Source organism: Hymenobacter daeguensis (assembly GCF_054780555.1).
Window position 1 is genome coordinate 338474 of record NZ_BAAGWC010000001.1, and the last position, 57478, is coordinate 395951.

49 protein-coding genes, 1 tRNA gene and 2 pseudogenes (2 of these 52 cut by a window edge) are annotated in these 57478 nt (G+C 63.7%); 34 read left to right on the plus strand and 18 right to left on the minus strand.

Translation table 11 applies throughout. The features are described from left to right. Window positions 1-300, minus strand: the 5' portion of a protein-coding gene (locus ACYVHT_RS01500) for a hypothetical protein (RefSeq protein ID WP_460547223.1). 60 nt of this gene lie to the left of the window's left edge; only the first 300 of its 360 coding nucleotides appear in the window; the start codon lies at window positions 298-300; the stop codon falls past the left edge of the window. A gap of 494 nt (window positions 301-794) precedes the next feature. On the opposite strand from ACYVHT_RS01500, the gene ACYVHT_RS01505 reads away from it, so the two are divergent. From ACYVHT_RS01505 to ACYVHT_RS01520, 4 genes and pseudogenes are all read left to right on the plus strand, one after another. Then, entirely contained in the window at window positions 795-1061 is a 267-nt protein-coding gene (locus ACYVHT_RS01505) for a hypothetical protein (protein ID WP_460547225.1), read from the plus strand. Window positions 1062-1353: 292 nt separating this feature from the next. After that, window positions 1354-1593, plus strand: a complete 240-nt coding sequence (locus ACYVHT_RS01510; protein ID WP_460547227.1) for a hypothetical protein — start codon at window positions 1354-1356, stop codon at window positions 1591-1593. A 434-nt stretch (window positions 1594-2027) separates the two neighbouring features. Further along, window positions 2028-2105: pseudogene (locus ACYVHT_RS01515) on the plus strand (hypothetical protein); the annotation flags it as partial. 21 nt (window positions 2106-2126) lie between these two features. Continuing rightward, window positions 2127-2483 carry an integrase core domain-containing protein gene (locus ACYVHT_RS01520; protein ID WP_460547229.1) on the plus strand — a complete coding sequence of 119 codons (357 nt, stop codon included), beginning with the start codon at window positions 2127-2129 and terminating at the stop codon, window positions 2481-2483. A gap of 345 nt (window positions 2484-2828) precedes the next feature. Here the strand turns inward: ACYVHT_RS01520 and ACYVHT_RS01525 are convergent, their stop codons facing one another. From ACYVHT_RS01525 to ACYVHT_RS01560, 8 genes are all read right to left on the minus strand, one after another. Further along, window positions 2829-3503, minus strand: coding sequence for an RNA polymerase sigma factor (locus ACYVHT_RS01525; RefSeq protein WP_460547230.1), 675 nt, complete (start codon window positions 3501-3503; stop codon window positions 2829-2831). Between the two features lie 420 nt (window positions 3504-3923). After that, window positions 3924-4727, minus strand: coding sequence for an enoyl-CoA hydratase/isomerase family protein (locus ACYVHT_RS01530; protein ID WP_460547232.1), 804 nt, complete (start codon window positions 4725-4727; stop codon window positions 3924-3926). A 36-nt stretch (window positions 4728-4763) separates the two neighbouring features. Next, window positions 4764-5558, minus strand: coding sequence for an alpha/beta fold hydrolase (locus ACYVHT_RS01535; protein ID WP_460547234.1), 795 nt, complete (start codon window positions 5556-5558; stop codon window positions 4764-4766). Between the two features lie 142 nt (window positions 5559-5700). After that, entirely contained in the window at window positions 5701-6174 is a 474-nt protein-coding gene (locus ACYVHT_RS01540) for a Dps family protein (RefSeq protein ID WP_460547236.1), read from the minus strand. 28 nt (window positions 6175-6202) lie between these two features. Next, window positions 6203-7204: an alpha/beta hydrolase gene (locus ACYVHT_RS01545; protein ID WP_460547238.1), complete on the minus strand. Its 1002-nt coding sequence runs from the start codon at window positions 7202-7204 to the stop codon at window positions 6203-6205. Between the two features lie 123 nt (window positions 7205-7327). Continuing rightward, complete coding sequence (locus ACYVHT_RS01550) at window positions 7328-8269, minus strand: NADP-dependent oxidoreductase (protein ID WP_460547240.1); 942 nt, start codon at window positions 8267-8269, stop codon at window positions 7328-7330. 64 nt (window positions 8270-8333) lie between these two features. Beyond that, a complete protein-coding gene (locus ACYVHT_RS01555; protein WP_460547242.1) occupies window positions 8334-8663 on the minus strand; it encodes an ester cyclase in 330 nt (109 codons plus the stop codon). Then, window positions 8576-8863 (minus strand): hypothetical protein, encoded by a 288-nt coding sequence (locus ACYVHT_RS01560; protein ID WP_460547244.1) that lies wholly within the window; start codon window positions 8861-8863, stop codon window positions 8576-8578. Before ACYVHT_RS01560 ends, ACYVHT_RS01555 begins: the two co-directional genes overlap by 88 nt. Window positions 8864-9308: 445 nt before the next feature. On the opposite strand from ACYVHT_RS01560, the gene ACYVHT_RS01565 reads away from it, so the two are divergent. The 3 genes from ACYVHT_RS01565 (at window position 9309) to ACYVHT_RS01575 (ending at window position 14023) form a co-directional block, all read left to right on the plus strand. After that, window positions 9309-10130, plus strand: a complete 822-nt coding sequence (locus ACYVHT_RS01565; protein WP_460547246.1) for an SDR family NAD(P)-dependent oxidoreductase — start codon at window positions 9309-9311, stop codon at window positions 10128-10130. Window positions 10131-10233: 103 nt separating this feature from the next. Next, the gene (locus ACYVHT_RS01570) at window positions 10234-11130 is read left to right on the plus strand and encodes a helix-turn-helix domain-containing protein (RefSeq protein WP_460547248.1); all 897 of its coding nucleotides are present in this window, start codon (window positions 10234-10236) and stop codon (window positions 11128-11130) included. Window positions 11131-11488: 358 nt separating this feature from the next. Beyond that, window positions 11489-14023 carry a sigma 54-interacting transcriptional regulator gene (locus tag ACYVHT_RS01575; RefSeq protein ID WP_460547250.1) on the plus strand — a complete coding sequence of 845 codons (2535 nt, stop codon included), beginning with the start codon at window positions 11489-11491 and terminating at the stop codon, window positions 14021-14023. Here ACYVHT_RS01575 and ACYVHT_RS01580 read toward each other — a convergent pair. Then, window positions 14020-16329, minus strand: coding sequence for a tetratricopeptide repeat-containing sensor histidine kinase (locus tag ACYVHT_RS01580; RefSeq protein WP_460547252.1), 2310 nt, complete (start codon window positions 16327-16329; stop codon window positions 14020-14022). The genes ACYVHT_RS01575 and ACYVHT_RS01580 overlap by 4 nt on opposite strands. Window positions 16330-16885: 556 nt before the next feature. Between ACYVHT_RS01580 and ACYVHT_RS01585 the strand changes: the two genes are divergently transcribed. The 10 genes from ACYVHT_RS01585 (at window position 16886) to ACYVHT_RS01630 (ending at window position 27008) form a co-directional block, all read left to right on the plus strand. Further along, entirely contained in the window at window positions 16886-17308 is a 423-nt protein-coding gene (locus ACYVHT_RS01585; protein WP_460547254.1) for a hypothetical protein, read from the plus strand. A gap of 59 nt (window positions 17309-17367) precedes the next feature. Continuing rightward, a complete protein-coding gene (locus ACYVHT_RS01590) occupies window positions 17368-18213 on the plus strand; it encodes a Rossmann-fold NAD(P)-binding domain-containing protein (RefSeq protein WP_460547256.1) in 846 nt (281 codons plus the stop codon). A gap of 37 nt (window positions 18214-18250) precedes the next feature. Further along, window positions 18251-18970, plus strand: a complete 720-nt coding sequence (locus ACYVHT_RS01595) for a hypothetical protein (protein ID WP_460547258.1) — start codon at window positions 18251-18253, stop codon at window positions 18968-18970. 165 nt (window positions 18971-19135) lie between these two features. Further along, window positions 19136-19999, plus strand: coding sequence for an alpha/beta fold hydrolase (locus ACYVHT_RS01600; RefSeq protein ID WP_460547260.1), 864 nt, complete (start codon window positions 19136-19138; stop codon window positions 19997-19999). Between the two features lie 12 nt (window positions 20000-20011). Next, window positions 20012-20506: a DUF302 domain-containing protein gene (locus ACYVHT_RS01605; RefSeq protein WP_460547262.1), complete on the plus strand. Its 495-nt coding sequence runs from the start codon at window positions 20012-20014 to the stop codon at window positions 20504-20506. A 43-nt stretch (window positions 20507-20549) separates the two neighbouring features. Continuing rightward, entirely contained in the window at window positions 20550-21401 is an 852-nt protein-coding gene (locus ACYVHT_RS01610) for an alpha/beta fold hydrolase (protein ID WP_460547264.1), read from the plus strand. Between the two features lie 162 nt (window positions 21402-21563). Continuing rightward, window positions 21564-22961 carry an ATP-binding protein gene (locus ACYVHT_RS01615; protein WP_460547266.1) on the plus strand — a complete coding sequence of 466 codons (1398 nt, stop codon included), beginning with the start codon at window positions 21564-21566 and terminating at the stop codon, window positions 22959-22961. 48 nt (window positions 22962-23009) lie between these two features. Next, the gene (locus ACYVHT_RS01620) at window positions 23010-24665 is read left to right on the plus strand and encodes an NAD(P)/FAD-dependent oxidoreductase (protein ID WP_460547268.1); all 1656 of its coding nucleotides are present in this window, start codon (window positions 23010-23012) and stop codon (window positions 24663-24665) included. Window positions 24666-24703: 38 nt separating this feature from the next. Further along, window positions 24704-25579, plus strand: a complete 876-nt coding sequence (locus tag ACYVHT_RS01625; RefSeq protein WP_460547270.1) for an alpha/beta fold hydrolase — start codon at window positions 24704-24706, stop codon at window positions 25577-25579. A gap of 73 nt (window positions 25580-25652) precedes the next feature. Then, entirely contained in the window at window positions 25653-27008 is a 1356-nt protein-coding gene (locus ACYVHT_RS01630; protein ID WP_460547272.1) for an FAD-dependent oxidoreductase, read from the plus strand. Window positions 27009-27632: 624 nt separating this feature from the next. On the opposite strand, the gene ACYVHT_RS01635 is transcribed toward ACYVHT_RS01630, so the two are convergent. Then, window positions 27633-27983, minus strand: coding sequence for a hypothetical protein (locus ACYVHT_RS01635; protein ID WP_460547274.1), 351 nt, complete (start codon window positions 27981-27983; stop codon window positions 27633-27635). A 360-nt stretch (window positions 27984-28343) separates the two neighbouring features. Here ACYVHT_RS01635 and ACYVHT_RS01640 point away from each other — a divergent pair, with 360 nt between their 5' ends. Then, window positions 28344-29399: a sensor histidine kinase gene (locus ACYVHT_RS01640; RefSeq protein ID WP_460547276.1), complete on the plus strand. Its 1056-nt coding sequence runs from the start codon at window positions 28344-28346 to the stop codon at window positions 29397-29399. A 57-nt stretch (window positions 29400-29456) separates the two neighbouring features. Here ACYVHT_RS01640 and ACYVHT_RS01645 read toward each other — a convergent pair whose 3' ends face one another. Continuing rightward, window positions 29457-30161 (minus strand): pirin family protein, encoded by a 705-nt coding sequence (locus ACYVHT_RS01645; RefSeq protein WP_460547278.1) that lies wholly within the window; start codon window positions 30159-30161, stop codon window positions 29457-29459. Window positions 30162-30504: 343 nt separating this feature from the next. Here ACYVHT_RS01645 and ACYVHT_RS01650 point away from each other — a divergent pair, with 343 nt between their 5' ends. From ACYVHT_RS01650 to ACYVHT_RS01675, 6 genes and pseudogenes are all read left to right on the plus strand, one after another. Then, a complete protein-coding gene (locus ACYVHT_RS01650; RefSeq protein WP_460547280.1) occupies window positions 30505-34287 on the plus strand; it encodes a glycosyl hydrolase in 3783 nt (1260 codons plus the stop codon). 146 nt (window positions 34288-34433) lie between these two features. Beyond that, window positions 34434-35423 (plus strand): quinone oxidoreductase family protein, encoded by a 990-nt coding sequence (locus ACYVHT_RS01655; protein ID WP_460547282.1) that lies wholly within the window; start codon window positions 34434-34436, stop codon window positions 35421-35423. A 168-nt stretch (window positions 35424-35591) separates the two neighbouring features. Further along, window positions 35592-35765: pseudogene (locus ACYVHT_RS01660) on the plus strand (transposase); the annotation flags it as partial. Beyond that, complete coding sequence (locus ACYVHT_RS01665) at window positions 35732-36007, plus strand: integrase core domain-containing protein (protein ID WP_460547284.1); 276 nt, start codon at window positions 35732-35734, stop codon at window positions 36005-36007. The pseudogene ACYVHT_RS01660 and the gene ACYVHT_RS01665, both read left to right, overlap by 34 nt. Before the next feature lie 114 nt (window positions 36008-36121). Continuing rightward, window positions 36122-36397 (plus strand): T9SS type A sorting domain-containing protein, encoded by a 276-nt coding sequence (locus tag ACYVHT_RS01670; protein WP_460547286.1) that lies wholly within the window; start codon window positions 36122-36124, stop codon window positions 36395-36397. A 400-nt stretch (window positions 36398-36797) separates the two neighbouring features. Beyond that, window positions 36798-37112: a hypothetical protein gene (locus tag ACYVHT_RS01675; RefSeq protein ID WP_460547288.1), complete on the plus strand. Its 315-nt coding sequence runs from the start codon at window positions 36798-36800 to the stop codon at window positions 37110-37112. Window positions 37113-37235: 123 nt separating this feature from the next. Here the strand turns inward: ACYVHT_RS01675 and ACYVHT_RS01680 are convergent, their stop codons facing one another. The 3 genes from ACYVHT_RS01680 to ACYVHT_RS01690 all read right to left on the minus strand — a co-directional run bounded on the left by ACYVHT_RS01680 (window position 37236) and on the right by ACYVHT_RS01690 (window position 40026). After that, window positions 37236-37742 carry a hypothetical protein gene (locus ACYVHT_RS01680; protein WP_460547290.1) on the minus strand — a complete coding sequence of 169 codons (507 nt, stop codon included), beginning with the start codon at window positions 37740-37742 and terminating at the stop codon, window positions 37236-37238. Window positions 37743-37988: 246 nt separating this feature from the next. Then, a complete protein-coding gene (locus ACYVHT_RS01685) occupies window positions 37989-39062 on the minus strand; it encodes an ice-binding family protein (RefSeq protein WP_460547292.1) in 1074 nt (357 codons plus the stop codon). Window positions 39063-39952: 890 nt separating this feature from the next. Further along, window positions 39953-40026, minus strand: a tRNA-Ile gene (locus tag ACYVHT_RS01690). Between the two features lie 98 nt (window positions 40027-40124). Here ACYVHT_RS01690 and ACYVHT_RS01695 point away from each other — a divergent pair. The 4 genes from ACYVHT_RS01695 to ACYVHT_RS01710 all read left to right on the plus strand — a co-directional run bounded on the left by ACYVHT_RS01695 (window position 40125) and on the right by ACYVHT_RS01710 (window position 43500). Beyond that, window positions 40125-40784 (plus strand): HAD family hydrolase, encoded by a 660-nt coding sequence (locus ACYVHT_RS01695; RefSeq protein ID WP_460547294.1) that lies wholly within the window; start codon window positions 40125-40127, stop codon window positions 40782-40784. Next, the gene (locus tag ACYVHT_RS01700) at window positions 40747-42015 is read left to right on the plus strand and encodes a site-2 protease family protein (protein ID WP_460547296.1); all 1269 of its coding nucleotides are present in this window, start codon (window positions 40747-40749) and stop codon (window positions 42013-42015) included. The genes ACYVHT_RS01695 and ACYVHT_RS01700 overlap by 38 nt, the downstream gene beginning before the upstream one ends. Window positions 42016-42090: 75 nt before the next feature. Next, entirely contained in the window at window positions 42091-42729 is a 639-nt protein-coding gene (locus tag ACYVHT_RS01705) for a hypothetical protein (RefSeq protein WP_460547298.1), read from the plus strand. A gap of 30 nt (window positions 42730-42759) precedes the next feature. Then, window positions 42760-43500, plus strand: coding sequence for a TIGR04283 family arsenosugar biosynthesis glycosyltransferase (locus ACYVHT_RS01710; RefSeq protein WP_460547301.1), 741 nt, complete (start codon window positions 42760-42762; stop codon window positions 43498-43500). A gap of 111 nt (window positions 43501-43611) precedes the next feature. Here ACYVHT_RS01710 and ACYVHT_RS01715 read toward each other — a convergent pair whose 3' ends face one another. Beyond that, window positions 43612-48267: a M4 family metallopeptidase gene (locus ACYVHT_RS01715; RefSeq protein WP_460547303.1), complete on the minus strand. Its 4656-nt coding sequence runs from the start codon at window positions 48265-48267 to the stop codon at window positions 43612-43614. 304 nt (window positions 48268-48571) lie between these two features. Here ACYVHT_RS01715 and ACYVHT_RS01720 point away from each other — a divergent pair, with 304 nt between their 5' ends. The 6 genes from ACYVHT_RS01720 (at window position 48572) to ACYVHT_RS01745 (ending at window position 55571) form a co-directional block, all read left to right on the plus strand. Beyond that, window positions 48572-48952, plus strand: coding sequence for a hypothetical protein (locus ACYVHT_RS01720; protein ID WP_460547305.1), 381 nt, complete (start codon window positions 48572-48574; stop codon window positions 48950-48952). 133 nt (window positions 48953-49085) lie between these two features. Continuing rightward, window positions 49086-49892 carry an MbnP family protein gene (locus tag ACYVHT_RS01725; protein WP_460547307.1) on the plus strand — a complete coding sequence of 269 codons (807 nt, stop codon included), beginning with the start codon at window positions 49086-49088 and terminating at the stop codon, window positions 49890-49892. A gap of 161 nt (window positions 49893-50053) precedes the next feature. Further along, window positions 50054-50974 carry a hypothetical protein gene (locus ACYVHT_RS01730; protein WP_460547309.1) on the plus strand — a complete coding sequence of 307 codons (921 nt, stop codon included), beginning with the start codon at window positions 50054-50056 and terminating at the stop codon, window positions 50972-50974. A 102-nt stretch (window positions 50975-51076) separates the two neighbouring features. Continuing rightward, on the plus strand, window positions 51077-51460 hold the full coding sequence (locus ACYVHT_RS01735) for a hypothetical protein (protein WP_460547311.1): 384 nt from the start codon (window positions 51077-51079) through the stop codon (window positions 51458-51460). Between the two features lie 107 nt (window positions 51461-51567). Further along, the gene (locus ACYVHT_RS01740) at window positions 51568-53961 is read left to right on the plus strand and encodes a TonB-dependent receptor domain-containing protein (RefSeq protein ID WP_460547313.1); all 2394 of its coding nucleotides are present in this window, start codon (window positions 51568-51570) and stop codon (window positions 53959-53961) included. A 29-nt stretch (window positions 53962-53990) separates the two neighbouring features. Then, window positions 53991-55571, plus strand: a complete 1581-nt coding sequence (locus ACYVHT_RS01745) for a PepSY domain-containing protein (RefSeq protein ID WP_460547316.1) — start codon at window positions 53991-53993, stop codon at window positions 55569-55571. Between the two features lie 73 nt (window positions 55572-55644). On the opposite strand, the gene ACYVHT_RS01750 is transcribed toward ACYVHT_RS01745, so the two are convergent. After that, on the minus strand, window positions 55645-56058 hold the full coding sequence (locus ACYVHT_RS01750; RefSeq protein ID WP_460547318.1) for a hypothetical protein: 414 nt from the start codon (window positions 56056-56058) through the stop codon (window positions 55645-55647). Window positions 56059-56340: 282 nt separating this feature from the next. After that, on the minus strand, window positions 56341-57478 hold the 3' end of the coding sequence (locus tag ACYVHT_RS01755) for an Ig-like domain-containing protein (protein ID WP_460547319.1). 3902 nt of this gene lie beyond the right edge of the window; the window shows 1138 of its 5040 coding nt (coding positions 3903-5040); its start codon lies off the right edge, out of view; it ends in the stop codon at window positions 56341-56343.

The following is a 57478-nucleotide window of genomic DNA, read 5'->3' on the forward strand; positions in this document are numbered from 1 at the left end:
GTGCCCGTCGAGGGAGCGCCGCAGGCGGGTTATCAGGGCCCGCACGGCCTCTCCGGCCACGATGAGCTCCAGGTAGGGGCGGCTGAGCAGCGGGTCGCGCTCCACGCGCCAGCCGCCCTCCACCGGGGCCCCGGGGGTGTCCAGGCGCAGGCCCCCGGCTTGCAGGTGCAGGTGCGTGGCCCGGGCCAGGGGCTCGGAGGGCGAAGCGCGGTTTAATGCCCGGTTTTCGACCCGCCACGTGCCGCTCAGGTACGCATCGGGGAACTCCTGTAAGTTGACATCAACGAGCGTGCTTGCCATAAGCTATTCTGTTAAAACGGCCGCAAAGGTATTTACCCGGCCCTTACTTGCCAGCGGCCCGCCTCCGGCAAAGCTCCTTCGCTTGGCACAAGCCGGCTTTTTCACAGGGAAGGAGTCATGTTGGCTGGAAATTTCCAATCTTCACTGTACCTACATTATTTACCATCGTATATTTGCCCCATAAGTACCCCGCACGAGTTGGAAATGTGGAAAGGAAGGACCTGCTCGTGCTGCGTGGCTTCGGCTGACCCGGTGGGGTAGACACCGGCAGGCTGGGCCCGCTGCTTTAAGGTCGCTGTCGCAAGGCAGCGGCCTTTTTTTGTGTGCCCGAGTGCCCGGGATAAGCTTTCAAAAACAACAACCTGACTTACAGCCAGCTACCAGGCAAAAAATACATTGCACGCCGGCTGGCATGGCCGCCGCTGCATCGAAAGGCCGGGTTATTGCACCAATTTTCAGCCAATGTGGTTGGACATTGTTCTATCTTTAAACTTATGGAAGTAGCTAACCACACCCTGGCCGAAGCCACCCGCACCGCGCCCTTCATCGATTATGCCGTGTGCGTCGACGACGACAACCGCCCCGCCAAGCACGTTGGGGACTGGCCCGTGGCGGGGCAGGTATATCCCGTGCGCGTCACGGAAGGCCGGGCCGAAGGCACTGACCTCGTGCACGTGCTGGGGTTCGAGGGTGAGGCGCCGTATTTCAACGCTTTTGCCCCGCACCGCTTCGAAATCATCGAGCGCGTCTGGCTGAACTAATAGCCGCGCGCCATTTCATCCGGCCCACACAAAAAAACTCCCCTCCGGATGTACCGCAGGGGAGTTTTTTTGTGGATTCAGCCCGCACCGGGTTTTGGCGGCGACGAGCCCGCCTGGCCTCATTCAGCCCTGAAGCGGGCCGGACGGTTTGCCTGGCCCTGACCAAGTGCCTGCGCCTGAAACTACCGCACCCGCTGCGGCAGCCACGCGCCCTGCACCTGCCCGGGCACCAAAATCCCGGCCAACCTTGGGCTGGTGGCTTCGTTGAAGCAGCACGTCCCTGCTTCCCGCAATGAAACATCCCTTTGCTACCCTGCTGCTCGCCGGTATCCTGAGTGCCTGCGGCGACTCAATCTCCACGAATGACCAGCCCGTTACAGGCGACCACCCGGCTCCGGCAGCCGACACCACGGCGGGGCTCGATACCCTCGCTGCGCCAACTGGCGGAGCAGCCCCCTTTGTGAACCCGGCACGCGCCCAGCGCGGACGCGGCATTCGGCATCCTTCCCCGCCGGCCACCCGCGTGCGCTGACTATCGCTGGCGCATCAGCAGGCTCTGGGGGGCCGGGCTTCGTTCCGGCCTACTTCTGCACTTGCTTCTGATGTGGTCTAGAGCGTGTTAATGACTTTTGAGCCTTTTGAGCATTGCCGCAGAACAGTCGAGCCGTAAAGAAGCCCGCTACGGCATCTTCTCGGCCTCAATGGACCTGCGACATAGCTTCAGCGCACTCCGGCGAGGCGGAAAAACCGCCTCAACTCGCTGGAAAGTCATTAACACGGTCTAGACGGTGTTATGAACTTGTGAGCGGAATTAGCGGGGATGGAAGTTACTCGCCGCCCTTATCCCATTGACGTCACGGACGACGAATGGAGCTTTTTACTGCCGTATTTACTGCTGGTTCGCGAAGATGCGGGCCAGCGCCAGTACCCACTGCGCGAGTTGTTTAATGCCCTACGCTATGCACTTGGCGCTACCTGCCCCACCATTTACCGCCCTGGGCCACGTGCTACCAGCAGTGGGCCCGCTGGCGTGATGCCCGTGTCTTTGAAGCGTTAACCGACGATTTGCGCCGGGGCCTGGCCGTGCGCCGCCCGCCGGCCGGGCTCGTCGTGCACTCCGACCAAGGCAGCCAGTACACAGCCACGCGATTCAAGGACTTACTCGCCCGCCACGGGGCCCTACAGCGCATGAGCCGGCGCGGCAACTGCTACGATAACGCCCACGCCGAATCGTTTTGGAGCCGCTTCAAAGCCGAGCTGCTCGACGGCGGCTCCTTTCCTGGCGTGGCGGAGGCGCGCCTGGAAATCAGCCACCACATCGCCTTTTATAACGCCGAACGACGCCATTCTTCACTCGGCTACCAAGCCCCCAACCACTTCGAAGCGCAATTTCAAACAACGTCCCAATTTTGTCCGAATTAGTTAGACCACCTCACATTACTACCCATTCTCGTCCAAGCCCAGTATGGCGTGCCTTTCTGGACCCATTTGCGTGCAGCCAACTAATGTTGGCACGCCTTAGCTCGACACTACCAAATGGTTGCCCTTTAGCTTTTGTTTAACCAATTATTGATGATGTAATGAAAACTGAACGATGATTTCATTACTAACCGGCAATAAAAGAGCTTACTACTTAGCTTTCGCAAATCCATTGATATTAGCTTATTAGATTACTTATAACGAGCCAGAAGGCCAGAGCAGCCCTGGTCAAATGCATCGCTGGAGGATGTATGCACTTGAAGAGTGCTGCCACAGGACCTACGGCTGTCAGATGCGGTGCATTTCGCCTTGCATGGCCCGCTGGAGCAACCTCCGGCTCCGATGCAGCCCGGCCTTGACAGTGCCGACGGGCACTCGCTGCCGTTGCGCTATTTCTTCATAGCTCAACTCGTAGAAGTAGTGCAGCTGCACCAGTTGGTAGTATTTCAGCGGCAGCGCCTTAATGGCTTGCTGCAACCGTTCGGCACGCTGCGCCTGCATCACGATTTCGCAGGGAAGGGGAGTTGGGTCGGGGCAATCCAGCGTGAACGTCTCCTCACCGCTGCCTTGCGGGGCGTGAAGGGAAACCGTCGGCAAGCGGCGCCGCTCAAGGAAGGCAAGGCAGCAATTGGTGGCCACGCGAAACAGCCAGGTACTGAAGGCAAACGTTGGCTTGAAACGGGGCAGGTATTTGAATGCGCGCACGAAAATCTCCAGCGTAAGGTCCTGGGCGGCATCGGTCTGGCTGACGAACCGCTGCACTAAGCGGCGGATGGGCTTCTGATAGGAATCCCAGATTTCCTGGTAGGCCTTTTCATCCTGGAAGCCGATGATGCGCCGAATCAGCTCAAAGTCCCGCAAGGCTTTGGCGGAGTACGTTTTGTTGGCTATAAGCGGGAAGCCATTGACCATGGGCCAGGATAAATCAGCGGTAACCGACAAAGAAGGGTTGAAGTGAGCCATGATGCTGAAGAGGAAATGGTTGAATTGATTGACCAGTGCCGCAGGAACAGGAGGCTATCGGCGGCAGTAGGTGGTTAATCAATCGTCATACCACGGCGGCCATCTTTCTAAGAAAGGGCAACAAAAAGCCCTCTGCAGGCTTGCGAGGGCACTTTCCGGGTCAGTACAAGCGAATTGATGTCGCTGACTTTCCGTAATCGATTTTTGGAGTCTCCAAAATAGTGGGGATAGTCCGCCTTATTTGGAGGGCACTTGGGCATCAGCTTAGGCTGTACTACCGCTGGCCCAGCCACGCCTGGGCGTACAACCACTTTAACAGAAAAGCCCCGCACTGGTCGCAGCTACTGCTGACAACCGGCGCGGAGCTTCCCGTGATGCTGGCTGGCCCCGGCGAACGTTTTCGCCAGGGCCGCGCAGTTGCTAGAGGTATCTGCCCAGGTTCAGCTCTACGTCGCCGGGCTGGTGCAGGCCCTGGCCGAGCAGGCGCTTGATGCGGGTTTGCACGGGAGCCGTCGCCAGCGACTGGAAGAAGCGCGTCTGCGAATCCATCAGCTGCTGGTTGTCGGGCAGTACGGCCCGTTCGTTCAGGCTGGCTTTGATGGCGGCCACGGCCACCTTATCGAACGAGGCAATGCGCTGGGCCAGATTTTCCACGAAGCCGTCCAGCTCGCGGTCGGGAATGGCGCGGTTGACCCAGCCGTACTGGGCGGCGGTGTCGGCGTCGTAGTCCTGGCCGCTCACGATGATTTCCAGCGCCCGGGCTTTGCCGGTGAGCAGGTGCAGGCGCTCCAGGCCGCCGCCGCCGGGAAACGTGCCGATGCCTACTTCCGGCTGCGACAGAATCGCCTTTTCCTTGCTGGCAAAGCGCATATCGAAGCCCTGGGCAAACTCGCTGCCCAGGCCCCGCGCCCGGCCCCGAATGAGAGCAATGCTCACGAACGGGGCCTGCTCCAGCCGTTTGGCAATATCGGGCCACGAGGCCGAGAGGCCGGTGCGGCCGAGTCCCTTCGGATAGCCGGCGGGGTTGATGAGCTCGGCGTGGGCCACGAAGAAGTCCGGATTGGCGCTTTCAAACACCACTACCTGCAGGTCTTCGTTGGCTTCCAGCTCGTCCATCAGCGGCATCAGTTGCTGGGAAAACTCGCCGTCGAATACGTTCAGGGGCGGATGATTGAACGCGACTTTCCAGTAAGCCGCGCTGATTCTGTTGATGGTGAAAATCATCGGATTCAGGGAGTTTTGGTTAGTAGTAGGCGGGACTTATTGCACCGCCACTTTACTGGCGGCCTCGCCGATGAAGGCGGCCACTTTTGCCGGCTGCGAAAGCATGGGGACGTGGCTGGTTTTGAGCTCAAGCGTGGTGGCCTTGATTTTTTTGGCCAGGGTGCGCTCCAGGTCGGGATTAATCATGCGGTCCTCGGCGGCCACGATGTACCACGAGGGCTTGGTTTGCCAGGCGGCGGCCGAGATTTTATCGCCCACGGCGCGGGCGGCCCACGGCCCCTGGGTAACGAAAATGAGTTTGCTTTCGGCCGCCGGCAGGTCCTGGGCAAAGTCTTTGGTGGCCCCTTCGCGGGTCAGGCTATAGAAGCCCGCGGCATCGGCTTTGTAGGCATTGACACCCGCGGGCGGCGGGGCCGTCTGGGCCATTTCGCCAAACGACTGGCCCGCATCGGGGGCGCCGGCGGCCACGTAGAGCAGGCCCGCTACCCTGGGGTCGTTGCCGGCTTCGGTGATGACGGCCCCGCCCCAGGAATGGCCCACGAGCAGCACCGGGCCGTTTTGCAGGGCGATGGCGCGCTTGGTGGCGGCCACATCGTCGGCCAGCGAGGTAAGCGGGTTCTGCACGGCAATGACGTTGTAGCCTTTGGCTTCGAGCAGCGGAATGATTTTGGCCCAACTGGAGCCATCGGCAAACGCGCCGTGCACCAGCACAATGTTTTTAACTCCGGTAACGGCGGCCGGCGCGCTGGCTGGCGTGGCCTCCTTTGAGGAAGTACCGGCCATCAGCATGCCGCTGAATGCGCCCAGCAGGGCGACGTGAAAAGCTTTCATAATAAGGAGGATAAAAGTGTTTAGTGCGGTTGTTCGCGAGCGCATCCGAGCGGGGGTGCTACCCATGAGCGGCTCTGCAAAACCACTCATGGGTAGCGGGATGGTGACGCATAAGAACCCGTCGAACCGCTCCGCTCAGGGCTTACTTCAGGTGCGCCCGCAGCATCCAGGCTATTTTCTCGTGCTTTTCGAGCAGGCCGGTCACGAAGTCGCTGGTGCCCGCATCCCGGTGCGCGGTCTGAAACTGGTCGATGTTTCCCCGAATGAATTCGATAATACTCTCGTGGTCTTGCAGCAGCCCGCGAATCAGGCTCCGGCTGTCGTTGCCGCTGCTTTCCTGTTCGGTCAGGTGCGTGAGCTGCAAAAAGCTTTTCAGCGACGCTGGCGCGTAGTGGCCCAGTTGCCGGATGCGCTCGGCCACGTCGTCGGCCATAGCGGCGGCCTGCTGGTACAGGTCCTCGAAATACAGGTGCATGCTGTGGAAATCAGGTCCTTCCAGGTTCCAGTGCGCCCGCAGGGTTTTGGTGTAGAGCACAAACTCATCGGCCAGTAACTTGGCCAGCTGGTGCGCCACAACTTCCCGGTTTTCGGCAGAAATTCCGATGGTGGTTTTCATGACAAATACGCGGTGAAAGCCGACCAGATTACCCGAGGCGGGCCTGCAGCTCGGCCGCCGCGTGCACGAACAAGGACCGCACCGCCGGCACCTCGGCCAGGCCGTTGAGCAAGCCAAAGTCGTGAATCATGCCGTTGTAGCGGATGGTGGTGGCGGGCACCCCGGCCGCGCTCAGCTTGCGGCCGTAGGCTTCGCCCTCGTCGCGCAGCACGTCATTTTCGGCCACCTGAATGAGCGCCGGGGGCAGGTCGCGCAGTTCCTCGATGGTGGCGTGCAGCGGCGAGGCATAAATCTGGGTGCGCTGGGCAGGGTCGGCGATGTACATGTCGTACATCCACTTCATCAGCGGCGTGGTCAGGAACCGGTCCTGGCCGAACTGCTGGTAGGACTCCGTCTCAAAATTCGCATCCACGATGGGCCACATCAGGATTTGGGCCTTGATGTGCGGGCCGCCTTTGGCCTTGGCCTGCAGGGTGGTGACGGCCGTCATGTTGCCGCCCACGCTGTTGCCTACCACGGCCAGGTTCTGGCCGTCCACGTTGATTTCGGCCCCGTTTTCGGCCACCCATTTGGTGGCGGCGTAGATTTCGTTGATGGCCTGCGGAAACTGCGCGTCCGGCGTGGGCGTGTAGTTCACAAACACGGCGGCGTAGCCCGAGAGCACCACCAGGTCGCGCACCATGCGCTGGTGGGTGGGAAAATCGCCGAGCACCCAGCCGCCGCCGTGGATGAAGATGAACACCGGCAGCTCCGTACCGGCGGTGCCGGTGGGGCGCACGATGTGCAGCGGCACGGTGTAGCCGTCCTGCGTGATGGTTTTCTGGCTTACTTCAATGCCCGACAAATCCACATTGACCGACGCCTGGGCATCGACCAGCACCTGCCGCGCCTGCAAGGGCGTGAGGGTTTCGAGGCCGGGGCCGCCGTTGTTCAGGCCTTTGAGGAAGGTGATGACCTGCGGGTCGAGGTTCGGGTCGGTGGCGAAATCGCGCACTGTAGCAATGGTGGTGTTTTCAGCGAATGCGTTCATGGTGTTGATGGGTTAAATGGTGAAAAAAGTTGAAGGTGTAGTTGGGAAAAAAGCGGGGCTGCGCCAGGGAGGGCGCCACTCCAAAAAGGTGTTGCTATCGCTCGCAATCGACTACCAATCAGCCTACAGCGCGACGACCACCTTGCCCTGCGTCGTGCCGCTTTCCACCAGCCGTAGCGCCTCGGGCAGCTCAGCAAATGGCAGGCGTTGTGACACATGGGATTTCAGGCGACCATCGGCGAGCCGCTCGGCGATTTGCTGCATGTCGGCCCCGTTCGAAGTGACCAGAAAGAAGTAACCGTGCACGCCTTTGGCCGCGGCGCGCTCCGTCGTGTCGGGGCTCAGCGGGCTGGAAATACTGATGAGCGTGCCGCCGGGCTTCACCACGTTCAGGGAGCGGGCCAGGTTGTCGCCGCCAATGGTATCGAGCACCACGTCAACGGTTTGCACGACATCTTCAAACCGCACCTGGGTGTAGTCGACGTGCTCATCGGCCCCGAGCGACAGCACGAAATCACGCTTGGCCGCCGATGAGGTCCCGATAACGTAGGCCCCGAGCGACTTGGCGAGCTGCACGGCAAAGTGCCCTACCCCGCCGGCCGCCGCGTGAATGAGCACCCGCTGGCCCGCTTGCACATTGGCTCTGGTCACCAGCGTCTGCCAGGCCGTGAGGGCGGCCAGCGTGGCGGCGGCCGCTGCTTCGTGCGAGCTACTGGCGGGCTTGCGGGCCAGGTGGGCGGCCGGCGCGGCCACGTACTCGGCGTAAGCGCGGCCGTGGCCGGGGAAGTTGACCATGCCAAACACTTCGTCGCCGGGCTTAACCGATGACACCTCAGCCCCAACCTGCGTGACGATGCCCGAAATGTCCCAGCCCGGTATCACCGGCTGTTCCGCTTTCAGGTAGCCGTACACCCCCTGGCCGTGGGTGGTTTTGACATCGATGGGATTCAGGCTAAGGGCTTTTACCTGCACCAGCACCTCGGCAGCGCCGATGGCGGGGATGGGTAAGGCGGTGATTTGGAGGCTGCCGGGACCAGTGGTGCCCGAGAGAGTGAAAGCGTGCATGCTAAAATGAAGAAGTATGTGCACAAGGCGGTGCGCCAAGGCGGGTGGTGGATTCTGCGTTTTATTATTGCCTCACCAGGCCAGGCTGCTGGCAGAAGGTCAGGTTGTCTTCCAGGTGCCAGTCCTCGTAAACCCTGCCGGCGCGGAGGTGCAGCATGTCGATGGCCATGAAGCGAATGGCCTTGCCCGAAGCCGGGGGCGTCGCCAGCGGCCCCGTATTGTGCCCCGTAAGCAGCAGGCGGGCCACCGCTTTGTCGTTGGCCAGCGCCACGTCTTCCAGGGTGCATTTCAGGTCGGGCCCGGCGGTCAGCAGGTTTTTGGCGGCGGCTGGCCGGCCCGGCGGCAGGGCATTATCCTTGAAATCGGCGCTGACGGATGCGCGGGCATAGCGCACATCGCCGGGGTCTTCCGGAAGGGGTAGAACAGGCGGGCCGTGCGCAGCTGCTGCGCGGCCTGCGGCTCGGTCAGGGTGCCGGCCCGCGTCACGGGTTTAGGAACAGTAACGGGAGCCGGCGGCAAGTCCGGCTGGGTGGGCGCGGCCGGCCCGCTGACCCCCAGCAGCGCCAGGCCGGCGAACAGCACGAGTGGTTTCATGGCAGGGAAGTATTGAGTGAGTGAACCGGATAAAATCGACCGCCTGCGCTGCCCGGCGCACGGGACAAATCGAGGATGATGCGGCCCGGCAAGCAGGTGCTCCGGTTGGGCTATTGCTGCTTATCCGGTTTCCAAAGCCTGTGCCATTGGCCCGGCACCTCCCCTTTTGTGGGCGGCATAAAGAGCCTCAGCTGGCTGCAATGAGGCTTTTAAGCCTGAAAAAATGGATGTTGGGAGCCCCGCATTGCCCACCTGGCTCCAATGGGTCGGGCCGAATTGATTGGATATTCTCCAACAGAGTGGAGGCTGCCGTGCCGCTTCGATGGCATGCGGTGGCCGGTCATTGCCCCTGCGTCATTCTGTATCAGAACTTCCTCCTTTTGTATCAGCCCGGCGCCTGGTTGGGGCCGGAATTTTGTGCTATCACTCAACCACTAATACTGAGATGGCAAAGACAATCTTCATTACCGGCGCTTCCCGCGGATTCGGGAAAATTTGGGCCGAGGCTTTTTTGAAACGCGGCGACAACGTCGTCGCCACTTCCCGCAACGTGGCCGGCCTGCAAGACCTGGCCGATACCTACGACGCGGCCTTTCTGCCGCTGGCCCTCGACATCACTGACCGCGCCCAGAGTGTGGCCGTGGTGCAGCAGGCCAAAGCCCATTTCGGTACCCTCGACGTGGTGATTAACAATGCGGGCTACGGCGTATTCGGGGCCGTGGAGGAAATCAGCGAGCAGGAAGCCCGCGACATTATCGACGCCAATTTGCTGGGCACGCTCTGGGTGACGCAGGCGGCGCTGCCCATCTTCCGGGCGCAGGGCCACGGGCATATCATTCAGCTGTCGAGCATTCTGGGTGTGAACACCGCCCAGACGCTGGGCATTTACAGCGCCACCAAGTTTGCGGTGGAAGGCCTGAGCGAAGCCCTCTACCTGGAGGTGAAAGACCTCGGCATCCACGTTACGCTCGTGGAGCCCAACGGCTTCAAAACGGATTTCGGCGGCACCTCGGCGGTGCAAAGCCAGCCCATTGCGGCCTACGACAAGGTGAAAGAGGCGCTGTGGGCCATCCCCAGCTTCGCCCCCGACAACTACGGCGACCCGCTGGCCACCGTGCCGGCCATCCTCCAGCTCGTGGACTCAGAGAACCCGCCGCTGCGCCTGTTCCTGGGACGCGATGCTTATCCCTGGGCGCAGCAGGTATACGGCGAGCGGCTGGCTACCTGGGAAACGTGGAAGGACGTGGCCGTGGAAGCGCACGGCTAATCCACGCGCCCCGCTGGCGTGATAACGGCCCCTGTTCCTGGGTAGGATGGGGGCCGTTTTGGTTGCCATACTTTATGCGCGCTTGGTTGTTATTTGTCCCACCATGAAGCATTTCAAAACCATCAGCGAGTTTCATCGCACCAGCGGCTATGCCCCGGCCGAGCATCCGTTGCTGAGCTTGGTGACCTGTGAGGAATTAACGCACTGCTCGTTCGGCAGCAGCCCGATTACCACGGACTTCTACGTAATCAGCCTGAAGAAAATTAAGGCGGGCAACTTTCTCTACGGCAAAACCAACTACGACCACGACGCCGGCTCGCTCTCGTTTGTGAAGCCCAGGCAGGCGATGGGAATCGACGACATTGAGCTGACCGAAAAGGCCTTTATGCTCTTCATTCACGAAGACTACCTACTCGGCCACCCGCTGCACACCGAGATAAAAAAGTACGGCTACTTCGACTACGAAGCCAACGAGGCGCTGCACCTGGCCCCACGCGAAGAGCGGATAATGTGGGACTTATACGACAAGATTGACCTTGAATACCGCAACAACCAGGATGAGTACAGCCGCGACATTATCCTGACGCACCTCGACTCGCTGCTGAAATATTCGCAGCGCTTCTACAAGCGGCAGTTTCTCAACCGCAGTCCGCTGTCGGGCACCACCGCCTCGCGGTTTACTGCTATACTGACGGCCTATTTCGAGCGCGGCCTGCTGCAGCAGCAAGGCCTGCCCACCGTGAAACACCTGGCCGACCAGCTGCACACCTCGCCGCGCTACCTCACCGATTTGCTGAAGCAGGAAACCGGCAAAACGGCCCTCGACCACATTCACCTGTTTTTGCTGGCCGAGGCTAAAAACCTGCTCATCAGCACCGACAATACCATTGCCCAGACCGCCTACCAGCTCGGCTTCGAGAACCCGCCCTATTTCTCCCGGCTATTCAAGAAGGAAACGGGCCTCACGCCGCACGAGTACCGGGCACAGTTCCTGAACTGAATTCACACGGCAGCAGCTGCTGCTGTCCTCCATTCCATTGGAGAATCTCCAATAAGCGTGAGCTGAACCATTGAAGGCTGATGGGCGGAGCCGCTTCCTCCACAAGCCGTCTGCTATATAAAACAACTGGTTTTGAGGATGGGGCAGCGTTTGATTGTCTCACGGCACACCTTTCACAGCAGCTGGTATAGACTTTGAAAAGCCGGGTATGCCCAACTGGCCAGGATGACTGCTCGGGACCATTTCCCAACTGAAAGTGCTGTTGCTCCGAGCCAGTATTTTACCTTAGTCGTCAGCGCAGGCAAGCACACGCCCTTAGCTGCCCCAGCCTTTACTCACCCGCTTCTGCGCCCTTGTTATGCTCCCCACGCCCGCCCTCTCAACGCTTCCCCCGCTGCTCATTGTCGAAGACGAGTTCGTGATTGCCAATGGCTTGCGGCGCGTTTTGGAAAAGGAAGGGTATCAGGTAACGGGCATTGCCGTATCGGTGGAAAAAGCGAAGGCCCTGGTGGTCGAGCAGCGCCCGAGCATCGTGCTGCTCGACATCTTTCTCAAGGGTGAGGAAACGGGTATCGACCTGGCCTACTGGCTGAAGGAACAGGATATTCCATTCGTGTTTTTATCGGCTAACCTGACCGATGGCGTACTGAAAGAGGCCACCGTGACCGAGCCGTACGGTTTCCTCAATAAGCCCTTCCGCGAAAAGGACGTGCTGAGCACCCTCGAAATTGCCCGCTACCGCCACGCCCACAGCGCCGAGGCCAAGCTGCGGCAGCAGCAGAGCATTCAAATGGCCGTCAACAACGCCATCGTCACGCTGCACGACCGCGACCAGCTCTGCCTGGCCATTGCCACCCAGCTGAATAAAGTGGTATCGTTCAGCATGTTCAGCCTGCGGCTGGCGCTGCCGGAGGAGTCGCTATTCTATTGGGTAACGCTGCAAAAAAACGCCGCCGGGGACTTCGAGCCGGTGTCGGTGCCCGTGCAGGCGCGTCGCGAAGCCATCCAAGAGTATCAGCGCAAACTAGCGGAGTCGCCGGCCGCCGCGCCGCCCGAAGAGGCAGGCCTTTTCATGGGGGCGGCTTTCGAGGCACTGTGCGCGCGCTACCTGCCTGCGCGGTGCAGCCGCGATGCGTTTGGCATGCACTCGCTGGCCCTGTTTCCGGTGGCGCTGAAGCAGCGGCGGCCATCCACTACCATCCAGTTGGATTGTGATGAGCCAGCGGGCTTCACGCCCAAAGACTACGAGGCCGTCGAGCTGATTATTCCGCAGGTGGCGCTGGCGCTGGACAATCTGCTGGCCAGCGAGGAAATCGAGGCCCGCCGCCAGCTGAAAGCCACCGAGCTGGCCGTGGTGCGCGCCTTTCAAAACGGCCAGGACGTGGCCGAAACCACCCGCCACGTAGCCGCCGCCATTCACGAGCTGTTGCCGATTGACGTGCTTTGCATTTACTGGCCCGACCAGCTGCCGGACATCATCATGGCCGATGCCACGGTGGAGCGGCAGGCCAACGGCTTTGAAATGCCGGCCGCCGAGCGCATTGTTCCGCCCGCCGAGGTCATTGAGAGTGCGGCCTGGCAGCAGGCCTGGGCCGCGCTGCCCGCGGAGCTAAGTACCCTGGGCGTGTTTGTGGGCGAAGCATACGACGAGATGCAGGCGCGTAACGCGGCCATCCAGCATTCGGCCGGGATACTGGCCACCAAGTCGCTCATCTGCGTGCCCATTGCGCTTAAAAACAACCGGGCGGTGTCGCTGCTGGTGGCTAGCCGAACGGCCTTCGCCTTCACCGAGCGCGATTTGCGCACCATGCAAAGCCTGGGCGAACAGGTGGCGCTGGGCCTGGAAAACCTGCTGGCCTTCGAGCGCATCCGGCTGCTGAGCGAGCAGCTGGAGCGGGAGAATATCTACCTGACCGAGGAAATCAAAATCAGCCAGACTTTCGGCGAAATCATCGGCACCAGTCCGGCCATGCTCAACATCTTCAACAGCATCGGCCAGGTAGCGCCCACCGATTTCACGGTGCTGGTGCTGGGCGAAACCGGCACCGGCAAAGAGCTGATTGCGCGGGCCGTGCACAACGTATCGAAGCGCAAAGACCATCCGATGGTGAAAGTGAACTGCGCGGCCCTGCCCGCCCAGCTCATTGAATCGGAGCTGTTCGGGCATGAAAAAGGCAGCTACACCGGCGCTACCGACCAGCGCATCGGCAAGTTTGAAATGGCCCATAAAGGCACCATTTTTCTGGATGAAATCGGCGAGCTGCCGCTGGAACTGCAGGCCAAGCTGCTGCGCGTGCTGCAGGAAGGCGAAATTGAGCGGCTGGGCGGCAAAGGCATTATCCACGTCGATGTGCGCGTGATTGCGGCCACCAACCGCAACCTGCTGCAGGAAGTGGCCGCCGGCCGCTTCCGCTCCGACCTCTACTACCGGCTCAACGTCTTTCCGGTGCTGGTGCCGCCGCTGCGCGAACGCCGGGACGACATCTTGCCGCTGGCCATGCACTTCCTCCAGAAAATCAGCAAAAAGATGGGCAAGCCCCTCACCGGCATCGCCCAGTCGACCCTGCAACAGCTGCGCCAGTACCCCTGGCCCGGCAACATCCGGGAGATGGAGCACGTGCTGGAGCGGGCGGCCATTCTGTCCCGCACCCCGACCGTGGAGCTGGCCGAGCCGCTGCAAGCGCCGCCTTCGCCACCCGCACCAGCGTCTAAAGAGCCCGCCGCCCGCCTCACCCAACCGCTGGACGACGCCATGCGCGAAACCATTCTGGCGGCGCTGGCCCAAACGCACTACCGCATTCGGGGCGCGGGCGGCGCGGCCGAGCTGCTCGACATCAAGCCCACGACGCTGGAAGCCCGCATGAAAAAGCTGAAAATCGGCCCGGCCAGCTAGTTTTTCTGAGCCGGCGGCGCTTCGGCGGCTTTGCGGGCTCCCTCAAATTCGAGGCAGATGCACACGCCCGCTGCTGGGGGAAAGGTCAGGTCCGCTTCGATTTGCTCGCTCAGGCCCGTAATCAGGGTCAGGCCCATCGTGCGGCTGGCGGCCAGGTTGAACCCCGCCGGCAGGCCCACGCCGTCATCGGCCAGGGTCAGGCGGTAGCGCTGGTCGGGCAGCTGCCTCAAGCCAACGCGGATGGTGCCGGGCCGGGAATCAGGGAAGGCATATTTGAGGGAATTGGTCACGGCCTCGTTGATAATCAGGCCCAGCGGCGTGGCCAGGGCCACATCCAGCTCGATGGGGGCAATGTCGAGCTGCTCCTGCACCGATTCGCTATGAAACGAGGCGAGCAAGTGCTCGACAATCTCGCGGATGTATTCCGGCATGTCCACCCGCGCCAGGTTTTGCGCCTGGTAGAGCTTCTGGTGCACCAGGGCCATGGCCTGCACCCGGTTCTGGCTTTCCCGAATGATGGCCAGCGTGCGGGGCTCCTGCAGCTGGTCGATTTGCGAGTTCAGCAGCTCGCTCACAATCTGCAGGTTGTTTTTCACGCGGTGGTGGATTTCCTTCAGCATCCACTCCTTTTCCACCAGCAGGCCCTCCTTCTCGGTCAGCAGCTCTTCCTTCTCGCCCAGCACCTGCTCCAGGTCCTGGTTTTTCTGGTTGATTTCCCGCTGCTTTTCCTCCAGCAGCTCGGTGCTGCGCCTTTTCAGCCGGGCGCGGTTGTAGCTCACGCCCAGCAGCAGCACCAGCAGCACGGCTCCGCCCAGCGTGGCGTTGCGCTGCCACTCGCGCTGGCGCAGGCCGGCCTGCTGCACCTGGGTTTGCCGGGTCAGCAGCTGAATACTCTGCTCCTTCTTTTTCGTGTCGTACTGAATTTGCAGCGCGGCAATCTGCTTGCTCTTCGTGGTGCTGAAGACCGAATCATTCAGCGCTTTGTATTGCTGGTAATGCACAATAGCCGCGGGGAAGCGCGCCTGCGCAGAATCAACCCTGAACAGCAGCAAATGAATGTCCGCGGTTTGCGGCAGCGTTCCTACCTGCGAAGACAGGCTGAGGGACTTGGTCAAATACGTGCGGGCCGGCGCGTACTGCTTCGTAAGCCAGTAAAACTTGCCCACATTGTAGTACACCAGCAGCCGGTCGACCTCTTTCACGCTGGGCTTCAGTGCCCGCAGCATCTTCGCGTAACACTTTTCGGCCTCGGCATACATGCGGAGGGCCGTGTATGAGCGGGCCAGATAGTAGAGTAGTTGCCCCTGGTCAGTCACTTTGGCGCGGTAGGCCTTATCGTTCATCACCCGCAGCAGGATATCCAGCGCCGGCCGGGGCTTGTGCTGCAGAAGCAAAATCTCAGAAATATGCCCGGCAATGGGCATTGCGTAGGCTTCACGGCCGGGCTGCGAAGCGCTGGCAAAGGCTTTTTGATTGTAGAAAAGGGCATTATCCAGTTGATTCAACTCTTTATAAATGCCTGCCACGCGGCTATAAAACAGGGTAATATCCGTCGTGTCGTGGGTTGCTTTGGCGCTTTCCAATGCCGTCAGGCCGTATTGCAGGGCGGCCTGATAGTTTCCGAGCTGCCGGTGGGCATACAGCAGCAGGTCGTAGCAGTAGTGCAGCCGCTGGTAGCCAACGGAGCGGTACAGGGCGATGGCCTGCGTAAGCTCGGTGATGGCCTGGGCCGGGCTGCCTTGCAAAATGTGGAGGCCGGCCATGCTTTCCACCATGTAGGCTTCCTCCAACTTGTTGGGCAGCTGCCGGTACAAGGCTCTTGCCCGCTCGAAGTAGCCGAGCACCAACGGCAGGTTTGCGGCCACTGGCGGATAGGCATTGCCCAGGTAGCTCCACCCTTGCGCTTCCAGCCACTTGTTTCCCTCTTTACTGCTCAGGCGGATGGCCTCCCGCAGGAGTTGCCGGGCAGCCTCCTCCTCGTGGTTGCTGATGCTAATGCGGCCCAATGCCTGCAAGCTCCTGATTTGCCCTTCGGCGGCATGCAGGCGGAGGCTCAGGGCCTGGGCTTGTTTGCTGTAGAAGGAGGCACTGTCTAGTGCAGCGTCCAGCTGCTCATTCCTGTCAATGAGGGCGTCGCTCAGCCGGAGCAGTGCCTGGAGGCGTGCGGTGGTGCCGGGTGCGCTATGCCACAGCTGCGCCTGCAGCGAATCGACGACGGCTTTGCCGGGTGCCGGGTGCAACGATTCGGCCCAGCCCGGGGCGCCGATAGTGCAGGCCAGGAGCAGCAAGAGGAATGATTTCAGCATAGGCGGGAGGAAGCCGGACGGCTGTTAAATGTATTGAATCGGGCCGACAGCGGCCGGACCGGACAGGCGGCACTGCGTGCTCGCCATGCGGGGAAACAAGTATCATGCAGCCTTTACCCGCTACATGGCCGCGCAGCCTGAGCACGCCGGCATTGGGCAGCAGATAAGCAAGGCAACTGGCTGGCAATCTGAACAATGTTACTGGCAAGCAGGCCGACATTCTCCGGGCAGAAGCTGGCTCCGGGCTGGCTCGTTGCGGCTGGCCCATCGGCTTCCGGTTGCGAGGCTCCAACAGAGTGGAGAATATCCAAAAACAGCGCCCTCCAAAGCGGATTGGAGCAGCGTGGCCGCGCCGGGCCAAAACCAATACGTCGCGCTAAAAACCTCATTTGGAGCCAATGGAAGCACTTTCCTCGGGAGGAAGGCTTCTGGCACGCGGCCCGTGGTACAGTCCTTGGATTGGGACAGGCACAGCAACACCCAGCTTCCGGCAGCCACCCTGGCCCCGCGGAGGCGGCTTACCGGGCGCAAGCCGGCTACTTACGCACCTACTCCTATGAGGCAACTTCTAACTTTCCATCCGGCCCTGGATATTTCTTACCGCAGCCAGGAACATGTGCTGGTGGTGCGCTGGCGCAGCCAACCGCTCGACGATGCCGAATACAAGGCCAGCTACCGCCAGGTGCTGGCAATGGCCGTGCAGTACAACTGCCGCTTCTGGCTGCTCGATACCCGCCGCAGCCCCACCAACTGCCCCCGGCGGGCCCAGTGGCTGCTCGAAGAGTTTTGCCCCGAGGTAACCGCCGCCTTCCGGGCGGCCGAGCAGGTGTACGGGGCCTACCTGGTTTTTCCCACGCACGTGCCCTACTACACCGATACGGTGCTGCCGCTGCTGGCCCACCCCGCCAACACCGGCTACCGGGCCGCCGCCTTCATCGAAGAGGGCCTGACCAATACCTGGATTCGCAACCAACAATAAAGGCAACGTCCGGCCGGACAGTCGATTTTCCATTATTCTCTCCATTTTATCCGCACCCGATGCAACAAAAAGTATGGCTCATCACCGGAGCCACGAAGGGCTTTGGCTTCGAAATCACCAAAGCGGCCCTCGATTCGGGCGACCAGGTTATTGCCACGGTGCGCAGCCAGCCCGAAGCGCTGGCCACGGCCCTCCATCACCATTCCAACCTGTTCACGGCTCAGATGGACGTGACCGATGAGGCGCAGGTGCAACAGGCCGTGCGCCAGGGCGTGGCCCACTTCGGCCGGCTCGATGTGGTGGTCAACAACGCCGGCTACGGCCTGGTGGCCGCCCTCGAAGAAGCTACCGACGCGGAAGTACGCCGGCAGTACGACACCAACGTGTTTGGCGTGCTGAACGTGGTGCGGGCCGTGCTGCCCGTCCTGCGCCGGCAGCGGGCCGGCTACCTCGTCAACATCTCGTCCATCGACGCGCACGGGGCCTTTCCGGGCTGGGGCGTGTACGGGTCTACCAAGTTTGCGCTGGAGGGTATTTCCAGGGGGCTGGCGGTGGAACTGGCCCCGTTCGGGATTCGGGTCACGACGGTGGCGCCGGGCCTGTTCCGCACCGATTTTCTGGGGCCGCAGTCGCGGGCCGTTGCCAGCCGGCCCATTGCCGACTACGAGGCGACGGCCGTGGGCGACATGTACGCCAATGTCGGCCTCCTGCACGGCAACGAGCCCGGCGACCCCAAAAAGCTGGCCCGCATCGTGGTCGATTTGGCCCGCATCGAGCAGCCGCCCGCCCAGCTGCTGCTGGGCAAAGATGCCGTGGCCTTTTACCAGACCAACGTGGCCGACACGGTGCGGGAGATGGAGCAGTGGCTGCCCCTTTCGACCAGCACCGACCTCGACAATGCTTAACGTCAAGCCTTTTTCACCGCCTTTTCCAATCAAAACCATGAACCATTTACTCGCCCTCACCCTCAACGCCCACGGCGGCCTTGACCGGTGGAATGAACTGAAAACCCTTTCGGCCCACCTCACGCAGGGCGGCATCCTGTGGGGCATGAAAGGCCACGCCGGGATGATTGACGACGTCAACGTCACCATCGACCTGCACCAGCCCTGGACTTCACACACGCCCTTCGGCGCCCCCAACTACCGCACCTCGGTCACGCCCGACCGGGTTGTTATCGAAACCACGGGCGGCGAGCTGGTCGAGGACCTGGCCAACCCGCGCGCCTCCTTCGCCGGTTACGAGCTGCAAACGCCGTGGAGCAATCTGCAGCTAGCCTACTTCGTGGGCTACGCCATGTGGAACTACCTCACGGCCCCGTTCAGCTTCGTGCGGCCCGGCTTCGAGGTGAAGGAGCTGAGCCCGTGGGAAGAAGACGGCCAGACGCTGCGCCGCCTGCAAGTCACCTTCCCGGCCGACGTGGCCACCCACAACCCGGTGCAAACCTTCTACATCGCCGCCAGCGGCCTGCTTTGGCGGCACGACTACAACGTGGACATCAACGGCGGCACGCCGGCCGTGCACTACTTCCACAACCACGTCACGGTAGCGGGCATCACGCTGCCCACCAAGCACCTGATTTACCTCCGCAACGCCGACCTGAGCCACAGCCCCGAGCCGCTGGTTGTATCCATCGAGCTGAGCGACATCAAGCTCCGCTAGGGCTGTATGACAATTGTCAGGCCGTCATGCTGAGCGGAGTCGAAGCATCTCTACCGCAGCGGTAATCCAATCGATGTAACGAAGCGAGGGCTGCTTCGACTTCGCTCGGCGTGACGGCCTCCTCAGCCCTGCCGCTCACTATTTCACCCTGAAACACCCTTTCCAATGAACACCTTATCCATGACCACCGCTATTCACCCCGAATTTACGACCATCGATGGCCTGCGCATTCGGTACGCCCGCAGCCCGAAGGCCGGGGCCGAAACCGTGCTGCTGTTCAGCCCGTGGCCGGAGAGCCTGCTGGCCTTTTTGCCCATCTGGGACGTGCTCGCGCCGGAGTTTTCGCTCCTCGCGGTCGACCTGCCCGGCTTCGGCCTCTCCGAAGGCCGCCCCGAGCTGATGTCGCCCAGCGCGATGGGCCGGTTTCTGCTTCAGCTGAACGCACACTTTGGCCTGGAAAAACCCCACGCCATTGCGCCGGACGTGGCCAGCCCGTCGGTGCTTTTTGCCGAAACCATTCAGGCGGGGACGTTTCGCAGCCTGTTTATCGGCAGTGGCGCGTGCTCGTTCCCGCTGATTGTGTCGGGCGTGCTCCAGCAGATTATTGAGGCCGAGTCGCTGGACGTTTTCCGGGCCATGGACACCGACGCCATTGTGCTGAACTCGCTGAGCGAGATTAAGCCCTACGTCACGCTGCCCGACCCGGTGGTGGCCGACTACCTGGCCGCGGCCGCCAACGGCCGCTTTGTGGAAGCCATGAATTTTGTGCGGGCCTACAAGACCGACCTGCCCGCCCTGGCCCCGCAGCTGCCGCGCCTCGCCACGCCGGTGCACATCGTCAGCGGCCGCCGCGACCCCAACGTGCCCGTGGCCGACGCCGAAGCCCTGCATAACCAGCTGCCCAACAGCGCCCTGACCGTGCTGGAATGCGGCCACTACACCTGGGAGGAAGAAGCCACGACCTACGGCCAGCTGGCGCTGGACTGGCTGAATGGCGGCTATCAAAACCCCGCGCAAATCTCCCACTAACCAACTCATTTTATGGAAACCATCATTTCGGTGAGCCATCAGACCATCGACCTGCAACGCAGCTTCGAGGACTTCACAACGGCGCTGGAAGGGCTGCTCGCCCACTTCGACCCGGCCAGTCTGGACCTGACGGGCGGTGACCTGCAGCGGGCAGAGCAGCAGCTCGCCGCTTTGGGCAGCTACGAGAACCTGACCCTGTTCGGGGTGCAGAACCACGGGGCGCTGTTCCACCTCCTCGGTGCCCCGAAAAAGGCCAAACAATACGCCATCGGCAACCCGCTGATTGCGCTGCAAATGACGCAGCACGACCTGCGGGCCGCCCTCTACGCCCCGCTGCGGGTGCTGGTGTACGAAGCCGAAAACCACCAGGCGCGGGCCGAATACGACCTGCCGTCCTCGCTGTTCGGGCAGTTCCGGAACGACGCCGTGACGGCCGTGGCCCAAGGCCTCGACGCGAAGCTGCTCCAGCTGTTGCGCCACGCCGACAGTCTTGCTACACCAAGCTAGCCCGCACCAAACCCAATTCCTTCACCTCACAACAACCAAGCTCATGTCAACCACCGAAACCTACACCCACGAAACCGCGCCCACGCAGTACATCGACGTAAACGGCGTGCCCTTCGCCTACCGCACCTTCGGCCAGGCAGAGGGGCTGCCGCTCATTTTCCTGCAGCACTTCACCGGCACCATGGACAACTGGGACCCGCTGGTAACCAACGGCCTGGCCGAAACCCACCGCGTTGTGCTCTTCGACAACGCCGGCGTGGGCAACTCGGGTGGCCAGACGCCCACCACCGTGGCCCAGATGACGCGCGATGCCTACGCTTTCATCCAGGCGCTGGGCTTCGAGCGGGTGGATTTGCTGGGCTTCTCGCTGGGCAACTTCATTGCGCAGCAGCTAATTCTCGACCATCCTGAGCTGGTGCGCCGCGTGGTGCTGGCCGGCGGCGCGCCCGTGGGCCAGGGGGCCGACGAGTTCAAGTACGTGACGAGCAACCTGGCCGGCAAGTCGCCGAAAGACATCCTGCTGTACCTGTTTTTCGCGGCCACGCCCAGCAGCCAGCAGCAGGGCGAAGCCTTCATCCAGCGCCTGCAGCGCCGCACCGTGGACCGCGACACCCCGAGCACGCCCCAGGTGTTTCAGGCGCAGTACCAGGCCATTGTGGACTGGGGCAGCATCCAGGACCCGGAATTCGCCCGCCTCGCCGCCATTAAGCAGCCCGCGCTGGTGGTGCAAGGCAACAACGACACCATGTTCCCGACCAGCCAATCGGTGCTGCTGTTCGACAAGCTGCCCAACGCCCAGCTCAGCCTGTACCCCGATTCCAGCCACGGCTCGCTCTTCCAGCACGCCCGCCTCTTTGCCGAGCAGGTGCGCTACTTCCTGCAGGCCGAGGACTAAGCGGGCCGGTGATAAACCGTCGATTTAGAAAGACGGTCCTGCTGAGCGCAGTCGAAGCATCTCTACCGCTTCGTCTGAGCCGCTGCAACGAAGCGGTAGAGATGCTTCGACTGCGCTTAGCATGACAAATCCCCCCTCTTTTCTCACCTTTTTCTTCTGCAAATGTCCCAGCTACTTGCCCCCACTGCCGATGCCCTAAACAGCATCACGGCTTTCCAGCACCTGCCGGCCGAAATCCTGACCTGGCTGAGCCAGGCGGGGGAGCTGCACCGGTATGCGCCCGGCGAGGTCATTGCCGAGTCGGGCAGCCTGGCCGACAGCCTGATGGCCGTGGTGGCGGGCGAGATGCACTACCACAGCCACATTGATGGCCGGCCGGCGCATGTGTTTCGCATCGAGCAGGGGCAGGTGGGCGGGGTGCTGCCCTACTCGCGGTTTGAGGTGTACCAGGGGCAGGTGGTGGCCGTGGGCGAAACCGTGGTGTACGTGCTGCCCCGCCGCCAGTTTGCGGCCCTGGAGCAGGCGAGCCCCGAGCTGGTGCAGCGCCTGGTGAGCCTGATGAACGACCGCGCCCGCGACTACGTGCGCAGCCAGGAGCGCGACGACAAGCTGCGGGCGCTGGGCAAGCTCTCGGCCGGCCTTTCGCACGAGCTGAACAACCCGGCCGCCGCCATTAGCCGGGCCTCGGCGGCGCTGGCCGGCGCGCTGCAAGCCACTCCCCTGCTGCTGCAGCGGCTGCTGGTCGCCTGCCCTTCGGAGGCAGCGGTAGCGGCCCTTACCGCGCTGGCCGCATTGCCCGCCGGAGCGCCGCCGGCCCTCTCGGCGCTGCAAGCGGCCGACCAGGAAGACGAGCTGGCCGCCTGGCTCGAAACCCAGGGCAGCCCCGATGGCTACACGCTGGCCAATAGCCTGCTGGAAGCCGGCCTGACGGTGGCCACCCTCCTCCCCGTAGCTGCCCTGCTGCCCGCCGCCGCCCGCCCCGATGCCTTCGGCTGGCTCAGCAGCCACCTCACGGCCCTGCGCCTGGCCGCCGACATCAGCGAGGCCAGCCGGCGCATCAGCACGCTGGTGGGCGACGTGAAAACCTACTCGCACATGGACCGCGCTGCCGGCCCCGAAAAGCTGGACGTGACCACCGGCCTCGAAAGTACGCTGCACATGTTTGCCTACGCCCTGCGCCAGAAAAGCGTGCGCCTCACCCGCCGCTACGCGCCCGACCTGCCCCCGATAATGGGCCAGGCCGGCAGCCTCAACCAGGTGTGGACCAACCTGATTGACAACGCCCTGGATGCCCTGCCCGACCAGGGCGGCGAGCTGCTCATCAGCGCCACGCGCCAGCAGCAGCTGCTCCGCATTGGCATTCAGGACAATGGCTCGGGCATCACGCCCGAGGTGCTGGCCCACATGTTCGAACCCTTCTACACCACCAAGCCGCCCGGCCAGGGCAGCGGGCAGGGGCTGGACATTGCCTGCCGCATTATCCGGGAGCACGGGGGGCGGCTGGAAGCCACGTCGGTTCCCGGCCGCACGGAGTTTGTGGCCTGGCTGCCAATATCCTAACCCGACGTATTCTTCTCTTTTAGCCAGCTGCTACCTACTTGGTTTGATATGAAAAAGCCCGTTATTCTCTGTGTTGATGATGACCCGCAGGTGCTGGCCTCGGTTGCCAACGACCTGCGCCGGGAGTTTCGCCGGGACTACCGCATTCTGAGCGTGAGCTCGGGGCCGGCGGCCCTCACGACCCTCGACGAGCTGCGCGCCCGCGCCGAGCCCCTGGCCCTGGTGCTGGCCGACCAGCGCATGCCCGACGTGGAAGGCGTGGCGGTGCTTGCCCACGCCCGCCAGCTGTTTCCCGCCGCCAAGCGCGCCCTGCTCACCGCCTACGCCGACACCACGGCCGCCATCCAGGCCATCAATTCGGCGCAGCTCGACTATTATTTCCTCAAGCCCTGGGACCCGCCCGAGCAGCTGCTCTACCCCGCGCTGCACGACTTGCTGACCAGCTGGCAGGCCACGTACCGGCCAGCATTCGAGGGCCTGCGCCTGATTGGGTTTCAGTGGTCGCCGAGGTCGCACGAGCTGAAGGATTTTCTCAGCGGCTACCTGGTGAGCTACCAGTGGCTCGACTTTGAGAAGGACAAGGAAGCCGCTACGCTGCTGGCGGCCAGCGGCTTCCAGCCCGAGGACCTGCCCGTGCTGCTCTACGCCGACGGCCAGGCCGCAGCGCAGCCCGACAAGCACGCGGTTGCCCGGCAGCTGGGGTTGCCGGTGGCCGCCCAGCAGGAGCTGTACGACGTGGTGGTTGTCGGGGCGGGGCCGGCGGGGCTGGCGGCGGCCGTCTACGGCGCGTCGGAGGGCCTGAAAACGCTGCTTATTGAGCGGCAGTCGTTTGGCGGGCAGGCGGGCTCGTCGTCCCGCATCGAAAACTACCTGGGCTTCCCCACCGGCGTGAGCGGGGCCGAGCTGACCTACCGCGCCTGGACCCAGGCCACCCGCCTCGGGGCCGAGCTCATTGCCCCGCAGGAAGTAACCGCGCTGCGCGTGCAGGACGGCTACAAGGTACTGACCCTGAAAGACAACGCGCAGGTGCGGGCCAAGGCCGTGGTGCTGACCACCGGCGTGAGCTACCGCACGCTCGACGCGCCGGGCCTGGAGCGCCTGAGCGGCGCGGGCGTGTACTACGGCTCGGCCCGCACCGAGGCGCACATCTGCCAGGGCCAGCCGGTGTACATCATCGGCGGGGGCAACTCGGCCGGGCAGTCGGCCATGTACCTATCGGCTTATGCCGCGCGGGTGTATATTATTATTCGTGGCAATAGCCTGGCGGCCAGCATGTCGGCCTACCTGATTGAGCAAATTGCTCAAACGCCCAACATCGAGATTCTGCCCAACACCGAGGTGCGCGAGGCCTGCGGCGGGCAGTCGCTCGAAGCGGTAGTCATTCAGCGCGAGGGGCAGGCCCCCGAGAAGCACCCCGCCCGCGCCCTGTTCGTGTTCATCGGGGCCAAGCCCAGCACGGAGTGGATTTGCGACCTCGCCCTCTGCGATGCCAAGGGCTACCTGCTCACCGGCCGCGACCTGCTGGCCGACCCGCGCTACCCCGCCCAGTGGAAGCTCCCCCGCGAGCCCTACCTGCTCGAAACCTGCGTGCCCGGGCTCTTCGCTGCCGGCGACGGTCGCGCCGGCGCGATGGCCCGCGTGGCCTCGGCCGTGGGCGAGGGCAGCATGGCCATCAAGTTCGTGCACGAATACCTGAGCGAATAGCTCCCATTTTTTCATCAACCCTTTTCCCCAAACAACTCATGCAAACCACTTCACTCACCGTTTCGGCCCCTAACCAGTACATAGAGCGCAATGGCCGCCGCCTGGCCTACCGTCGCTTCGGCGCGGGCCGCACCATCCTGTTCTGCAACCGTTTCCGGGGCGACCTCGACACCTGGGACCCGGCTTTTCTGGACGCGCTGGCCGCGCAGGGCTTCGACATCATCACCTTCGATTACAGCGGCCTGGGCCTCTCGACCGGCGAGCGGACCTACAATCCCTTGCAGATGTCGCAGGACGTGGTGGACCTGCTCGATGCCCTGGAGCTGCCCCAGGTGATACTGGGCGGCTGGTCCATTGGCGGGCTGGTAGCCCAGGTGGTGCTGGCCAAGGCCCCGCAGCGCCTTTCGCACCTGGTGCTGCTGGGCACCAACCCACCCGGCGAGCTGCCCAAAATGGCCGAGCAGCTGTTCTACGACCTGGCCGGCAAGCCCGAAAACGACCTCAACGACTACGTGCAGCTGTTTTTTGAGCCCCGCTCGGCCGCCAGCCGGCAGGCTGCCACGGAGTCCTTCGCCCGCCTCGCCCTGCGCCAGACCGAGCGCAGCGTGCCCGTGCCGGGCGACTGGGCCGGCGGCCTGCTGGCAGCGTCCGGAGGCAAGCCTCGCAGCAATTTCTTCCCGGCCCCGGCCGTGCTGGAAGCCCTCAGGCACACCGCCATTCCGATGCTGCACATCGGCGGCGACCACGACATTTCCTTCCCCGTCGAGAACTGGTACGCCCTCAACGAGCAGCTGCCCACCATGCAGCTGCACACCTTCCCGCAGGCCGGCCACGGCCCGCACCAGCAGTACCCCGAGGCCAGCGCCCAGTACATCGCCACCTTCGTGAGCACCTCGGCCGCTGACCCTCGCTAAACCTTGTGCGCGTGAGCCCGCGAGTGGGCTCACGCGCACATTCATTTGCCTACCAACTATTTTTTCCTGACTTATGGCTTCTCCTCAACAGTATCAGGCCCTTATCATTGGGTTTGGCAAAGCCGGCAAGACCCTGGCTGGCTTTCTCGCCACGCAGGGCTGGCGGGTCGCGCTGGTCGAGCAATCGGCCCGGATGTACGGCGGCACCTGCATCAACATTGCCTGCATCCCCACCAAGTCGCTCGTGCATAGTGCCGAGTTGGGCGTGCCGCATCCCGATGCCCTGGCCGAGAAAAACCGCCTGACCGACTTTCTGCGGGGTCGCAACCTGGCCAACCTCACCGCGCACCCCGAAGCCACGCTGCTGCTGGGCCAGGCCTCGTTTGTAAACGAGCGGCAGGTGCGGGTGCGGCTGACTGAGACGGGCGAGGAAGTGCTGGTGGAGGCCGACCGTATTTTCATCAACACCGGCGCGGTGCCCCGGCGGCCGCCCATTCCGGGCCTGCGCGAAAGCCAGCGGGTATTCACCAGCACCAGCCTGATGGAGCAAGCCGTGCTGCCCGAGCGGCTGGTTATCATCGGGGGCGGGTTTATCGGGCTCGAATTTGCCAGCATGTTTGCCCAGTTCGGGGCGGCCGTCACGGTGCTGGAAACGGCCCCGCGCCTGCTGCCCAATGAGGACGAGGACATGGCCGCTGCCATTATCCAAAACCTGACCGCAAAAGGCGTAGCCTTCGAAACCGGCGTGCGCGTGCAGCGCATCGAGTCGGGGCCCGATGCGGAAGATGTAGTGGTATTCGAAACCCCGCAGGGCACCACCGAGCGCCGGCCGGCGGCGGCCATTCTGGTGGCGACGGGCCGCGAGCCCGTGGTGGCCAGCCTCAACCTGGCGGCCGCCGGTATCGCCCAGGATGCGCGGGGCTTTATTCAGGTGAACGAGCGGCTGCAAACCAACGTGCCGCACATCTGGGCGCTGGGCGACGTGAACGGCGGCCCGCAGTTCACCTACATTTCGCTCGACGACTACCGCATCGTGCGCGACCAGCTCTTCGGCCCCGGCACCCGCACCACCGCCGACCGGCAGTACGTGGCCTCCACGGTTTTTCTGACGCCGCCGTTTGCCCACGTCGGGCTGCGCGAGCACGAGGCCCGGGCCCAGGGCTACCGGGTGCGGGTGGCCACGCTGCCGGCCGCCGCCATCACGCGGGCCCAGGTGCTGCGCCAGCCCGAGGGCCTGCTCAAAGCGGTGGTGGAAGAAGGTACCGGCCGTATCTTAGGCTGCAGCCTGTTTTGTGCCGAGGCCGGCGAAGTCATCAACACCGTGCAGCTGGCCATGAAGGCGGGGGTGCGCTACGAGGTTCTGCGCGATAATATCTATATTCATCCGTCGATGACCGAGGCACTCAACGACCTGTTTGGCAAGATTTAATAAAAAGGCAAGCCTACGCTAAGTGAATAGTGCAGGGAATAATATCACGGGCTGTTGTTGCAGACTTGCGGCTGCTTTTTCGCTATGAAATACCTGGTGTTGCTCCTGGTGGTTTTTGCCTCTGCGGCATACGGCGAGCCTTTTTACCCGGTGCTTCGACCGACAAAAGCGGATAGCCTCCGCCGCCAGCTACGCCGGAGCCCGCCCGATACCAGCCGCGTCAACTTGTTGGTAGCACTAAGTATTTATTTTAATAGCAAAGCGCGTATTGCGAGCCTAAATACTGATAGCGATTTCGATACTGCATTTGCGTACATCCATCAAGCTCAGCAGCTTAGCCACAAGCTCCGTTTCGTTGCCGGCCAGATAGACAGCAACTACGCGCTGGCCTATTTCCTGGTAGGCAGAGGCGACGACCAAGCCAAAGAGGCCAGAGAAGCGGCCCGTTCGGGACTGGCTCAAAACCAGCCCCGCCACGATGCCTACCGGGAAGCAATTGGCTGGTACTTACTCGGGGCAAACTATAGCAGCTCGCCCCCAGAATCAGCTCAGCGCCTACGATGCTTCGCAAAGGCTGCCCAACTCTTCCGGGCAACCCGCAACCCGTGGATGGAAGCGCGTGTCTTAAAAGAAGTTGCGGATACGCACCTGCAACAAGGGAAGCTGCTGCTTGCGCGGCAGGAGCTGCTGCAGGTACTCGCCATCTACCAACGCAGCGGCTACCGCAATCTTCATTACACGCTTGACTTGCTGGGAGCCGTTAGCGATATCCTCGCCGACTACCAGCAGGCCCTGCATTACACGCTCGCCACTATTCAAAGCGCTAAGCGCACGCAGGATACCGCTGCGATATATACCTTTTACCTCCGGATTGCGTCCGTCTATGCCGGCGTTAACCAGCGGGAGAAAGCGATTCACTACTACGAGCTGGCCCTGCGCAATGCCGAGAGCAATTATAGCAATGCCGGGATTCATGAAGCGGCCCAAGTCATCGCCCACAACTTAATCCTACTCAACAAGCCGAAGCAGGCCCTGGCTTTGCTGCTGCAAAAGAGCCAGGCCTACCCGCCCCCGGATAATCGCGCCCGCTTGGTTCTGGCAGATGGATTGGCCAAATGCTACCTGGCCATGCAGCAGTATGCGCAGGCAGGCGCAGTCTGCGCCCAAATGCTGGCCCTGACGAAGCAGCATAGCATAAAGGATGAGTATTTTGATTATTACATCCAGGCACGCGTGTACAAAACGATAGGGAGGTATTATCTGGCTAAGCACCAGCACGCTAACGCGGAGCTTATGCTCACCAAAGCATTGGCAGCATCCGAGCATGTTAACACCTTGCCAGTCATAGCTAACCTGCACCTGCTGCTGTTTCAAGCTGATTCGGCCCAAGGCAATTTACCAGCGGCAATTGCGCATTACAAGCACTACAAGACGCTTACCGACAGCATTTTCAGCGAGAAAAACGGCAAGCAGATGGCAGTGCTGCGCATTCAGAACGAAACCGACAAGCGCGAACAACGCATCGCCCTGCTCACCAAGCAGAGCCAGGCCCAGCAGGCCAACCTGGCCCGCCAGCAAACCCAGCGCAACGCCGTGCTGGCCTGCGCCGTTTTGCTCGCGCTGCTGCTCGGGGTGAGCTACAACCGCTACCGCATCAAGCAGCGCAGCAACCAGCTGCTGGAGGCGCAGCAGCGCGAAATCGACCACAAAAACCACTCGCTGGAGCAGGTATTGGGGGAAAAGGAGGGCCTGCTGGTGGAGAAGGAATGGATGCTGAAGGAAATCCACCACCGGGTGAAAAACAACCTGCAGATTGTGAACGAGCTGCTGGCCTCCCAAACCGACCATCTGCGCGACGCGCACACGCTGGCCATTATTCGGGAAAGCCAGAACCGCATCCAGGCCATGGCCCTGATTCACCAGAAGCTCTACCAGGCGCAGAACATTGCCCGCGTGAATATGCCGGAGTACATCCAGGAAATTGTGGAGCACCTGGTCACTTCTTTCGACCAGGAGGACTTGGTCCATACGTGCCTGGAGGTGTCGGCCGTTGAGCTGGAGGTGGCCCTGGCCACGCCGCTGGGCCTGATTATCAACGAAGTCATCACCAACTCGCTGAAATATGCCTTTCCGGATGGGCGGGCCGGCAGCCTCACCGTCGGCCTGACGGAGGTGGGCCCGGCCCGCTACCGGCTGTTGCTGGCCGACGATGGCATTGGCCTGCCCGCGGGGCTGGACATGGCCGGCAGCCGCACGCTGGGCATGACCATGCTGCGCGGGCTCAGCGAGCAGCTCATGGCCACCCTCACCTTCGAGCCCGGGCCGGGCGTCCGCATTCGCCTCGAATTTGAGGCGGCGCGCAAGGCCGCGCCACCCGCCTGGGCGGCCTAGCCGGGCAGGCGGGTGGCGCGCGTGGCCAGCATCCGGATAGGATGCCGGCTACGCCCGCTACAAGACGGTTTCCATCAGCAGCAGCGAAGCATCTTCCGCCACCTGGATTTCCAGGCTGGCGGCATCGGTGATGAACAGGGTATCTTCCTGGGCAGCAGTCACGTCATCGAGCGTGATGTTGCCGGCCAGCACGTAAAGCAGCACGCCATGTCCCGGCTGCTGCAGGGCGTAGCGCACCGTGCCGGGCGCAAACCGGCCCTGAAAAAGCCAGGCTTCCTGCTGAATGGTGAGGCTGCCCTGCTGGCCGTTGGGCGATACTTCGCACCGCCACTCATTTGCAGGGGCACTCGTCGGGGCAGGGTATAGCTGCACGGCCGGCCTGGTGTTTTGGCGGCGCGGGGCCACCCAGATTTGCAGGTGCCGCGAGTCTTCCGAATCGGAGATATTGCCGCCGGCGTGCTGCATGCCGGTGCCGGCGCTTATCAATTGCACCGCCCCGGCGGGCAGTATTTGGTGGTAGCCCAGGCTGTCTTCGTGCGATTCCTGGCCCGCCAGCATCACCGTGATAATCTCCACGTTGGCATGCGGGTGCATGCCCAGGCCGGACTTCGGAAACAGGTAGTCGTCGTTGAAAACATAGATGGCGCCGAAGCTGGCGGGCCGGCCGGTGCCGGACGCGCCGTTGCTGAATAAGGGGTAGCCTTTAAACTCCCGGTGCTGCATCAGGCCCCGCTGGGCGGCTTTCAAAAGGGTAATGTTCATGGTTTGGGAAGAAATGAAATGGGTAAATGAAATGGGTAGTGGTTGAGATTTCCGGGTAGTGCCGGAGAATGGGGAAGAAGCAACGGCGCAAGCGGCCGGGCTCAATCTCCAACGCTCCCGGCATATTGGATTTTCTCCAATCTATCGGAGGCGGCCTACCGATTGGACTTGTTGGCAGGCAAGGCATGACATTGAGCAAAGTCTTTGAAAAACAGCTTTATAAATTCATAATTTGGCATTTTTACCTGGTCGAAGCCGTCGGTGGCACCCTATTCGTTGTGCACCAACCAAGCCAATTGCTCGTGCTGCCGGCCCTGGGCAGCCTCCACCTAATGCTTTTCCAATGCTTCACTTAACTACCCCATCTGTTATTCGAGGACTTTTGCTGGTGGCGCTATTGGCGCTGGCCGGGCGGGGGGCGCAGGCCCAGGCAGTGGTGCCGGTGGGCGCCGGCAGCTACGCCTCGTTTCCGCCCAATGCAGTGGCCCCGGGCCCGCAGCACGACTTTGTGTACACCCAGCCGATTTACGTGGCCCGCAACAAGAAAAGCGGCCCCATCCCGACCAATGACTGGTGGACCGACCTGCTGGTGCGCGGCAAAGACGCCGGCCTGCTCTGGGTGTACCCGCTCGTGACCGACCCCGACCCTAACGGCCTCAATTTCAACTTCCCCAACAGCATCGACGTGAACGTACCCGCCACGCCGGCCGACCACGGCGGGGGCTACGATATGCACTACGGCGGCAACCTGCGCATCACGGCCGCCGGCTACACGCCCAGCACGGCCCTGGCCGAAAACTGGAGCGACTGGGGCCTGGTGATGAGCCTGCCCGACACCACCTCGGGCAAAAGCCTGAAGGCGACGATGGCCCACGGCGTGCCCTTTGTGTGGGTCGAAACGCAGGGGATTAATCCCCGTTTCACGTTTGAAAAAGACGCAACGTACCTGGATGCAGCGGGCACGCCGCTGGCGCTGCCGGCCACCAGCTCGTTTGTGGTGAATACCGACGGGCGCTACTTCGGTCTGCACCTGGCCCCGGGCAGCTCCGTGAACCTGGAAGGGCAGCAGTTTGCCACCATCAACCTGGGCGCGCGCCACAATGTGTCGCGGGTAAAGCTGTACTGGGAGGCCGCCTACGCTTCGGCCTATAAGCTGCAGGTATCGGACGACAACCTGAGCTGGCAGGACGTGTACGCCACCACGACCAGCCCCGGCGGCAGTGAGGACCTGAACGTGGCGGCGGCCGGCAAAGCCGGCCAGTACGTGCGGCTGCTGCTGAACCGGCGGGCCACCAATTTCGGCTATTCGCTTTTTGAGATGCAGGTGTTTGACGGCCCCGCACTGGTGTCGCAGAGCCAGCCGGTTACCGTGTCTTCGACGCAAACCACGGGCAACTTCATTGCCGCGCAGCTCAACGACGGCAACCTGGGCTCGCGCTGGGCTTCGGATGCCAACCAGCAGCCGCAGCTGGTGCTCACGCCGGGCTCGGCCAACAGCTACTTCGTGGTATCGGCCCTGAACGCGGCCACCGACCAGGCCGCCGGCCAGCGCCTGATGGCCTACGATGCCTACGCCTACAACAAGGTGGCCGACACCCAGGTGAGCTACCAGTACGACGCGGCCGGCGGCAAAGTCGGCCTGACCTGGACCCTGACCACCACCAACCTGCAAACCGGCGCCGCCGGCGGGGCCACGCTGCAAGGCTTCCTGCCCCACCTCTACCAGAACGCGGTCCACACCATCGCCTTCTCGCCCTACGATTACGTGAGCCCACGCGGCACGCTACGCACGGCGGCCGGCACCAGCTTCGCCTTCTCCTACGACTTCCAGGGCATCATTCCCTCCTACAATGCGCCGTACCGCAACGCGGCCGATGCCCATCCCTACGACGCCCAGAAGCTGTTTGACCTCGTAACGGCCTACGCGGGCAACCCGCTCAACCGCGACGACACTTATTTCGGGGGCAAGGACCTGGTGCAGCACATGAAAATGGCGCTGCTGGCCCGGGAGCTGAACCACCAGGCCTACCCCACCCTGCAGGCCAAGGCCCGCGCCGTACTGGTTAACTGGCTGACGTATGCGCCGGGCGAAACCTCCCGCTACTTTGCCCGCTACGACCGGTGGGGCGCCCTCATCGGCTTCAACCAGAATTTTGGGTCCGACCAGTTCGTGGACAACCACTTCCACTACGGCTATTTCACGCTGGCCTGCGCCCTGTACGGCATGCTCGACCCTGATTTTCTGACTGATGCCCAGTACGGCGGCATGGCCCGGCGCATTGCCAAGCAGTACGCCAACTGGGACAAAGCCGACACCCAGTTCCCGTGGATGCGCACCTTCGACCCCTGGGTGGGCCACAGCTACGCCGGCGGCACCAGCGCGGGCAACGGCAACAACCAGGAATCATCGTCGGAGTCGATGCAGGGCTGGATGGGCTTGTTTCTGCTGGGCGACGTGCTGCACGACCCGGCCATGCGCGCCGCCGGGGCCTTCGGCTACAGCAGCGAGGCCGCCGCCAGCCTGGAATACTGGTTTGACTGGAAGCACCGCAACTTCCCGGCCGCCTACGCCGCCAAGCGCCGCATGGGCGCTATCCTCTCCAACCAGGGCATCGGGCACGTCACCTACTTCGGCGACCAGGAAAAGTACGTGCACGGCATCGAGTACCTGCCCGTGAACCCCGGCCTGAGCTACCTGGCCCGCGACACGGTCTGGGCCGCCAGCGAATACCGCGACATGCTGCGCGAGTCGCAGGCCGAGCAGGGCTACGCCACCGAGCTGGACTTCCAGGAAGACGATTGGAGCCACGTGGTGCTGGGCTTCAAGTACCTGTTTGACTCAAAATATGTGACGCGCCTGCTGGCAGCCAATTACCAGCTGGCCCCGACCGACCCGCATTACATCATGGACGACAAGGAGGTGGCCGGTCTGACCTATTTCTACGCCCACGCCCAGCAGAATGTAGGGTTCTTCTCCACGCGCTTCCACACCGATTTCCCGACCAGCAGCGTGTTTGAGCGCAACGGCGCGTTCAGCCACGCCACGGCCTACAACCCCGAGGCCACGGCCCGCACGGCCACCGTGTACGATGCGGCCGGTACGGTCGTCGCCTCGGCCCTCATCCCGGCGCACACGCTCCTGACCTTTCCGGCCCTGCCCACCACGGGCACTGTGCCCAGCGGCTGCTACAACCTGCTGGCCACGCGCGTGGCGGCCTCATCGAGCATGGCCACGCCCAGCAACGCCCCCCAGGCCGCCGACGGCGACCCGGGCTCGCGCTGGGAAAGCCAGTTTTCGGACCCGCAGCAGCTCACCGTGGACTACGGCCGCGCCATGCCCCTGAGCACCGTAACCATTGCCTGGGAAAATGCCAGCGCCAAAGATTACACCCTGCTGGGCTCGGTAGACAGCGTGACCTGGCAACCGCTGGGCACCAAAACCAACCAGCCGCCCCTTCCGGCCGGCCAGTCGCGCACCGACGTGTTCAGCGTGACGGGTTCGTGGCGCTACCTGCGCATGGCCGGCACGGCCCGCACCACACCCTACGGCTACTCCATCTACGAGCTGACCGCCTGCGGCACCGCCACAGTAACCGGGCCGCTGCCCGTCACGCTTGTTGCCTTCACGGCCCGGGCCACTGGCAACGCGGTGGCTTTGGCCTGGCACACCGCCTCGGAAACCAACAGCGCCCGCTTTGAAGTCGAGCGCAGCCTGGATGGCACGACGTTTACCCAACTCGCCCGCGTGGCGGCGCAGGGCACTACCACCCAAGCCACCGCTTACCACTATCCCGACGCGGCCCTGCCAGCGGGCGCGACCCGGCTCTACTACCGCCTGCGGCAGGTGGATGTGGATGGCAATGCAGCTTATTCGCCGGTGCGGTTGGTTGCCCTGGCCCGCCCGGCCGGCCTGAGCCTGTACCCTAACCCGGCGCACACCAGCGTCACGCTGGCCGGGGCCCCGGCCGGTAGCGCAGTGCTGCTGCTCGATGCGCTGGGCCGCACCGTAGCCACGGCCACTGCCAAGGAAAACGGCACCGCTACGCTGGCGCTGCCCGCCGGCCTGCCCGGCGGATTGTACGTGGTGCGCACGGGCAGCCAGGCCCTACGCCTGCTGGTGCGCTAACCCAATGACTCGGAGAATAGCGCGCAACCAGTCAAGCTCTTAGCAGCCGATAAACGCTGCACTTGTCAGACGTCACCCACTACGACGGTTGCCGCAGAGCGGTCCATTACATCCAAATTTTTTACGCCATACCAGCTTCTTTTCCCATGAAAGTCATCCAGTATAACGAGTTCGGCGGCTACGACCGCCTGCATGTGGTGGACGTGCCCGCGCCGCAGCCCGCGCCCGACCAATTACTAGTGCGCATGACGGCAGCGTCCGTCAACCCCTTGGATGATTTTATCCGGCGGGGGCTCCACCAGGGGGCCCGGCAGCTCCCCCACATTCCGGGCGGTGAGGGCGTGGGAGTGGTGGAAACAGGTAACGCCGAGTTCCCGGCCGGCACCCGCGTGCTGGTGCTGCCCAACCTGCTCACCGGGGCCCTTCGGGGCCTGGCGGAGGCGGGCACCTGGCAGGAACTGCTGGTGCTGGACCCGCTGGAAGTAGTGAATACGCCGGCCACTCTCAGCGACACGGCCGCCGCTAGCTTTAGCATAGCCTACCTTTCGGCGCAGCTGTGCCTGGAAAAAGTTGGTTTTCGGGCCGGGCAGCGCGTGTTGGCGCTGGGCGTAGGAGGGGCCGTTGGCAACGCGGCCATTCAGCTGGCCCAGGCCCAGGGCGCGGCGCAGGTCATCAGCACCGCCGGCTCGACGGCCAAGGCGGAGCTGGCCCGGCAGGCCGGCTACCCGCACGTCATCGATTTATCGCAGGAAAGCATACCAGACGGGGTAGCCCGGCTGACGGATGGCGCTGGGGTAGATGTGGTAGTGGACAGCCTGGGCGGTGCGCTCACGGGCCCGGCGCTGAGTGCGCTGCGGCCCGGCGGCAGCCTGGTCGTAATTGGCTACGCCGCCGGCCGGGAGGCAACCGTCACCATCACGGATTTTGTCTGGAAACAGATTTCCATGCACGGCATCACGCTGAACCACCGGCTACCAGGCACTTACCGCCAACTGTTCGAGCAGCTTGCGCCGCTGGCCCAAGCCGGGAAGCTGCAGCCGCTGGTGGCCCGGTCCCTCCCCCTGGCCGAAGCCGCTGCCGCCCAGCAATACCTTCAGGAAGAGCGGCCCTTTGGCAAAGTGGTGCTCACTTTCTGAAGTAGAACCCGGCCGCCGCGAGCGGCAATTGTGGCCCATTTCGGTACCATCACGTTGGCAGGCGTCACCGGCCGGGACAGCATATTATCTGACCCGCTCCCGAATACGATGACAAGTTGAGGTGGTCGGGTAAATCTGGACAGAACAGGGCCTTATCTTTCGAATGTCATGAAGGACAGCCCCCAACCTGCCAAACGTCGGCGTTATGACGCCGCCTTCCACGTCGAGGCCCTCCGCCTGGCGGGCGAGAGCCGCTCCACCCAGGCAGCCGCCCGCGCGCTCAGTAGCAGCCCCAAACTGCTCTACAAGTGGCAGAAAGAGGCCCTCGCGGCGGCCCGCAGAGCCGCCGCGGCGACTGCTACGACAATGCGCGAGCCGAAAGTCTCTGGTCACGCCTCAAAACGAAGGTGCTCGAAGTCCGCGAGCGGCCCGTTTTTACCGACCTGGCCAACGCCCAGGCCAGCGTCGCCGACTATTTTGACTATTACAACCACGAGCGCGCGCACTCTAGTATCAACTATCAGACGCCCTATCACACTCATCAACAGCTTCTTCAAACTAACGCCCTAAACTGGCCAGCGTAATTGGACCACCTCAATTGTTACCAGGGCACCAACACAACCAGTTTTTCCAGTCTGCTCAACCCATCTATCAATCCACCTACCAGCCCTAGCGCAAGCATTACCTACACCTTGGTTGTGAAGCTACCCGACGGCACCACCCATCAGACCAGTACCTACGTAGATGCCTGCCCGGCCATGCGCAGCACGGCCTATCCGAACCCGGCCAGCGACGTACTGAACATGCCGGAAGGGGCCACGAATGCCGTATTGCTCAACGACCAGGGCAAAGTGGTGCGGCAGCCTGACGCCAAGGGCAAGCTGGACGTACGCACCCTGCCAGCGGGCACGTACAACCTGCGGACGAACCAGGAGAAAACAGTTATCAACCAGCAGATTCAGGTGACGCACTAAGCGCCCCTGCTTCATCGCAAAAAGCCTCGGCCACTTGGTCGGGGCTTTATTGTGGGCGCTGCCTTCACCGGGTTATGCAGGCCATTGGGCGAGAAAACAGTTTTGTTGGGAAAGAGTAGCGGGCAAGACAGATTACCACCGGGCTATTTTTGCCCCATAAGTACCCCGCACGGGCTGGAAATGTGGAAAGGAAGGACCTCCTCGTGCCGCGTGGTTCTGGCTGAACAGGTGGGGTAGACGCCTCAAAGCCAGGGCTCGCTACTTTCGAGGCCGTTGCCGCAAGGCAACGGCCTTTTTTGTGGGCTACTCCTCCCCTTTCTTTGCTTGGGGTATGGCTCGTTCGGTTGGTTTGCCGTATAAGCCGGAAGCCAGCTATGCGCTGGCCGTTATCCCCTTTCCCATGCGTATCCTTCTTTTACTTGCCCTTGGCCTGGCTGCCGGCCCTGTAGTGGCCCAGGTGCCCCTTGCCACGAAGCCCGTAGCGCAGTCAGCCGGCCTCCCGGACCAACCCAAGGCCGTGCCCGCCGCAGCGGTGCCCGCGTACCATAATGGCTACACCGACAAGCACCTGGGCGGCACCACCAGCCCCACCTTTCCCAACGGCTTGCCCGCGCGCGACCTCGACCATGGCACCGGCCGCAACGACCAGCCCCGCGCCAACCAGGCCCAGGCCGGGGCCCAGCCCACCCGCAGCATCTTCCGCAAGCGGCGCTAAGGCTCGTTGCCTGTCCACTAAAAGCCCTGGTACTGCCGGGGCTTTTTGTATTTGCGCCTCGCTTCGCTAAGGCGCAGCCATGCAAAAGCCTCACTGGGTGGGCCTCTCCTACCCGTGGGGCTTTTAGGGCTTGCCCGGGTCGCCTGGTCGTAGTGGGGTATTCGCCCGGGAAGGGCGCTTCGTGGCCGCCGGAAGGCCGCTTCGGGTCACTTCGACGCTGGCGGAGCCCGCCGCTGCCCTGGGGGTACGCCCACGCTTCCGCTGCAGGAGTCTTTCCCACAGCCCACGGAGCAGGCCCCGCAGGCTCCAGGAAGGCCGGGGCGCAGCGCTCGGGGCCGGACGAGGGGGCGCGGCGGCCAGGTGAATCAGGGGCAGGGCGGCGAGCTCCGGGAGCGTGATGGCGGCGGTGTAGTCGTCGAGTTGGTCGGTGCTGGTGAAGGGCAGCACCTGCAGCACGACCCGGTGCTCGATGTCGAGGTACACCTCGCAGAAAAAGCCGCCCGGCAGGTGGTAGAGCTTTACCCGGTAGGCCCCCTGGCCCAGTTCGGTGAGCAGCGCCCCCTGCTGCGCCAGCAAGGCCAACTGCTCTGGCTGAGGCAGAGCGCCAAAATCGGTCAAGGGAATGGGCATACACGGCAGCAGGTAGGCCGGGACGGGCAGGCCGTCACGGCAGGAATGCCTACAAGTACGTACGATGCCCATGAAATTACCGTGAGGCAAGACGTTTTCTACTTCTCCCCTTTCTTCGCTCGTGGCGTGGGCCGGACATGAAAAAGCCCCACTTGGGGTAAGCAGGGCTTTTTCGTGTTGCATCTGCTGCTCCTTATTGCTTCTGTAGTTTTAAGGTTGTAGCCACGCCTGCCGTCGAAACGACCTTCAACAAAAGCTGCCCGCTTGCAAGCCACTGGTCGTCATGTATTCCGTACCGCCATCACCGGCCTGCTGCTGCTGCTGGGTTCTGCCAGCCAGGTCTAGTAACGTAAGACGGCTGCCGGGCTGTACGCCGGTCACGGTCAGCGCCTGGAGCACCGGATTGGGGAACAGCTCAGCCAGCGCGGGCACGCCATTGAGGGTTACCGCGCGCAGACTGCTCAGGACGGAAGTTCCGTCAAGGTCGATGCTCCGCAGGCGGTAATAGCGCACGCCGGTACCGGGGCGCTCATCTACTGCCTGATAGCTTCTCGCAGACGTACTAGTGCCCGCCGCTGCCTGGGTGGCCAGCGTTTCCCAGCCCGTGGTGCCGGTCGGGCTCCACTCCACGGCAAAGCTTTGGCTATTCTTTTCGCTGGCCGTGGTCCACTGCACCAGTACGCGGCGTTCTTGCCGGGTAGCTGAAAAGCTGACCAGCGTCACCGGCAAGGGCCCGCTGATGACGAAACCCGTCACGACGTTCGTGTCCAGGCTAATGGCCCCGGCCCGGGACAGGCCCCGGCCCAGGAGCGTGGCCCCCTGGATGAGGTTGATGCCGCCGTCAACCAGCAGCGTGCCCCGCATCACGGAGTTCTGGCCCAGGATGAGCAAGCCGCCAACCTGCCAGTACACGTTGCTCGCCAACGCGCCGCCCACCAACGTCACCGTCGAACCGGCGGCCGTGGTCAAGGCCCCGTTTACCCGCAGAAAGAAGACGGCATTCGGGTCGTTCTGCGCGTCGAGAATCAAGCTACCAGCCAGTGTGGTGGCAGCGCCCACGACGTAGGCACCAGGGGTCAGGGTTTGCGACGGCATTCCGCCGTAGGCGGCCAGCGGCACCGCATTCCCAATGCTCGCAACGTAGGTATAAGCCGTTTCCACTGCAGTAGCGGCTTGGGTAGCAGTAGCATCGGCAATGTGGATGCCGCCGGAAGTAACCACGCCCAGGGGAAACCCGCTGAACGCCCCGACGTTGGTGCCGATATTGCCCGTCACGACGGAGGAGCCTACGTTGTTGAAGGCCCCGACCGCGGTAAACAAGGCAAAATTGGACGCAATTCCCATCGAGGGGGGCACGACTTGGGCAAAACACGCGGGGGAGATTAGCAGGATGGCCGCCACTAGCAGGCAGACCGAATGCAATTGGGGGAAATGGCGGGTAACAAAACGATAGGCTTTCACAGGGGGGAAAGAAGGTAGCCAGCCAATTGGCCAGCGTGCCGATGATTCGGCGCCGGATGCAATAGCCGGACTGATACCCGCTCAGCACACGAGGCCATTACCCGCTGGCAGGAGCGAATCGGTCGGGGCTAAGACAAGCTCGTCACGACCTGAATCTGAATGGCTCAACGGCATATGCCCCGCATAGTTTTGGCATTCCCAAATTGGGTTATTGCAATTTTAATAAAAGCTAACAAGCAGCTAATGGGTGGCCATTGCACAACAAAGCATCCCAATAATAGAATAAGAAGGCTACACAATGAGCTTTTCGCGATAGAGCAATATCATCACCCCGCTTAGTAACAATCTAAAAAATGCAACATTTCCCATCATTAACCATTCCTCTTTCTTCGTTCGGGACTCAGAGCATGAAAAAGCTCTGCTCGGAGGGGGCGGGGCTTCATGTTTACTCCTCTCCTTTCTTCGTTCGGGGCTTGCGGGGTGGCTCGGGGGTGGGTGGCGCTGGGGCGGGTGATTCCGACGCACGTAGTTCGGCATCAATGGTTGCCTCCTCCAGTGCAGCCAGACGGGCCACGATGATTTGCTGGCGGCATTCGGCGCTCGGCTACCTTGCCCCAAACCACTTCGAAACACACCTTCAAACAACGTCCCAACTCTGTCCGGCTTAGCTAGACCACCTCACCTTGCACCCCCAGCCGTACCCCGATAAAGCAAAAACCCCGCTTCTGAGGCAGAAACGGGGTATTGTGTGGGCCCAACTGGAATCGAACCAGTGACCTGCTGATTATGAGTCAGCTGCTCTAACCGATTGAGCTATAGGCCCGGTGCCGGAGGTAGTCATCTTTCACCTCAACCCTGCCGTTGCCGGCGCTCCAACGAGGCAAAAGTACGACCTTCGCCGATGGAAAACCAAGTCAGCTCATGCTTCCCAACTTACTATTTGATTTTGGCGGTGTCATTATCGACATCGATTATGCCGCTACTCCGGCCGCCATGCGCCGCCTGAGCCGCACGGGCAGCACCGTAGAATTCACGCAGGCGAGCCAGGCAGCGCTGTTCGACCGGTTCGAAACCGGCCACCTTTCCCCGGCCGAATTCCGTGCCGGCCTGCGGGCCGCTTACCACCTGGAGGCCACCGATGCCGAGCTGGATGCTGCCTGGCACGCCATGCTGCTCGATGTGCCCGCCGAGCGCCTCGCCCTCATTGGCGCGCTGCGGGCGCAGGGACATCAAACGGCTTTGCTCAGCAATACCAACGCGCTGCACATTGCCGAGATAAACCAGCGGCTGGCCCGGCAATACGGCTTCCAAAACGGCATTGCCGATGTGCTGGACCGTGTTTTTTACTCGCAGGAAGTGGGCCTGCGCAAGCCGGGCGAAGAAATATTCCGCCACGCGCTGGACGAAATGGGCTGGCGCGCTGTTGATACCCTGTTTATCGAGGATAGCCCGCAGCACATTGCCACGGCCCGTCGCCTGGGGCTGCGGGTGCTGCACCTGGCCCCGCCCCTCACCCTCACGTCCGCCCTGCCCGAAGCCCTCCGTGCCTTTCCCCGAGAATACGCCCCCGCCCGCCCCTGAACCTGATTTCCTCGGCTTTCCGGCCGATGCCGCCGCCCCACCGCCCGTGGCCGCCGCCCCGGCCGAGCTGGCGCGGGCCCGCCGGCTGTTTCGGCGGTTTGAGCGGCCGGCGCCCTCGCCGGCACGCACGGCCGTGGTGCACCTGGGGCTGTTTCTGCTTACGCTGGCGACCACCACGCTGGCGGGCGTGCAGCTCACGCGGGGCGCGGTCGATGTTTTGCCCGTTGAGGTGTTTTCGCTGCGCAGGGCGGCGCTGTGGGCGGCGTTGCGGCCGGGGCTGTGGTTTGCGCTGCCGTTCTTGGGGGTGCTCACGGTGCACGAGTTCGGGCATTATTTCACGGCGCGCTACAACCGGGTCCGGGTTTCGCTGCCGTACTACATCCCCTTTCCGATGGGGCTGGGCACCTTTGGGGCCGTCATTCGCATTCGGGAGCGCATTTTTTCGCGGCGCGAGTTCTTCGATATCGGACTGGCCGGGCCGCTGGCAGGCTTTCTGGTAGCGGTGCCGCTGCTGATTTACGGCTTCACGCATTTGCCGCCGCTGGCAGATTATTTATTCAAAATCCATCCGGAATATGCCCGTTATGGGGCCAACTACGCGCAATACGTGTATCCACCAAATAGCACTGCGCTCACGCTCGCCCGGCCGCTGCTCTACCAGTGGCTCGAACATGCCTTCGCCAATCCCGCTCTTCTCCCCCACCCCAACGAGCTGATGCACTACCCGCTGCTGCTGGCCGGCGAGCTCAGCCTGTTTTTCACGGCGCTGAACCTGCTGCCGATGGGCCAGCTCGACGGCGGCCACATCCTCTACGGCCTGCTGGGACCGGGGCGCTTCAACCGACTGGTGCCGGTGCTGTTCGTGGGCTTTATTTTTTATGCCGGCCTGGGCCTTTTCTCGCTGCACAGCGACTGGCAGACCTGGGCCTACGGCGGGCCGGTTTACGCCGGCTACCTGGCGCTGATATGCTGGCGGGTGCTGCCCCGGCCGGCTCAGGGCCTGCTGCTGGCGGCGGGCATCTGGGGGGCGCAGGTGGCCTGCACGGTGGTGTGGCCCGGCGTTTTGGGCAATCCGGGCTGGCTGGTGTTTGGGCTGCTGCTGGGGCGCTTCACGGGCATCTACCACCCGCCCGCGCCCGATGAGCGCGGCCTGAGCCGGGGCCGCCAGGTACTGGGCTGGGCGATGGTGGCTATTTTTGTGCTCTGCTTCACGCCCAGCCCCTTTGGCTGAACAATTACCGGTTAAAAACCCTCTGCATCAATTAGTTTATCACAATCCCTCTCTACCCTTCTTTTTCCTTCCTGAATGATTTTTACCCAAAAACAGCTTTTTCTGGGCAGCACGCACCTGGCGCTACGGGCCGAAAGTCTTTACGTGTGCAAGCGCAACCCGCAAGGCGTGGCCACGCTCGAAACCGAAGTTCCCTACGAAGAAATTTTGCCGGTTAAGTTTGGCGAGCACCGCCACATTCCTACCAATCAGCTGCTGCTCACGGGCTTGCTGCTGGCTTTTCTGGGCTATGGCCCGTGGCGCGAGTGGCTGGCCACGGGCACGGCTCCGGCCGCGCTCTACGGCTGGGGGGCCGTGCTGGGCCTCAACCTGCTGGCCGGCTGGCTGCGGTTTGAGCAGCAGTGGTGCACGTTTCGGCTGCAAACGGCCAACATGGTTATTACCCTGGCCGGGCGGCCGTGGCAGCGCAAGCGGTTTCGCACGCTGGCCGCGGAGCTGGAGCGCCGCACCAAAACCTACCTGCGCGGCGAGTACGGGCAGGTCAATCCGCTGGGGTTCATCGAGCCGCAGCTGCGCCGGGTGGCCTGGCTGCGCGAGCTGGAAGTGCTCAGCGCCCCCGAGGCCCAGGCCCTGAGCACCCGCCTCACCGGCCGCCGGGGCGCGGCCACCCTCAACAGCATGGGCCAGGAGCTCGAATCGCCGTACCTGAACTAGCCTTTTGGGCGGCCGCCGCGTTAGCAGTCCATGGTTCAGCAGCTCGCTTCCGCGCTCCCGGCCCCCGCGCTGGTCAGCATCATCATCCCAACTTACAACGAGGCGGCGGGCATTGGGGCGCTGCTGCACCACCTGGCCGGGGCCGGCGCGGCCGCCGATGCGGCGGTAGAAATTATTGTGGCCGATGGCCGGAGCACCGATGCCACGGCGGCCCGGGCCCGGCAGGCGGGGGCCCGCGTGGTGGCCTGCCCGCACAAAGGCCGGGCCGTGCAGCTCAACTACGGCGCGGCGCAGGCCACGGGCACCATTCTGTATTTTCTGCACGCCGATACGCTGCCGCCCGGGGGCTTTCTGGCGGATATCCGCCGGGCGGTGGCGGCGGGCTTTGGCTGCGGCTGCTACCGGCTGGGGTTCGATGCGCCGCACTGGTTTTTGCGGGCCAGTGCCTGGTTCACGCGCTTTGAGGTGAACGCCGTGCGGTTTGGCGACCAAAGCCTGTTTGTGCTGAAAACCGTATTCGAGCAGGCCGGCGGCTTTCGCGAAGACCTGTTGCTGATGGAGGACCAGGAAATCATCGGCCGGCTGAAACGCCATGCCCGGCTGCGCGTGCTGCCCGGGCCCATCATCACCTCCGCCCGCAAGTATTTGGCCAATGGCGTGTTTCGGCTCCAGGGCACGTTCCTGCTGCTGGCGGGGCTCTACTACCTGGGCGTGTCGCAGCCAACGCTGCTACGGCTCTACCGAAAGCTTATCCGGCAGGATAAGCTATGAGCGGCGTCGGCGCGGGCAGCCCGGCGCCTATTCCCCGCCACTGCGGCCACGAAAAAGCCCCGGCCTGGTAATCGGCCGGGGCTTTCGCACAGGTAACATTCCACCAGCCGTTTACTCCCGGGTGACGCGTAATGTTTGGGTTTCGCCATCGAGCACCACACGCACCAGGTACACGCCGGCGGCCAGGCGGCCGGTTTCGGGCAGGGCCACGGCGCTGAGGCCGGCGGGCACGGCCAGCGTGCGCTGCACCAGCCGGCGGCCCGTGAGGTCGTACACCGCCACCGAGGCCGCGGGCTGCGGCCGGGAGGTTTGCAGCGCAAGCGCAAAGCCCGTGGCCCCAAATGGCACCGGCATGGCCTGCACGGCAAAGCTGCTGGCGGCCGCGCTGCGCACGGGCAGAATGGCGGCGGGCGTGCTCAGCGTCCAGGTGCCGGAGATGTTGGCAGGGCCTTCCACGTAGTTCAGGGTGGTGTTCTGGCCGCTGGCGGCAACCGGGGTCCAGGGGCCGGCGAGGCTGCCGGCGCGGTAGAGCTGCAACGAGGCTTCGGCCAGGCCGTTGAGCTCGGCGTCGCGGTAGCCCACGCGTACGGTCCCGCTCACCGCAATGGCCGGAATGAAGCCCACGTCATAATACCGCCGGATGCTGGTGCGGGCCGGAGCGCGGCCAATGGCCTGGTCGGTTCTGCGGCTCACCGTTACCTGAATGCCGTTGGAAGCCTGGCTGATGCTCAGGCCCACTCCGCCAAAATCCTGGGTACCGGCCGTCGAAACCAGGCCCGTCGCCCGCACCAGGCCCGATACGTAGGCATCGGCCGTTTCGCTGATGGTAGCCCCCTGCGCGAGGACAAGCGTAGCCGCCTGCGTTTTCAGCATGCCGCGCTGGGCCGTCAGGGCAGTGCCCACGGTCAGGCCCTGGGCCAGGCGGGCCGTATCGGCGGCGGCGGGCAGGTTCACCAGCAGGCGGGGCACGTTAATGGCTGTGGCCGTGGGCGCATTGAGCGTCACGGCCGGGCCGCGCAGGCTCAGCGTGCCGCTGGTGCCGGCAATGGTGGCCCCGGTTTCCAGCGTCAGGCTGCCATATACTTCCAACGTGCCGCCGTTGAGCGCCAGCGCGGTGCCGGCGCGCACGGTCAGGTTGCGCACCTGCACCAGCCCGGTGGTGAGCACGGGCTGGCCGGCGGCCGTGCCCAGCACCTCGGCATCGGTGGTGGGCGTGGGCAGGCAGGTCCAGTTGGCGGCCAGGGCAAGGTCGGTGTTCTGGCGCAGGCGCCACTGCGGGCCGGGGGCCACGCGCACGTCCACGGTGTCGCGGAAGGTGCAGCTGCCGGCCGTGGTGGTGCCAATGTAGCGGTAGCGGCCGGGCGCGGCGGGCACGGCGGCCAGCACGTTGCTGCCCGTGGCCGTGATGCCGTTGGGGCCGCTCCAGGTCACGTTGTTATCGCGCGTCACGATGCTCCAGGCCGTGACGGGACCCACGTCGGCAGGGCCGCCATCCACCACAAACAGGTTCCAGGTGCCGGCCTGCGGGGCGTTGCGCAGCTTGGCAAAGCCGGTGGGCTCGTCGGCCTTCCACACGCCGGTGAAAGGAGCCGTGCCGCTGTTCAGGGCGCGGGCCCCTACCGAATCCACAAACAGCGTGTTCTGGTAGTTCTGGCCGGCGCCACCGTTCTGGCGGCTCAGCAGGACGCGGGTGCCGTCGGGCGCTTCCACATACAGGGTCAGGTCGCCGGTGTAGGTGTGGGTGATGCTCACGCGGATGCCGCGCAGGTCGAAAAAGCTTTCGTTCGAGCCCGTCACCACCAGCGGAATCCGCACGCCGGTGGGATTATTGTCAGGAATCTGCACGCTGCCCGTGAACTGGTACGGGCCGTTCAGCTGATTCTCGAACGGACGGCTGCGCAGGCGGGCGGTGCCCCCGGCACAGGCCACCGAGTCGGCCCCGGCGGGGGCGGCAGCGGTGGGGCGGTAGGCCATCACGGTCACCGTCTGCTGGGCGGCGCAGTTCGACACCGGCGTGGCGGTGCGCACGGTGTAGCGCAGGCGGCCGGCCGTGGTGGGCGTGGTATTCACGCGCTTGCCGGTGCGGGCAAAGCTGGCCGGGCCGGTCCACTGGTAGGTCTGGCTGGCCACGCTGTCGTCGGCGGTCACGCGCAGGTTCACGGTGCCGAAAGCCTGGCCCCGGCCGGCGCACAGCTCCGTTTGCAGGGCAGCGGCGGCGAGCACGGGCTGGGCCACGGTCACGCTCAGGTCCTTGATGCTGGTGCAGCCGAAAAAGGGGTCCGAAGCCAGCACGGTGTACTTATAGGTGGCAATGCCGCCATTGGCCGGGCCGGCCGGGCTGGTGGTGGCCACCAGGCCGGCCGTTTCCACGCCCGGGCCTACCCAGCGCACCGAGGGCACGTCGGTGGCGACGCGGGCAAACAGCAGCTCCACCAAATCGACGGTGCCGGTGCTGCCGGCCTGCCCATCCTGCGCTTCCAGGCTCACGCCCAGCAGCGTTCCATTCACCAGCATCCCCGCAAACGAGTTAGCCGGCTGGTAGGTGCCCGTGAGGGCGGTGCCCGCCGTGGCCGGCAGGGCATTGGGGGTGGTGTCGGTGAAAGTCAGGTCGTAGGTAGCCGGGCCGCTGGCCGTGGGCAGGGCCGTGGCCAGGGTCTGGTACGCGGTGCCGCTGGCCGTGCGAATGGCCAGCCGCAGGGCCACCTGGCCGGGCTGGGCGTGGGTGAGGCGCACCCGCACGCCCGTCACGCCGGAGTAGTTGCGGTAGGTGTTTTCGAGGCCGTGCTGCAACGTGGTGCCATTGACCGCAGTAGTGCTGTACACGGGCACGGCGGTGTAGGCGGTAGCCCCGTCGGGCAGGGCCACCGAGGCGGTGCTCCGCAGGCGGCGCGTGGCCGGGAAGGTAGCCGTGGCCGTCAGGGTCAGGGCATCGCCGGCGCACAGGGCGGTTGAGGAGGCCGTGGCCGTGAGCACGGCCGCATCATCGGTGGGGCACTGGGCCTGGGTGGTGGCGGGCGCGGTGCTGTTGGTGCCCAGGCCCACGGCATACCAGGCATCGGTCACGGCCACTACTTCGGGCGAGTTGGCCCCGAACAGGTCGGTAGCAGCCTGAATGGTGAACACCCGCGCCGAGCGGTAGTCGGAGTTGGCGGTGAGGTACAGGCGCTCGGCCCGGTAGGCAATGCGGGCCGCCTTGGCAATGCCGATGCCGGTCACGCTATAAGCCTGCTGCTGCTCGTTCACGCCGGTTTTGCCCACGCTCAGAATGTAGTACCAGTGGTTGAGCACGCCCGAGTTGGTGTGTACGCCGCCGTTATCGGCCGTGCCGAAAGCCCAGCGCTGGCCCCGGTAGTTGGCCGGGCAGGGCGAGAGCACACCCGTGCTCAGCGGGTTGCTCATCGAGCGCAGCCCCCCCGAGTTGATGCAGATGTCCTCGCCCACTATCCAGGTTTGCTTGGTGGGGTCCACGTAGTTTTCAATGGTGGCCCCCCAGATGTCGGAAAAGCCTTCGTTCAGCGCCCCCGACTCGTTCAGGTACACCAGGCCGGCCGTGGCCTGGCACACACCGTGGCCGGTTTCATGGGCGCACACGTCCAGCGCCGTCAGCGGGCGGAACAGCGTGGCCCCGTCGCCGTAGCGCATGGCCGTGCCGTTCCAGTTGGCGTTGTCGTAGTTGGCGCTGTAGTGTACGTAGTTAATCAGCTTGCTGCCCAGGCCATCCCAGGAGTCGCGGCCGTGCACCGTCAGCCAGTAGTCGTACACCTGCGTCGAGCCAAAGTGTGCGTCGAGCGCGGCGTTGTCTTTGGCCGTGTTGTTGAATTCGGCCGCCGTCCAGTTGTTGTCGTTGTCGGTGAAGTCGGTGCCGGCGGTCAGGGTCGTGCCGTTGCGCAGGTTGTAGGTTTCGATGCCAGCGGCACGGGTGTAGTCGCGCAACCGGTAGCTGCCGCCAGACAGGTCCGTGGCTACCTGCCGCGTGCCCACGTAGCGCGTGGCAAACGTGCCCGTGGCCGGCGTGGCTACGCGGCTTACGCCGGCCGGTTTCATCGCCGGTCTGGCAAGCGTTTCCGCCGCACCCGCCGGCATCAGGCCCCTGGCGTGCTTAATGATGGCATCCTGCAGCACCACGGCCCCGGTATGCGCATCCACATACACCCAGGCGCGGCTCTCGGGCTGCTGGGCGTAGATGTTGAACTTCCAGGCCAGCACCAGCGGGCGCTGGGTGGCGGCCGGGTTGCGGTAGTCTTCCACTATCACCAGCTCGCCGCTGGGGCGGTAAGTGGCGGCGGGGTTGCTCTGCTCGCGCTTCAGGCCGGCCTCTTCGGCGGCATCGTCCCACATGTAGCGGCTGGCGCCCACGGCGGCAAGGCCGTAGCGCAGCGCGGCGGCGGCACTTAGCGAAGGCTTGGTGCTCAGGCTGGTGGGCACGGGCTTGAACTCGCCACTGAGCACCCCGGCGTCGCGGTGCACGGTGTACTGGCCGTGCTCCACCTTCACTCCATTGTAGTATTGCTGAAACCGCTCGTGCCGCTGGCCGAGGTCGTCGGTTTCGGTGCGCAGGGCGCGCAGGTCGTCGGCCGGGCGCAGGCCCAGCTCCTGGCGCAGCAGCTGGCGGCTGTCGAGGGGCAGCGCCCGCTGCGCGGCGGCCGTTTTGGTGGGCAGATGCCGCAGCTGGGGCGAACCATCGGCAGGCAGGCTTTGGGCCGCAGCGGCGCTCACCGCCAGCAGCGGCAGCACGCTCAGCAGCCCGGCGCGTAAGGGTTGAATCATGCGAAATGTAATGTGAGTGAAAAGCTGTGGCTAAAGATAACCAACTTTTAATGTCCGGGAAACGCTGCCGCAAGCAAACAAAACCCGCCGATGCAGCCCACGGCCACACCGCACCGGCATGTTGCCCGTTTTGTAGTGCCGCTCCCGGGCCGCGGCCCGGCGCGGCACCATTTTTGCCCGCGCTGCGGAAGGCAGCATTCAATTACTCAATTATAATTTTTCTTGAATGATAACAAATACGCCAGTCCCCCTCATCGAACTTTAACTGGCCTGCCTACATTTGCAATCGTAACCCTCTACTGCCGTGACCCGCTTTCTGGCTTTTTTCCTCACCCTCCTCATGCTGCTCCAGACCCTGGGGCAGGAAGTGTTGGTGGTGGACTACCAGCTGAACAAGGCGCGCATCACCGAGCGCTTCTGCGTGAACAAGGCCCGCCCCCAGCTGCACTGCAATGGCAAGTGCCACCTGGCCAGGCAGCTGCGCAAAGCCGAAGGCGGTGATAAAAAAGCCCCGGCCGAAGCCCAGGCCAAGGTCAAGTACGAGGTGCTGCCCACGCCGGCTTTTGTGCTGGCCACGCCCCAACGCTGGCGGCAGCCGGCGCGCGCCTTCCCGGCCCTGGCAGTGGCGCGGTGCGCCACCGGCACAGCCCTGGGGGTGTTTCGCCCCCCGCTCCTATCAGTTTAATGACTGGCTGACGGCGCTCGATGACGAAGCGCGCAGCCTTTTGCTGGCCCTGCTGCGCGCGCAACAGGCCGGAGCGGGCACTTGTGCCGCGCTCGCATCTTTCATTTTTCTGATATTTTCTTTTCCTCTTTCGATGAAACGCTTCGCTATTCCCTCTTTTGCCGCCATGCTGTCGCTGGCCGCGCTCACCCTCGCCGGCTGCAAAAAAGATGAGCCCGTGGCAAACACGGGCACGGTTACCCTGCACATGGACAATGGCGTGACCATGACCGGGACCAGCGGCCCGGCTTTCAACTCGCTGGCACTGGCCACCGGCTCTTACGTCAACGCCGCCGGCGACGACTTCAAGGTGACCACTTTCAAGTATTACATCTCCAATGTGAAGCTGCTGAAGGCCGACAACTCGGTTTACACGCTGCCCAAGGCCTACTACCTGGTGGACCATTCCAAGCCCGAAACGCAGGAGCTGGAGATGAGCGACATTCCGGTGGGCGACTACACCGCCATCAGCTTCATGGTGGGCGTCGACAGCGTCCGCTCCAAGGCGGGCAACTTCACGGAGGCAGCCCTGAACTCAAACAACGGCATGCTCTGGACGATGAACGGGGTGGATGAGTTTATCAACCTGAACCTGACCGGCTATTCGACCCGGTCCCCTTCGGGTGGCATCACCTTCCACATTGCCGGCTACAAGCATTCCACCACCAATACCATCCGGACGGTGACGGTGCCTTTCCCGGCCGCCAATTCGCCCATGCTGGTGCGGCCCGACCACTCGCCCGAAATTCACATGCAGGTAGACATCGCCAAGATGTTTACGGGCCCGAATCCGATACGCTTCTCCGGCGTTTACAACGTGATGGGCGGTGCCCCGGCCGTGCAGATTGCGGATAATATCCAGGCCGGCATGTTCACGGTAGCGCACGTTCACGCTAACTAGCCGCAGCGCCGGCGGCCGGGGCCGCGCTGCGCAAAGTGGCGGGTTTCAGGCCGCCGGCGGTCTGCATTTTTAGCATGAGAAAGCTAGTTGCATTGCTCTTCGGGGCTGTGCTCGGCGGGACTCCGTGCGCCAGCCGGGCGTGTGATATCTGCGGGTGCTTCATGGGCATCACGCCCTACGACAACCAGAGCGGCCTGAGCCTGATGCACCGCTACCGCATCTTCAACGGCTACCAGGCGCTGGGCCAATCGCCGCAGTTTTTCCCGAGCGGGGCCCGGCCGTTTTTTCCCGCGCCCCTCAACGGCGACAACGGCTATCAGCACGCCCACCACGGCGACCCGACCGACTTTGAAGCTTTCCGCGTGGTTGAGTTGCGGGGCAAGTATTTTCTCTCGCGCCGCGTGGAGCTGAATGCCTTCGTGCCCTACGTGATGAACACCTCGCAGATAAACGGCCGGCAGCTGAACGCGGCGGGCGTGGGCGACGTGACGGTTTTTGCCGGCTACCACCTCATTCGGGCCATCGAAACGATGGGCGTGCAGAGCCGGCTCATTGTGGGCGGCGGGGTGAAGCTGCCCACCGGCGAGTACGACCGCCAGAATGCGCAGGGCGTGCGCTACGCCCTGCTCAACCAGGTGGGCACCGGCACCACCGATGGCTTTGTGTACGCCAACTACATCGGCAGCTTCCACAGCTTCGGGCTGAGCGTGAACAGCAGCTACCGCCGCGCTTCGGAGAATACGTACCGCAACAGCCTGGCTCCCAGCACGGCCACCTACGCCAGCCTGTTCTACCGCGTGCCGCTGGGCGAAAGCTGGCAGGTGTACCCTTCGGCGCAGTTTTTCTACGAGAAAACCAAGGGCGAAATGCTTGAGGGCCGCCTCACCGGCGAGCACGCCATGAACAACGCCCTGCTGGGCCCCGGCCTGGATGTGTACTACAAAAACCTGTCGCTGAACACCAGTTTCCAGCTGCCCATCTACACCGCCGAAACCGACCACCCGGCCAGCGCCGGCCGCCTGGTGCTCTCCGTCGGCTACAGCTTCAAGCAGACCAGGTATTTGCTGCACGGCAAGAACTGAGGTCGGCCGCCGGGAAGGCGCGGAGCCGACCAGGCCTATTCAGCATTAATTAATTTCTGATTATAGCAGAATATTAATTAATATTTATAAATTTCCGACGTCATGCGTCAATTCATTGCCATTTTACTTCTCTGCTCGCTTTCGGTGCACTGCGCCGGGCGGCTGGGCGTGGTGGCAAAATGGTGGCTGAACCGCGACTACGCCGCCCGGGTGCTGTGCGAAAACAAAGCGCGCCCCCAGCTGCACTGCAACGGGAAGTGCCAGCTCAGCAAGCAGCTGCGCCTGCAGGCCAGCCGCGAAAGCCGGCAGCAGCCCGTTGATGCGCAGCATGGCTTTGAGGAGATAGTGCTTTTCTGCACGCCGCTGGGCGTGGCGCTGCCGCAGCCGCCGGCCCCGGTGGCTGCGGCCCCCCGCTACGCGCCCTACCGCGTGCACTCCTACGCCTGGCCGCAGCCCGGCCCCGACTACCCACCTGCCGAGAGCTGATTGTGACCTGATTTTTCAGTTTTGGCCCAGGCTCAGCCTGATTTCCGGCGCGTACACGCGCGTCGAAATCCCGGCTGAGTACGGGCCTCACCATCAGCTTTTTTCTCGTGAAACCCTCCTGTTACTTATTGCCGCTGGCCCTTCTGGGGGCACAGGCGGCCAGTGCGCAGCGCACCTTGTCGGGCCGCGTATTCGATGCCATTTCCAAGGAGCCGCTGGTGGCGGCTACCGTGCGCACCCCCGATGCCAAAATCGGTACCGTGACCGATGGCGCGGGCCATTTCTCACTGCCCACCGACGCGCCGACGCTGGTCGTATCGGCCGTTGGCTACCGGACGTTCACGGTGCCTGTGCCGGCCGGGGGCCAGGCCCTGCGCGTGGCCCTGGAGCCCGCCGTGGAAGACCTGCAAACCGTGGTGGTGACGGCCAGCCGCGAGGCCCAGCTGCGCACCGATGCGCCGGTGGCCATCTCCAAAATCTCGCCCACCACCATTCAGGACACCAAGCCTGCGCTGCTGGTGGAGCTGATAAACAAGGTGCCGGGCGTGGTGATGCTCAACTACGGCAACGAGCAGCACGCCATGGGCATTCGCCAGCCCATTGGCACCAGCGCCTATTTTCTGTACCTGGAAGACGGCATTCCGCTGCGGCCGATGGGCGTGTTCAACCACAATGCGCTGCTGGAAACCAACCCGCTGGCCATCAATTCCATTGAGGTGGTGAAGGGGCCGGCCTCGTCGCTCTACGGCCCGGAGGCCGTGGGCGGGGCCATCAACGTGCTCACCAAGCGGCCCACCAGCGTACCCACCCTCAGCGTGGGCGTGCAGGGCGACCAGTATGGCTACCGGCGCGTGCAGGCCGGCGGCGGCGGCATGCTCACGCCCAGGCTTGGGGCCTACGTGAGTGGCTACGTGGCCCGGCAGCGCAACGGCTGGGCCGCCAGCTCCGACTACGACAAGCAGTCGCTGAACGGCCGGCTGGAATACGCGCTGAGCGACAAAACCCGCCTCACGGCCTCGGCTTCGTATAACAACTACGACTCGCAGACCAGCAGCTCGGTGGATAGCGTGGCGTACTACAAGCGCGAATACAGCTCGACGTCGGACTTCACGTACCGCAAAACCTACGCGCTGCGGGCCTACCTCAAGGCCGAGCACCAGTGGAACGAGCAGAACGCGACCAGTCTGACCGGCTACTTCCGCGACAACAGCGTGGGCCAGAACCCGAGCTACGGCATCCGCTGGACGAGCGGGGCGCCCACGGCGCGGGGCGAGGTGAATGTGAACGCCTTCAAAAGCTACGGCGTGCTGGCCCAGCACAGCGTGAAGTTCAACTGGCTGGGGGCGCGGCTGCTGGGCGGGGCCAGCTTCGACTTCTCGCCCACCAGGTACAACTCGCACCAGCTTGACCTGACGGCCCAGCTGCGGGCCGATAAAAAATCGGTGGAGAAGTACACCCTCAAGGCCGACCGCACCGACTTGCCCATTGCCGACTACGACACCAACCTGCTGAACTCGGCCGTGTACGCGCAGCTCGACCTGCACCCGCTGGCCGCGCTGCCGGCGCTGCAGCTCACGCTGGGCGGGCGCTTCGACCGCCTTTCCTTCGCTTACAACAACTACCTGGACAAGTCGACCGGCTCGAAAGTGTACCAGCAGGCCACGCCCAAAGTGGGCCTGACCTACGACCTGGGCCACGGCCGCGGCCTCTACGCCAACTACTCGGAGGGTTTCTCGCCGCCCGGCCTCACGTCTATTTTCCGGGCCAGGCCGGTGCCGGCGGGCACGCCCGCCGGCACGCCGGCCGAGTTCTACTACAACCTGGCGCCGGCCCGGTTCTTCAACCGCGAGGTGGGCGGCTGGGCTTCCCTGCTCGACAACAAGGTGTACCTCGACGTGGCGTTTTACCAGCTCGATGGGCGCAATGAGCTGCTCAACATCCGGCAGCCCGACAACTCCACCGACTACCAGAGCGCCGGCAAAACCCTGCACCGGGGCGTCGAATACGGCCTCACCTACAAGCCCACCGCCGAGCTGTTTTTCCGCTTCGGCGGCACCAATGCCATTCACCGCTTCGAGGAATTTGTGCTCAGCACCAAGGCCACCGATGCCGTGAAAGACGTGAACGGCAAGGAGATGCCCCAGGCCCCGCGCTGGATTGCCAACACCGAGCTCACCTACAAGCCGCAGTGGCTGCCCGGCTTCCGCATTGCGGCCGAGTACCAGCGCATCAGCGCCTGGTATCAGGACCAGGTGAACCGCGTGCAGTACGAGGACCGGGGCCTGTTTGGCGCGCGCGGCGTGAGCGCCCTCAACCTGCGCACCGGCTACAGCTGGCACCAGACCCTGGAGCTGTTCGTGAACGTCATCAACCTGACCAACGAGCTGTACGCCAACGCCGCCACGCGCGGCAACGCCGTCACCGACCGCACCACTTACACGCCTGCCGCCCCGCGCACCGTGAACGTGGGCATCCAATACAACTTCGTAGGCAAACGGTAAGCCCCGCTCCCCTCCGGCCTTTCTTTCCAATGGAAATTCTTACTCCCCCCGTCACCGCCGCGCCCACTGCCCGCAGCAGCGCGGCGCGGCGCTTCGTGCAGCGCAACATGTACCGCTGGCACCGCATCATCGGCCTGCTGACCGTTGTGCCCGTTATCTGCTGGACGCTCAGCGGGCTCTCGCACCCGCTGATGAGCAACTGGCTGCGGCCCAAAATTGCCCGCGAAGCCCTGCCGCCCACGCCCGTGCCCCGCGCCGCGCGGCCCCTGACGCAGGTGCTGGCCCAAAATCAAATCACCGAGCTGCGCAACGTGCGGCTGGTGCGCTGGGCCGGCCGGCCCGCTTACCAGGTGCTTACGGGCGCGCCCACTTCCGAACCACGCTACTTCGATGCCACCTCCGGCGCGGCCCTGCCCGCCAGCGCCGACCAGCAATTTGCCGAGCAGCTGGCCCGCTATTTCACCCAGGATTCGGTGGCGCCCATCGCGGCAGCCGAGCGCATCACGCACTTCACGGAGGAATACCCCTTCGTGAACCGCCTGCTGCCGGTCTGGAAAATCACCCTCGGGCAGCCCAGCGGCCTCACGGTGTATGTGGAAACCATGCCCGCCCGGCTGGCCACCTTCAACAACCCCACCCGCCGGACGTTTCTGCGGGTGTTCAACTGGCTGCACACCTGGTCGTGGCTGGAGCTGATTGGCAACAACGTGCTGCGCGTGGGCGTGATGCTGGTGCTGCTGGGCATCATCATCGCCTCGGCGCTCAGCGGATTGCTGATTTACGGCCTGATGTGGGGCAAATTCCGCAAGCCGCGCAACGCGAACGATAAAGTGGGCTGGCTGCGCAAATACCACCGGGCCGTGGGCCTGGCCGTGGCGCTGGTCACGCTCAGCTTCGCGGGCAGCGGCGCGTTTCACGTCTACCTCAAGCTGCACCCCGATAACCGCCTGGCCTACTTCCACGCGCCCAGCATTCCGGCCAGCCGGCTGGCCGTCGACCTGACGCAGCTGCCCCTGGCCTGGGACAAGGTGCAGAACATTGCCCTGGCCGAGCTCAACGGCCAGGTGTATTACCAGGTATTCAGCCGGCCGCCGGCCGAAAAAGGCGCTTGGGGCAAGGGCCCGGCCAAGCCGACGCCGGGCGCCAGCACCGGCCAGCCCGTAGCGAAAGTGCGGGCCGCCGAAGTTGCGTACTACAGCGCCGCCACCGCCAGCCTGCTGCCCGAAGGCAGCACCGCATACGCCCATCGGCTGGCCGGCCGCTTTCTGGCCCAGGCCGGTGCCAGCGCCACGCCCGCCATCCTGAAAACCGAAGTGCTCGACCACTTTGGCGAAGAGTATAACTTCATCAACAAGCGCCTGCCGGTGGTGCGCGTGGCCTACGACACGCCCACCAAAACCACGCTGTACGTGGAGCCGGCCACCGGCCGCCTAGCGGCCCGCATCGACAATGCCGACCGCTACGAGGGCCTGTCCTTTGGCTTCCTGCACAAATTTCACCTCAGCGGCGGGCTGGGCAAAAACCTGCGCGATGCCATTACCATGTTTTCGGCGCTGGGTGTGCTGGCGGTGTCGCTGCTGGGGCTGTGGCTGTTTATCAGGGTGAAGTAGCCAGCTCCAACACGGCTCATCTGCTCCCCAAAAGCCCCGGCTGCGCACTGCAGCCGGGGCTTTTTGCCACCCGCTACCGAAGCTGCACGTCGTCCAGGGCCAGCTCCGGATTGGGCATGTAGCCGGCCGGAAAATCCTGCATTGCCGAATGCTCATAGTTGGTAGCCCAGGCGGTCTGCTCGGCCTCAGGCACTACTTGGTAGGTGAACCTGAACTTGACCCCCGGCCGGAAAACAGCGGTATCGGCCAGCGAAAACACTTTTACCTGGGTGTAGTCGCGGTCGCCCGGGCCCGGCACGCGCAGCGGCGAGGCCAGCTGCACAATCCAGCGCACGCGGGGGTTCTGGCCGTCGGCATCGTAGGTGAGGTCGTAGCGCACGACCTGGCCCCGGGCCAGAAAGTCGGGGCTGGTTTTGGGGCCAACGCTGGCGCGCTGGCAGCTGCCCAGCCCCAGGGCCAGCAGCAGTAGCGTAGAAAGTTTGTTCACGTAGCAGAAAGGAAGGAGGTGGATAGGCCGATGACCAGACGAAGGCACGGAAGGTTGCTCTCCTCAGGCAAAATTTGTGCCTTGCTCATTGGCAGCCCCTATACTGGTCGCGCAATGGCTTGGGAACATGGCGCAGGGGGCGGCCCCCGCCCGCCCTTTGGGCCCGCCCAACGATGCCGGGCAACGGCGAACGGGGGCCGCCCCCCGCCGCGCGAGGAGTAAAAAAAGCCCCGGCCGCTTGCGCAGCCGGGGCTTTTGAAGGGTGAGTGGAACGACGGAGCCTTACTCCACCACCAGCTTTTTCACAACGAGGCCGGCTTCGGTTTGCAGGCGCAGCGCATACACGCCGGCTGCTACGTTGGCCAGGGGCAGCGCGTGGGCCGCCGCGCCGGCGGGCAGCACCTGCTGCACCACCACCCGGCCCAGGGCATCGACCAGGGCGGCCGCCACGGGCTTGCGGCCAAGGGCAGCGGGCAGCTCTACGAATACCGTCTTGCTGGCCGGGTTCGGGAACACGGCCACCTGGGCCGCCAGCGCGGCCGACGCCGTGCCCAGCGCCTGCCGGCCAAACACCAGCTCAAAGCGCGGCGTGGTGCTGGTGGCGTTCAGGGCAAAGGTATAGGTGGGTTGCAGGCTGAGGTCGGTGAAGGTGCCGAGCTGCAAGTCGTGCAGCAAGGGCTGCGCCCCGGAGCCAAAGTTGACCAGCTCGGCCACGCTGAGCACGTAGCTGCCCGTGGCCGGCACACGCACCGTGAGCGGCACCGTCACGGGTGCCACGGCAATGGGCAGGCCGTTGATGGCCAGCTCAGTGCCGGCGGCCGTGGTCGAGATATTCAGGCCCGTGGAGTTGGGCAGCTTCACGGCATCGTACTGCGAATCGACCCCGGCCGTGGCGCCGGCTTCGAAATACACGAAGGCTTCGTCGGTCAGGGTGCTGCCCACCGCGTGCACCGCCAGCTGAAGGCGGGCGCGGCTATCGGTGGCCGTGCCGCGCTGGAAAGCCGTGGCATTGGGCGCGGTGAGGCGCTGGCTGTTGCGGAGGGTGAGGCTGCCGCTGGTCTGGCCGGAGCTCACCCGCACAAAAAAGCCCTGCGCCACCGGCACCACCGGGTTGCCACCCACGCCGTTCACATACGCCCGGTATTGCCCGTTGTACTGGCTGGTGCTGCTGAACACGTAGAGGGCCGCGTCGAGGTTGGGCCGGTCGGCCGGGGCCACCAGGCTGTAGTCGAGCGGGGCTGGGTACGGGTTGCCCACCAGGGCCCAGCCGGCATCAGCCGCCGTAGCGCCACTGTTGCGGCTGAGGGCCAGCGTCTGGTCGCCGTTGTTGAGCGTCCCCACGAAATCGACCAGCTGATTGGCCCCGATGTTCACCGTGTAGCCGCGGCCCACGGCCAGCGGGTCGCCGGTCGTATTGGGC

What these genes read in the sequence shown, in the direction of transcription:
- ACYVHT_RS01580 (WP_460547252.1), bottom strand. Translation starts at nt 16,329, where the DNA reads ATGCTGAAATCATTCCTCTTGCTGCTCCTGGCCTGCACTATCGGCGCC.
- ACYVHT_RS01590 (WP_460547256.1), top strand. Translation starts at nt 17,368, where the DNA reads ATGCAACAAAAAGTATGGCTCATCACCGGAGCCACGAAGGGCTTTGGC.
- ACYVHT_RS01655 (WP_460547282.1), top strand. Translation starts at nt 34,434, where the DNA reads ATGAAAGTCATCCAGTATAACGAGTTCGGCGGCTACGACCGCCTGCAT.
- ACYVHT_RS01615 (WP_460547266.1), top strand. Translation starts at nt 21,564, where the DNA reads ATGTCCCAGCTACTTGCCCCCACTGCCGATGCCCTAAACAGCATCACG.
- ACYVHT_RS01705 (WP_460547298.1), top strand. Translation starts at nt 42,091, where the DNA reads ATGATTTTTACCCAAAAACAGCTTTTTCTGGGCAGCACGCACCTGGCG.
- ACYVHT_RS01610 (WP_460547264.1), top strand. Translation starts at nt 20,550, where the DNA reads ATGTCAACCACCGAAACCTACACCCACGAAACCGCGCCCACGCAGTAC.
- ACYVHT_RS01725 (WP_460547307.1), top strand. Translation starts at nt 49,086, where the DNA reads ATGAAACGCTTCGCTATTCCCTCTTTTGCCGCCATGCTGTCGCTGGCC.
- ACYVHT_RS01620 (WP_460547268.1), top strand. Translation starts at nt 23,010, where the DNA reads ATGAAAAAGCCCGTTATTCTCTGTGTTGATGATGACCCGCAGGTGCTG.
- ACYVHT_RS01505 (WP_460547225.1), top strand. Translation starts at nt 795, where the DNA reads ATGGAAGTAGCTAACCACACCCTGGCCGAAGCCACCCGCACCGCGCCC.
- ACYVHT_RS01715 (WP_460547303.1), bottom strand. Translation starts at nt 48,267, where the DNA reads ATGATTCAACCCTTACGCGCCGGGCTGCTGAGCGTGCTGCCGCTGCTG.
- ACYVHT_RS01635 (WP_460547274.1), bottom strand. Translation starts at nt 27,983, where the DNA reads ATGAATCCCGGCATTGCTATAATTGCTCTCGGCATTGCGCAGGGCCAG.
- ACYVHT_RS01565 (WP_460547246.1), top strand. Translation starts at nt 9,309, where the DNA reads ATGGCAAAGACAATCTTCATTACCGGCGCTTCCCGCGGATTCGGGAAA.
- ACYVHT_RS01510 (WP_460547227.1), top strand. Translation starts at nt 1,354, where the DNA reads ATGAAACATCCCTTTGCTACCCTGCTGCTCGCCGGTATCCTGAGTGCC.
- ACYVHT_RS01540 (WP_460547236.1), bottom strand. Translation starts at nt 6,174, where the DNA reads ATGAAAACCACCATCGGAATTTCTGCCGAAAACCGGGAAGTTGTGGCG.
- ACYVHT_RS01585 (WP_460547254.1), top strand. Translation starts at nt 16,886, where the DNA reads ATGAGGCAACTTCTAACTTTCCATCCGGCCCTGGATATTTCTTACCGC.
- ACYVHT_RS01575 (WP_460547250.1), top strand. Translation starts at nt 11,489, where the DNA reads ATGCTCCCCACGCCCGCCCTCTCAACGCTTCCCCCGCTGCTCATTGTC.
- ACYVHT_RS01560 (WP_460547244.1), bottom strand. Translation starts at nt 8,863, where the DNA reads ATGAAACCACTCGTGCTGTTCGCCGGCCTGGCGCTGCTGGGGGTCAGC.
- ACYVHT_RS01745 (WP_460547316.1), top strand. Translation starts at nt 53,991, where the DNA reads ATGGAAATTCTTACTCCCCCCGTCACCGCCGCGCCCACTGCCCGCAGC.
- ACYVHT_RS01695 (WP_460547294.1), top strand. Translation starts at nt 40,125, where the DNA reads ATGCTTCCCAACTTACTATTTGATTTTGGCGGTGTCATTATCGACATC.
- ACYVHT_RS01605 (WP_460547262.1), top strand. Translation starts at nt 20,012, where the DNA reads ATGGAAACCATCATTTCGGTGAGCCATCAGACCATCGACCTGCAACGC.
- ACYVHT_RS01600 (WP_460547260.1), top strand. Translation starts at nt 19,136, where the DNA reads ATGAACACCTTATCCATGACCACCGCTATTCACCCCGAATTTACGACC.
- ACYVHT_RS01595 (WP_460547258.1), top strand. Translation starts at nt 18,251, where the DNA reads ATGAACCATTTACTCGCCCTCACCCTCAACGCCCACGGCGGCCTTGAC.
- ACYVHT_RS01730 (WP_460547309.1), top strand. Translation starts at nt 50,054, where the DNA reads ATGGGCATCACGCCCTACGACAACCAGAGCGGCCTGAGCCTGATGCAC.
- ACYVHT_RS01735 (WP_460547311.1), top strand. Translation starts at nt 51,077, where the DNA reads ATGCGTCAATTCATTGCCATTTTACTTCTCTGCTCGCTTTCGGTGCAC.
- ACYVHT_RS01630 (WP_460547272.1), top strand. Translation starts at nt 25,653, where the DNA reads ATGGCTTCTCCTCAACAGTATCAGGCCCTTATCATTGGGTTTGGCAAA.
- ACYVHT_RS01710 (WP_460547301.1), top strand. Translation starts at nt 42,760, where the DNA reads ATGGTTCAGCAGCTCGCTTCCGCGCTCCCGGCCCCCGCGCTGGTCAGC.
- ACYVHT_RS01625 (WP_460547270.1), top strand. Translation starts at nt 24,704, where the DNA reads ATGCAAACCACTTCACTCACCGTTTCGGCCCCTAACCAGTACATAGAG.
- ACYVHT_RS01680 (WP_460547290.1), bottom strand. Translation starts at nt 37,742, where the DNA reads ATGCCCATTCCCTTGACCGATTTTGGCGCTCTGCCTCAGCCAGAGCAG.
- ACYVHT_RS01675 (WP_460547288.1), top strand. Translation starts at nt 36,798, where the DNA reads ATGCGTATCCTTCTTTTACTTGCCCTTGGCCTGGCTGCCGGCCCTGTA.
- ACYVHT_RS01550 (WP_460547240.1), bottom strand. Translation starts at nt 8,269, where the DNA reads ATGCACGCTTTCACTCTCTCGGGCACCACTGGTCCCGGCAGCCTCCAA.
- ACYVHT_RS01570 (WP_460547248.1), top strand. Translation starts at nt 10,234, where the DNA reads ATGAAGCATTTCAAAACCATCAGCGAGTTTCATCGCACCAGCGGCTAT.
- ACYVHT_RS01535 (WP_460547234.1), bottom strand. Translation starts at nt 5,558, where the DNA reads ATGAAAGCTTTTCACGTCGCCCTGCTGGGCGCATTCAGCGGCATGCTG.
- ACYVHT_RS01650 (WP_460547280.1), top strand. Translation starts at nt 30,505, where the DNA reads ATGCTTCACTTAACTACCCCATCTGTTATTCGAGGACTTTTGCTGGTG.
- ACYVHT_RS01545 (WP_460547238.1), bottom strand. Translation starts at nt 7,204, where the DNA reads ATGAACGCATTCGCTGAAAACACCACCATTGCTACAGTGCGCGATTTC.
- ACYVHT_RS01530 (WP_460547232.1), bottom strand. Translation starts at nt 4,727, where the DNA reads ATGATTTTCACCATCAACAGAATCAGCGCGGCTTACTGGAAAGTCGCG.
- ACYVHT_RS01645 (WP_460547278.1), bottom strand. Translation starts at nt 30,161, where the DNA reads ATGAACATTACCCTTTTGAAAGCCGCCCAGCGGGGCCTGATGCAGCAC.
- ACYVHT_RS01525 (WP_460547230.1), bottom strand. Translation starts at nt 3,503, where the DNA reads ATGGCTCACTTCAACCCTTCTTTGTCGGTTACCGCTGATTTATCCTGG.